Source organism: Streptomyces sp. NBC_01551, from assembly GCF_026339935.1.
Classification (GTDB): domain Bacteria; phylum Actinomycetota; class Actinomycetes; order Streptomycetales; family Streptomycetaceae; genus Streptomyces.
Map to the genome: position 1 here is coordinate 3,047,672 of NZ_JAPEPX010000001.1, position 55,780 is coordinate 3,103,451.

Consider the following 55,780-nt stretch of genomic DNA (forward strand, 5'->3'; position numbering starts at 1 on the left):
GTGCGTTCGAACGCGCCCGGATGCAGTCGTACGCGGGCATGCGCGCGGGCCCGGGCGCATGGTGTGCGCGCCGGGCCCGCGGGGTCCGTCGATCCGCAGTTCAGCGGCGGGTCAGCGGCCTTCGGCCGCCTTCGCGGCGATGTCCGTGCGGTGCTGCGAGCCGTCCAGCCGGATCCGGCCGACGGCCTTATACGCCCGCTCGCGGGCCTGCGCCAGATCGGCACCCGTCGCCGTCACCGACAGCACGCGGCCACCCGCGCTGACGACCGCGTCGCCCTCGTGGCGGGTGCCGGCGTGCAGGACGTACGCCTCGGGCGCGTCCTCGGCGGCCACCTCGGCCAGGCCCTCGATCGGGTCCCCGGTGCGCGGGGTGTCGGGGTAGTTGTGCGAGGCGATGACCACCGTGACGGCCGCGTCGTCGCGCCAGTTGAGCGGGGGCTCGGTGTCCAGGGTGCCGTTGGCGGCGTGCAGCAGCACCCGCGCGAGCGGGGTGCGCAGCCGGGCCAGGACGACCTGGGTCTCCGGGTCGCCGAAGCGGGCGTTGAACTCGATGACGCGGACGCCGCGCGAGGTGATCGCGAGACCGGCGTAGAGCAGGCCGGAGAACGGGGTGCCGCGGCGGCGGAGCTCGTCCACCGTCGGCTGCAGGACGCTCGCCATGACCTCGTCGACCAGCTTCGGGTCGGCCCAGGGCAGCGGGGAGTAGGCGCCCATTCCGCCCGTGTTGGGGCCCTCGTCGCCGTCGAGCGCGCGCTTGAAGTCCTGCGCGGGCTGGAGCGGCAGCACGGTGACGCCGTCGGTGATGGCGAAGAGGGAGACCTCGGGACCGTCGAGGAACTCCTCGATGACGACCCGGTCGCAGGCGAGCGCGTGCGCGCGGGCGGCGGCCAGGTCCTCGGTGACCACGACGCCCTTGCCGGCGGCGAGACCGTCGTCCTTGACGACGTACGGGGCGCCGAAGGCGTCGAGGGCCTCGTCCACCTCTTCCGGGGTGGTGCAGACGTAGCTGCGCGCGGTCGGGACCCCGGCCGCGGCCATCACGTCCTTGGCGAACGCCTTGGAGCCCTCCAATTGCGCCGCCTCGGCGGACGGGCCGAAGGCGGGGATGCCGGCCGCGCGGACGGCGTCGGCGACGCCCGCGACCAGCGGGGCCTCCGGGCCGACGACGACCAGGCCGACACCGAGTTCGGTGGCGAGACGGGCGACGGCGTCACCGTCGAGGGCGTCGACCGGGCGGAGCTCGGCCACCTCGGCGATGCCGGCGTTGCCGGGAGCGCAGTACAGCGCGGAGACGTCGGAGTCGAGGGACAGAGAGCGGCACAGGGCATGTTCGCGGGCGCCGCCGCCGATGACGAGGACCTTCACGGCATGAAGGGTAGCCCGCGCTGCGGATTCCCTTTCGTGCGGCCACCCAATGAGACGGCCCTACTCGTTCGTATATTCCTCTACAACCGTGGCCCCGAGCTCCCGCACGATGAGGTCGTGTCCGGTGAGCGCGCTCTCGACCAGATCCGGATCGTCCTCTTCCGGTACGTCGTCCTCGGGCGCGACCGGCGGCGGTGCCTGCTGTACGGGGGGCTGCTGCGCGGAAGCGGACTGCTGATGCTGCTGCGGCGGCTGGTACGAGGGCTGCTGCGGGGCGGGTGCCTGCCGGTCCGGGGCCGCGGGGGCCGACTGGGCCGTCGGCGGCGGGTTGTAGGCGGGCGCGGGCGGCGCCGCGTAGGAGCCCTGGGGCGCGGACTGGGCGCCGCCCCCGCCGCCTGCGCCGACCACGGCGTCGATCTTCCAGTTGACCTGGAACTGCTCCGCCAGGACCGCCTTGAGGACGTCCTCGCTGCCGCTGCTCGCGAAGTTGTCGCGGGCTCCGACGTTGGGGAAGCCGAGCTGGAGGGTCGTCCCGTCGAAGCCGGTGACCTGGGCGTTCTGGCTGAGCAGGATCCAGGTGAAGCGACGGCGGTTCTTGACGGCCTCCAGCACGCCGGGCCACATCGCCTGGACCTGGCCCGCGCCGGCGGCCATGCCGGGGGACGGCGCGGCGGGGGCAGGCGCCGCGGAGGCGGCGGCCGCCGCCGGCGCGGGAGCGGGGGCCGGGGCGGCGGGGGCACCGCTGCCGGGCGCGGTCGCGCTCGGCCAGGCACCGGCAGCGGGGCCGGCGGCGGGGCCGGCGGCGGCTGCCGCTCCCGGCCAGGCGCCGGGGGCGCCGGACCCGGGCTTCGCGGCGCCGGGCCAGGCGCCGGGGGCGGGCGCGGCGGGGGCGACCGGAGCGGGGGCCGAGGCTGCGGGGGCAGCGGCAGGGGCAGAGGCAGCGGCCGGGGCAGGCTGAGCGGGAGCGGGAGCGGGCACCGGCTCGGGCGCGGCCGGAGCCGACTCCTCCGGCCCCGGACCTCGTACGGCGGCCCGCGCCGCCGCGACACCGCCACCGGGACCGGCGGGCGCCATGCCGTGCGCCTCGGGCCCCGGCACGTACCCCATGGCGGGCGCGCCGGCGTGCGGCGCGGCCATCCCGGCGGCGGCCATGCCACCGCGCTCCAGGCGGTCGAGCCGCGCCTGGAAGGACCGCTCGTCGTCGAAGGCGGCGGGCAGCAGCACGCGGGCGCAGATCAGCTCCAGCTGCAGCCGGGGCGAGGTGGCGCCGCGCATCTCCGTAAGCCCCGTGTTGACCAGGTCGGCGGCGCGGCTCAGCTCGGCGGCCCCGAACACCGAGGCCTGGGCCTGCATCCGCTCCACGACATCGGCGGGGGCGTCGATCAGCCCCTTCTCCCCGGCGTCGGGCACGGCGGCCAGGATCACCAGGTCGCGCAGCCGCTCCAGCAGGTCGGCGACGAAGCGGCGGGGGTCGTTGCCGCCCTCGACGACGCGGTCGACGACCTCGAACGCGGCGGCCCCGTCCCCGGCGGCGAAGGCGTCGATCACCGAATCCAGCAACGACCCGTCGGTGTAGCCCAGCAGCGAGGTCGCCATGGCATACGTCACACCCTGGTCGGCGGCGCCGGCGAGCAGCTGGTCCATGACGGACATCGAGTCACGCACCGACCCGGCCCCGGCCCGTACGACGAGGGGCAGCACGCCGTCCTCGACGGTCGCCCCCTCGCGCCCGCAGACGTCGCCGAGGTACTCCCGCAGGGTGCCGGGCGGCACGAGCCGGAAGGGGTAGTGGTGGGTCCGGGACCGGATGGTCCCGATGACCTTCTCCGGCTCCGTCGTCGCGAAGATGAACTTGAGGTGTTCCGGCGGCTCCTCGACCACCTTCAGCAGGGCGTTGAAGCCCGCCGAGGTGACCATGTGCGCCTCGTCGATGATGTAGATCTTGTACCGGCTGGAGGCGGGCCCGAAGAAGGCCTTTTCCCGCAGGTCACGGGCATCGTCCACACCACCGTGCGAGGCGGCGTCGATCTCGATGACGTCGATCGATCCAGGGCCGTTGCGGGCCAGGTCACGGCAGGACTGGCACTCCCCGCAGGGCGTGGGCGTGGGACCTTGCTCACAGTTCAGGCAGCGCGCCAGGATGCGCGCGCTGGTGGTCTTGCCGCAGCCTCGCGGACCGCTGAACAGGTACGCGTGATTGACCCGGTTGTTCCGCAGGGCCTGCATCAGGGGGACAGTGACATGCTCCTGCCCGATGACCTCGGCGAACGACTCGGGGCGATAGCGGCGGTACAGCGCAAGGGACGACACGTCTACGAGGTTATCCGGGCCCACCGACAACAGCGGCCCGCCGACCCCGCGGGATCCCCTCGGGACCCACCTCGGACCGACCCGGGAACCGCCCCGGAACGCAAAGCGCCCCCCACGCACCCGCCAGAGCCCACTTACCCTTGCTGCCTTCCGGCCCTGGGGGAGTTGGGTGAGATAGCGCCACGTGAGGGGCTGGGCCCCACCCTAGCGGATGAAAGCCCCCGGAATCGAGCCGGGCCTCCCCGGGATCCCCCGCCGACGATCACGTTCGCGAGCACCCCTCAACGTCTTGTATTGTTTGCGGCGGAGGATTCGCCTAGTGGCCTAGGGCGCACGCTTGGAAAGCGTGTTGGGGGCAACCCCTCACGAGTTCGAATCTCGTATCCTCCGCCAGTGCCTCACCGGGCACGTTGTAGAAGGGCCCCGCTGCTTGCAGCGGGGCCCTTCTACGTTCTCCGGCCCGGGTCAAGGGGCCAGGCCCTGGAGCTTGTCCGGGTTGACCTGGATGCGGAGGTTGAGCATCCGGCCGTCTTCGAGGTCGAAGGTCACGGCGCCGACCGGTCGGCCCGCCAAGCGGTACACGAGGCCGAGTTCGCCGTTGATGACGGCCGGGGTGACGGTGGCGGTGGCCGCGTCGAACTTCGCCACGACGCCCAGCAGCCAGCGGGCCACGTTGTTCTGACCGTGGACGGGCTTGCGGGCGGCGCTGACCTTGCCGCCGCCGTCGGACCAGACGGTGACCTCGGGGGCGAGCAGTTCCATGACGGCGTTCAGGTCCCCGCCCGCGCAGGCGCTCATGAACCGGGCGGTGATCTCCTCGCGCCGTTCGCGGTCGGTGTCGAAGCGGGGGCGGCGGGCCTGGACGTGGTTGCGGGCGCGGTGGGCGATCTGCCGGACCGAGGCCTCGGAGCGGTCGAGGGCGTCGGCGATCTCGGCGTGGGAGTAGCCGAAGACCTCGCGCAGGACGAAGACGGCGCGTTCCAGGGGGGTCAGGGTTTCCAGGACGACCAGCATGGCGGTCGAGACGCTTTCTGCCAGTTCTCTTTCCTCCGCGATGTCGGGTGAGGTCAGCAGGGGCTCGGGCAGCCACGGACCGACGTACTCCTCGCGCGTGGCCCGGGCGGAGGTGAGGCGGTTCAGGGACAGGTTCGTCACGGTGCGCACGAGGTAGGCCCGGGGGTTGCGGACCTCGGAGCGGTCCGCCTTGTGCCAGGCCAGCCAGGCGTCCTGGACGATGTCCTCGGCGTCGGTGACCGTGCCCAGCATCCGGTAGGCGGTGGCGAACAGGAGCCGGCGGTGCTCCGTGAAGGGGTCGTCCTGCGCTGCGGACTCGCTCGTGATCATCGACGTATCGTCTCCAGGGGTTGAGGGGCGGGCAAGGCTCCCCCGCCACCACGGGCAGGGTGCGCGGCGCACGGCATGCCGGTATACGGCATGCCGGTGTACCCGGCTTCCGGGACTGCGGCGTGGTGCTCGCTCATGACTTCGCTCCCTTGACCGGCGACGACCGGCGACGACCGGCCGCCGGTGCGCGACACCGCCGGCTCGCGGTGTCGTCCACGGGACAATCGGGCAGCCCGGGACGTGACATCCCGGCCCGGTCGGACCCGATCCGACCCCTTGCCACGCGCCGCGCGGCTCCAGTTGAATGCCCCGACACCCGGGTGATCCGTACGTCTGAGGGGGAAACGACGATGTCCACGGGAGCCGGTTTACCGCCGATGCCGCCCCAGCCGCCGGCGGGCCCGCCGGCGGCGCCCGCGCCCCCGGCCAGGGGGCGCAGCGCGGAGACGGCGGCCCTCGTCACCGCCGCGACCGGCGTCGTCGGGCTGCTGCTCGGCTTCTTCGGGATCCCGTCGTTCGTCGCGCCTCCCACCGCGCCCAGCGCGACCAGGACGGTCACCGCGACGGCCACGGCCACGGCCACGGTCACCGCCACCGTGACCGCCGCCCCGGCGAGCGGCGGCGCCCCGAGCCCCGGCGCCGGCGCCAGTCCCGGGGCCGGCCCCGGCGCCGGCGCCACCGCCAATGAGGTGCCGCTCGGGGACCTCCGGCCCTACCTGGGCGCCATGGAGCCCGGTTCCGTCGTGATGGGCGGCAAGCGGTTCGACAACGCGCTGCACACGACCTGCCACGACGCCCAATACAGCATCAACGAGCGCTACAAGCGCCTCACGGTCACCGTCGGCCTGGACGACGACGCGGTGGCGCACAAGCCGTCCGTGGTCTTCACGGGCGACGGCAAGGGCCTCAAGACCGTGGCCGCCGAGATCAACCGGCCCCGGGAAGTGACGATCGACGTCACCGGGGTGGCGATCCTGCGGATCTCGATGGAGGGCGTCAACTGCCTCGACGGCCACGTCTCGCTCGGCGATCCCGTCCTGCACCGCGACTAGCGGCAACCGGCGCGGGGAGGTCCGCGGAAGGCGACCGCTAGGCTGCGCGCGTGCCCTCGTACTCGATCGGGCAGGCCGCGGGCCTGCTGGGCGTGAGCCCCGAAACCGTCCGCCGCTGGGCCGATGCCGGGCGGCTGCCCGCACGGCGCGTCGCCGACGGGGCCCGGGCCGTGGACGGCGTGGCCCTCGCCGCCTTCGCCAAGGAGCGCGCGGCGGGGCTGCACCCGGTCCCGGACACCGCCGCCGCCACCTCGGTACGCAACGCCTTCGCCGGGATCGTCACCTCGGTCCGGCTCGACGAGGTGGCCGCGCAGGTGGAGATCCAGTCGGGGCCGCACCGCGTGGTGTCGGTGGTGACGCGGGAGTCGGTGGAGGAACTCGGCATCGCGGTCGGCGTCAGCGTCACGGCCCGCGTGAAGTCCACGGAAGTCCACATCGACGTCCCGTGACCCCGGCTCCCGTTAGGTCCGCCTGCCAGGCGGCCGGCCGCCTGGCAGGGCCTAGAGGCAGCGCAGTGCCGCGTACAGGTCCAGCTTGTGTTCCAGGCGGGACAGGTCGCGGCCCGTGAGGGTCTCCACCCGCTCGATCCGGTAGTGCACGGTGTTCACGTGCAGGTGCAGCGCCTCCGCCGTGCGCGTCCACGAGCAGTTGTGGGCGAGGAAGACCTCAAGCGTCTCCCGCAGCATCCCGTCCCCGAGCGCGCCCAGCGTCCGCGTCCCGAAGACCGACCGGACCTCCGTCGGCACCCCCGCCAGCAGCTCCGCGAGGGTGTCCAGCTGCTCGACCCCGCGCACCGGAACCTCGGGGTCCGTCGCCGTCAGGGCGAACCTGGCCTGGGTGAGCGACGCGCGTAGCCCGTCGAGCCCGGACGCCGGCGAGCCCACGCCCAGCCGCGGTGCGGCGTCCGGGTCGCACGCCTGGAGCAGCGGCCACACCGCGCGCAGCCGGCCCGTCACGTCGCTCTGCGCGGCCGGGTCCTCGTACAGCAGGGCGGCCGCGTCCCCGACCGCGCACGGCACCTCTCCCAGGTGCCCCAGCGCCTCCGCCAGGGCGTCGCCCGAGGTGGCGACCAGCAGCCGGTACGGCCCGCCCGACGGCAGCCCGGCCGCGCCGAGGGCCTCCTCCAGCGCTCCCGGATCCGCCGGGCCCTCCCCCGACAGCATCCCGATCAGCTCCTGCCCCGCCGCCCGGGCGGCGGCCACCCGGCGCGCCTGCCCGTCGCGGTACTGGGCGAACACCTCGGCGATCTCGTGGAGCACCCGCGGCGGCGCCGCGTCCGCGTCCGGAACGTGCAGGTGCCAGGCGTCGTACGGCGAGCTCTCGGCCTCGATGCGCAGCGAGACCCCGCCCCGCACCGAGCCGGCCCGCTGCGCCGGGATGACCGGCGCGGAGGGCGTACGGGCCACCGTGCGGCCGCTCGCGGTGAGCAGGTAGCACGCCACCCGGCCCAGGTGCGCGCAGGCGCGGTCCAGCAGCTCGGCCGGGCCCGCCCCGCCCTCCAGGAGCCGGCTCAGCTCGCCGCGCACGTTCTCGGGGAGGGCGAACAGCCGGGTCGGGCGGCGGATCAGGTCGCCCCACTGGCGCAGGTACACCGCCTCGGTGACGGCGCGGAAGCTGGTCCGCGCGGGCACGGCCACCAGCGGCACCCGGTAGGCGCGGCAGGCCGCCACCAGCTCGTCGGGGACCTTGCCATGGGTCTCCTCGCCGGCCAGCAGCGCGGTGGCCCCGGCCTGGGCGAGCGCGGAGACGAAACGGTCCGCCTTCGCGCGGTCGCCGTCCGCCCACCACACCAGGCCGCTCAGGACGAGCTCCCCGGGGCCCAGGAACCGGCCCGGCTCCTCCAGGTCGGTGGCCGTGACGCCGTTGACCTCCTGGCCGAGAAGGTCCTCATCGCCCCAGAGCAGGGTGAGGCCGAGGTTGTCGGACTGGAGCAGGTCGAGGACATGCATGGCAGGGACTCCTTGCGGTGGGTGACAACCCACATTCGCCAGGTGAATACGAGAAGACCCATCGTAAATGCAAGGGCAAGGGCGGACATGGGGCCTTGGTCGATCGTCCAGGGAGGACCCTCCGGAAGCCGCTTCTTTCCGTGTCCGGCAACAGTCGTCCCGGCCCCGGCCCCGTTGCTTCACTGGTTGAAACGGTCGGCCCACAGGACGGGAAGGTGGCGTGAATTGGATCTCAACACGGTGCTCGACGTACGCGACGCGCGCCGCCGCGAACCCTGGCGTCCCGGCGACGCCTGGCTCGGCGGCGGCACGTACCTCTTCTCCGAGCCGCAGCCGCACATCCGCCGCCTGATCGACCTGTCCGGGATGGGCTGGCCGCCGCTGGCCTGGCAGCCCGACGGCTCCCTCGACATCGCCGCCACCTGCACCATCACCGAGCTGTCCCGGTTCGGCCGGAAGCTGCCCGCCACCGCGGCCCCGCTCATCGAGCAGTGCTGCCGGGCCTTCCTGGCCAGCTTCAAGATCTGGAACATGGCGACCGTCGGCGGCAACCTCTGCAACGGCCTCCCCGCCGGCCCGATGGTCTCCCTCACCGCCGCTCTGGACGGCACCTGCCTGCTCCAGGGCCAGGACGGCTCCACCCGCCGCCTGCCCGTCACCGACTTCGTCCTCGGCGCGGGCGTCAAGGACCTGCGCGAGGGCGACCTGCTGCGCTCCGTCCGCATCCCCGCCCGCGCCCTGGCCTGCCGTACGGCCTTCCGGCAGGCCTCGCTCTACGGACTCGGGCGCTCCGGCGCGCTGATCATCGGCGCCTGCGATCCCCAGGACGGCTCCTTCGCGCTGACCGTCTCCGCCGCCACGACCCGCCCCTTCCGCTTCTGGTTCGCCCTGCCGCCCACCGCCGCCGAGCTGCGCGCGGTGATCGACGACACCGTCCGGCCCGGCGAGTGGTACGACGACATCCACGGACTGCCCGCCTGGCGGCGCCACATGGCCCTGCTCCTGGCTGAGGAGATCCGCCGCGAACTCACGCTGGAGGAGGTTGCCCGATGAGCTACGAGATCGAGATCAACAAGGAGCGTTTCGACACCGAGCCCCGGGCCGGCCAGTGCCTGCGCACCTACCTGCGCGAGCGCGGCTGGTTCGGTGTGAAGAAGGGCTGCGACCAGGGCGACTGCGGGGCCTGCACCGTCCACGTCGACGGGCAGCCGGTGCACAGCTGCCTCTACCCCGCCGTCCGCGCCGAGGGCCGCTCCGTCACCACCGTCGAGGGCCTCGCCAAGGAGGGCGGCGAACTCCACCCCGCCCAGCAGCAGTTCCTCGACGCCCAGGGCTTCCAGTGCGGATTCTGCACGGCCGGGTTCCTGATGACCACCGCCGCGCTCCAGGCGGAGCGGGGCACCGCCCACGACGACGGCAAGCTCGACGACCTCCCGCGCGCCTTCAAGGGCAACATCTGCCGCTGTACGGGCTACCGCGCCATCGAGGACGCCGTCCGCGGGGTCAAGCACACCGAGCGCCCCGAGGCCGGCCAGGCCGTCGGCAAGTCGCTCGGCGCCCCCGCCGGGCCCCTCGTCGTCACCGGCACCGCCCGCTACACCTTCGACGTCGAGGTGCCCGGGCTCCTCCACATGAAGCTGCTTCGCTCCCCGCACCCGCACGCCCGCATCGTCGACATCGACACCAGGGACGCGCTCCAGGTCCCGGGCGTGCACGCCGTCCTCACCCACCACGACGCCCCCGACCGGCTGTACTCGTCCGCCCGCCACGAGCACCCCACCGAGGACCCGATGGACACCCGTGTCCTGGACGACGTGGTCCGCTTCGTCGGCCAGCGCGTGGCGGCCGTCGTCGCCGACAGCGAGCAGGCGGCCGAGGAGGGCTGCCGCCGCGTGGTGGTCACGTACGAGGAACTCCCGTACGTCATCGACCCGGAGGAGGCGATGCTGCCGGGCGCGCCCGTCCTCCACCCCAAGGGCCCCGAGTCGGGCATCTTCCGCGCCGAGAACAACGTGTGCGGCGAGGTGCACGGCACGATCGGCGACATGGAGCAGGGCTACGCGCAGGCGGACGTCGTCTACGAGGAGACCTTCCAGACCCAGCGCGTGCAGCACGCCAGCCTGGAGACCCACGGCAGCGTCGCGTACTTCGAACCCAAGGAGGAGGGCGAGGGCGAGCGCGTCACCGTCCGCTCCTCCACCCAGGCCCCGTTCCTGACCCGGCGGGCGCTGTGCGCGCTCTACGACCTGAACGAGGACGAGGTCCGCGTCGTCGCGGGCCGCGTGGGCGGCGGGTTCGGCGGCAAGCAGGAGATGCTGACCGAGGACATCGTGGTCCTCGCCGCCCTGAAGCTGCGGCGCCCGGTGAAACTCGAATTCACCCGGGCCGAGCAGTTCTACGGTGCCACCACCCGCCACCCGTTCAAGATCACGATCAAGGTCGGCGCCAAGGCCGACGGCACCCTCACCGCGCTGCGCATCCGCGTGCTCTCCAATACCGGCGCCTACGGCAACCACGGCCCGGCGGTCATGTTCCACAGCGTCGGCGAGTCCTTCGCCGTCTACAAAGCGCCGAACAAGGAGGTCGAGGCGTACTCGGTCTACACCAACGGCGTGCCGGCCGGCGCCTTCCGCGGCTACGGCCTCGGCCAGGTCCTCTTCGCCCTCGAATCGGTGATGGACGAGCTCGCCGTCAAGCTCGGCATGGACCCGCTCGTGCTGCGCGAGAAGAACGTCATCGGCGCTGGCGACCACATGGTGACCCCGATCGGCCACGAGGAGGACCTGTTCATCGCCTCGTACGGGATGAAGCAGTGCATGGACGTCGTCCGCAAGGCCATCGCAGAGGACCGCAGCCACGAGGACGTTCCCGAGGGCTGGCTCACCGGGACGGGATCGGCCGTCGCCATGATCGCGACCGGCCCGCCGGGCGGCCACTTCGCCGACGCCCGGGTCAGCCTGCTGCGCGACGGCACGTACGACATCGCGGTCGGCACGGCGGAGTTCGGCAACGGCACCACCACCGTCCACAAACAGATCACCGCAGGCGCGCTGAACACCACGGTCGACCGGATCGCGGTCCGCCAGTCGGACACCGACGTCGTCCGCCACGACACCGGCGCCTTCGGCTCCGCCGGCACGGTGGTGGCGGGCAAGGCGGTGCTGCTGGCGGCCAACTCGCTCGCCGAGCGCCTGCAGACCTTCGCCGCCCGGCACACGGGCGTCGCCCGGCACCTGTGCAAGCTGGAGGCCGAGTCCTTCGACTGCGCGGGCCGGATCGTCACCCTGAAGGAGCTGTACGAGGCCGCGTACGACAAGGGCAAGCCGGAGGAGCTGGCGGCGGACGGCCACTGGGGCGGTTCACCGCGCTCGGTCGCCTTCAACGCCCAGTGGTTCCGGCTGGCGGTCGACCCGGACACGGGCGAGATGAGGATCCTGCGCAGCGTGCACGCGGCTGACGCGGGCAAGGTCATGAACCCGATGCAGTGCCGGGGCCAGGTGGAGGGCGGCGTGGCCCAGGCGCTGGGCGCGACCCTGTTCGAGACGGTACGGGTGGACGAGCGCGGCGAAGTGACCACGGCGGCCTTCCGGCGCTACCGGCTGCCGCAGTACGCGGACGTCCCGCGTACGGAGGTCCACTTCATGGAGACCTCGGACGCGATCGGGCCGCTCGGCGCCAAGTCCATGAGCGAGAGCCCCTTCAATCCGGTGGCGCCGGCCTTCGCCAATGCCCTGCGGGACGCGACGGGGGTCCGGTTCACGCAGATGCCGGTGACACGCGACGTGGTGTGGCAGAAGATCTCGCAGAATCTGCCAGGCGCGAGCACCACTTAGAGACACAGTTGCGGCTCACATCAAGCCATCGACCTTGCAGATGAGGTTCCGGAATGCGCAGTCCCGGGCATGACTTCCCCATGGCCAAACTCATGCTGCACGGAGACCTGGACCACCCGGCGACCCTGAGCGTCGCGGATCTGCGGGAATGGGCACAGCACCGGGCCGAGGTCACGTTCGACTGCGCGACGAACGGCCCGCAGCACCACGTGTTCGAGGGCCCGTTGCTCCGCGACGTCGTCGCGCACGCGGGCCCGGCCTTCGACCCGCGGCGCCGCAAGGACCGCAGCCGGTTCCTGATCGCGGTCAGCGGCGGGGACGGGCACCACACGGTGATCTCCTGGGCCGAGCTGGACGCCGACTTCGGCGACAGCCCGGTGCTGCTGGCGACCCGCCTCGACGGGGAGGACCTCGACGAGGCGGGCAGCCAGCTGGTGGTCCCCTCGGACCGGTGCGGGGCGCGCTACGTCAGCGCGGTCACGCACGTGTGGTTCGGCGCGCTGTCCCCGCCGAGCCTGGGCCTGTAGCCGGGGCTGCCCTGTGCCGGGGCTGCCTTGTGGCCGGGGCTGGCCTGTGGCCGGGGCCCTCACACGGTCGCGAGCGACACCTCGGTCGACTTGATCAGCGCGACGACGGAGGAGCCGGCGGCCAGGCCGAGCGCCTCGACGGCGTCGTTGGTGATGGCGGCGGTCAGCCCGCCGCCGTTCACGTCGACCTTGACGGACGCCATGGCGCCGCCGGAGGCGATGTCGGCGACGGTGCCGGCGATCTGGTTGCGGATGCTGATCCCGTCGACGGCGGTGGTGGCGAGGGCCACCTCGGTGGCCTTGACCAGCGCCTTGACCGCAGTGCCCTCGGTGATGCCGAGGTCCTTGACGGCGTCGGTGGTGATGGCGGCGATGATGTCCTGGCCGCCCTCCAGCCGGACCTTGACCGTCGTCATCGCCTCACCGCTGGTGACGGCGGTGACGGTGCCGGCGATCTGGTTGCGGATGCTCAGGCTCATGAGTGGTTCGACCTCTTACCTAGGCGCGTGGTCCGGTCCGGAGGGACCGCACAAGATCGACCGCAAACACCCCCGCGCCGCCGCGCGTTCGCCCCCTCGCATCCGCCATCCGAATCCACCCGACCGGCTCGCCCCTGCGGTGGAACCGGGCCAACGCCCCGCTGCCGCGTACGCCACGAAGCCCGCCCGGGCCCGGGTCGTGCGTCAGGGGGTCCCGGCGAAGGGGGACCCCCTCGGGTTAGACCCTTCTTTTTGCTTCGCAGTACCGGGAGAAACAACCCGCCCTACCCCTCCAGCCTCCCCCGGCGGCGCGGCGAGGGGCTGGTCACTCACACGGGCAACTGCCCCAACTCGACTGGATTTCGGGATGGTTGCCGGGCATATGCTCGCCGCGACATCTCCAGAAACAGGACGGCCCCCGGCCGGGACAGCGAATCCCGATCGAGGGCCTGACCACGAGAAGGCAACAACTTCCCGATGGCTTCCCAGAACCCTAGCGCGCCCCCGCGCGCGGTGTACGGCGTTCAGCACGTCAACACCCGCCACACCCGCAACTTCACGGTGATCAGCAACGACCTGATCAGGCACCCGCACCTCTCGGCGAACGCCCGGATGCTCGGCGCGTACATCCAGTCGCTGCGCCCCGGCGCCCCGGTGGGCATCAAAGCCCTGGCCAAGCAGGTTCCGCTGGGGGAGAAGGCGATCAGCCGGGCCCTGCGGGACCTGGAGGCGCACGGCTACCTGAAGCGGGTGGTGGAGCAGCTCCCGAACGGACAGTTCGAATCAAGGGTCGGCCTCCGTTCCGGAGGCGGCCCGCGAGCCGGAGTCCGCGCCGGAGCCGGAGTTGGGGCCGCCGGCCTCCGAGCCCGGCCCGCATCCGGAATCCGGCCCCGGGACCTCTCCGTCACCCACAGCGGCAGCGGCGTCGGCATCGGTGCCGGTACCCCGCAACCGCGACAACCCCGCCCGCCGCGCGCTCGCCACCGAGATCCTCTCGGAACTCCGCCTCGCCGACCCCCGCCTCCTCCTCGGAGAACGGGACGTCCAACGCCTCGTCGGCGGCGTCGAGGCCTGGCTCGAACGCGGGGCCGCCCATCAGGCGGTGACCGGCGCGCTCTGCGGCAACCTCCCCGAGCCCCTGCGCAATCCGGCCGGTCTGCTCGCCCACCGCCTGTCGGCCCAGCTCCCGCCCGCCCTGGCGGCGCCGCACAGACGCCCGGCGTTCGTCCCGCCGGACCCGTTGCAGAACTGCCCGAAGTGCGACCGCGCCTTCCGCAGCCCCACCCCCGGCACCTGCACCGGCTGCACTACGCGACCCGGAGACGCCTCCGCTCGGCCGGCCGGTCCCCACCGTGGTCCGGGCACGTGACCACGAGATCGAGTGGTTACGCGCAGGGCCCCGGCGGGGCCACCGCAGGCGGCCGCACCGGGGCGCCCCCGGCTACGCGTCCTTCATCTGCGGCATCTCGCCCGATGTCGTCGACATGTCGATCACCGCGAACGCCGCGCCCTGCTGGTCCGTCAGCGCGGCGAACCGGCCGAAGGGGCTGTCCATCGGGCCGAAGTGGAGCTGGCCGCCCCGCTTCTGGGCCTTGGAGACCGCCTCGTCGCAGTCCGGGACGCCGAAGTAGACCTGGATGTACGGAGGGATCTCCGGCGGGAACTCCGGACCCATGTCCATCCGGCCCAGCACCGCGTTCTCCGGGCTCTTGCCGCCGAGGCTGAAGATCTTGAAGTCCATGTTGGCGCCCTCGGGGCTGTCGCCCATGTCCATCTGCTGCGCCTCGTACGGGAAGACCTTCGGAAGAAAGCCGTCCGCCTTCGCCACGTCCCGGGTGAAGAGCTCGGCCCACGCGAAGGCGCCCGGCTCGCCGACCTTCTCGAAGCCCTTGTGCTCGCCCGGCTGCCAGACGCCGAAGACCGCGCCGCTCGGCTCCTTCGCGATCACCATCGTGCCGAAGGTACCGACCTGCATCGGCTCCATCATCAGCTCGCCGCCCGCCGACTTGATCTTCTCGGCGGTGGCCGCCGCGTCGGGCGAGGCGAAGTACAGACACCACTGCGACGGGGCGTCGCCGCCCGGCATCGGCGGGACCACGGCCGCGACCGCCTTGCCGTCGGAGTAGGCCTGCGTGTAGTTGCCGTACTCGCTGGACGCCTCGCCGAAGGTCCAGCCCAGTACGTCCGCGTAGAAGCTCTTCGCGGCCTCCACATCGGCGAACATCGCGTCCGCCCAGCACGGGGCGCCTTCCGGGTACTCGGTCATGGTCGATCGACTCCTGTGTCGGGTCCGACGGCGTACCCGTCACACGCTAGGCGCGCGGTGCGCCGACCGCGCGCGGAACGCGCCCGCGCGAGAGGCTGGAGCCATGGACAAGGACATCACGATGCGGCTGGCGCAGCAGCCGGAGGCGGACGCGCTGCTGGCCCGCAGCCCGCTCGCGGCCCTCGTCGGCATGCTGCTCGACCAGCAGGTCCCGATGGAGTGGGCGTTCTCGGGGCCGTACACCATCGCCGAGCGGCTCGGGGCCGACGACCTCGACGCGCACGCGATCGCCGCCTACGACCCGGAGGCGTTCGCCGCGCTGCTCTCGCAGAAGCCGGCCGTGCACCGCTACCCCGGCTCGATGGCGAAGCGGATCCAGCAGCTGTGCGCGTACCTGGTGGAGCACTACGACGGCGACGCCGAGGCCGTCTGGAACGGCGTCGACACCGGCGCCGAACTGCTGCGGCGGCTCAAGGAGCTGCCCGGCTACGGGGAGCAGAAGGCGCAGATCTTCCTGGCCCTGCTCGGCAAGCGGTTCGGCGTCCGCCCCAAGGGCTGGCGGGAGGCCGCCGGGGGCTACGGCCCGGCCGACGTGTACCGCTCGGCAGCCGACATCACGGGGCCGGAATCCCTGGCCAAGGTGCGGGCGTACAAGCAGGAGCAGAAGGCCGCCGCAAAAGCGAAGACCACCTCCGGTTGAGCTGCGCCAAAGGCGAATTGACGGACCGTCGGACGCCATCGCCCATTGTCAGTGGGTGCGTCTAGGATCAAGATCATGAACGAGAACCTGGCTGGGAACCCCACCGAGAACCTCACCCGCGCGGCCACCGCCGAAGCCATCACCGACGGCCCGGGCAGCCTCATCACACTGCTCACCGACACCCCCGAACTCACCTGCAACACCGCGAGCTTCGAGATCGGCGCGGCGGGCGCCCCGGTGCACTTCCACACCAAGGCGACCGAGTTCTTCCACGTCACGGACGGGCAGCTCGACGTGCTCGTCGGGGACGAGATACACACCCTGTCCAAGGGCGACTTCATCACCGTCCCGCCGGGCGTCAAGCACGCCTTCGCGCCGGCGGCGGGCCACACCGCCGAGGTGTTCGTCGGGTTCACCCCGGGCATGGCCCGCTTCGACTACTACCGGCTCCTCGGCCGCGTCGCGGCGGGCGAGGGCACCGTCCAGGACATCATCGACAGCCAGCCCACCTACGACAACCACTACGCCGAGAGCGAGGCCTGGGCCGGGCGCCCGCGCAGCGCCGACGCGTAGCTCAGGTCCGCGTCCAGCCGCCGCAGCTCCTCAGCGAGCAGCTCGGCGGTGCTGCGGATCTTCAGCGCCACCGTACGGTCAGGGGCGCCCGGCAGGATCAGCGTGGCCAGGGCCCCGTCCGGGCGGTCCACCCGGATCTCCCCGGCCGTCGTGTCCAGCCGGACCCCGGTGATCACCGGGCCGTCGGTGGGCACCCGGTCGACCGGGACCGCGAGCCGGTCCTCCAGCCAGCGCGCCAGCAGCTCGGCGCTCGGGTTGCCGGCCTCGCTCTCCACACCGCCACCCGTCGGCGGGACGGGCTTCTGGTCCAGGGCGGCGGCCAGCAGCGCCCGCCACGGCGTCAGCCGGGTCCAGGCCAGGTCGGTGTCCCCGGGGGCGTAGGAGGCGGCCCGCTCGCCCAGCGCCGCGAGCGGGTCCACCGCGGCGTCGGCGTCCGTGATCCGGCGCTGCGCCAGCGCGCCCAGCGGGTCCCGCGCCGGGTCGGCGGGGGCGTCGGCCGGCCACCAGGCCACCACCGGGGCGTCCGGCACCAGCAGCGGGAGGACCACGGAACCGGCGTGCCCCGTGAGCTCCCCGTACAGGCGCAGCACCACGATCTCGCCGGAGCCGGCGTCGGAGCCGACGCGCAGCTCGGCGTCGAGCCGGTTGTGGCGGAGCTTGTGCGGGCCGCGCGAGCTGCGCTTGATCACCACGATGATCCGGCAGGGGTGCTCGCGGGAGGCCTCGGAGGCCGCGCGTACGGCGTCGTACGCGTTCTCCTCGTCGGTGGCGATGACCAGGGTCAGCACCAGCCCCATGGTGGGGCTGCCGACGGCCCGTCGGGCGGCGAGCAGCGCCCGGTCGATCTTGCTGGACGTGGTGTCGGTGAGTTCGGTCCGCATACCCCGAGTCTGTCAGCGTCTGCCCGGGAACGGGCACCCGGAGCGGAATACTCCGTCACACCCGGGCGGCCGCCCCGCCCCCGGCGTCACCGGCGCCGCTTCGCCGTCCCGAAGATCGAGCGCGAGATCTCCCGCCCCAGCTGCGTCCCGACGGACCTGGCCAGCGAGCGGAACAGCCCGCTGCCCACCACCTGCTGCGCCAGCGAGGGATCCGGCTTCGGGGCGCTCTTGGCGGCCTTCTCCGCCGCCTTGGCCTGCTTCTCGGCCTCCGCGGCGGCCGCCGCCGCCTCGGCCTGCGTCTCCGCGGCCGCCTGCTCGGCGCTGATCTTCTCGTACGCCGACTCCCGGTCGACCGGCTCGGCGTAACGCGAGTAGAGCAGCGAGGACTTCACGGCCTGCTCCAACGCCGTCGCCTCGATCGGCCCCATCAGCGACTGCGGGGCCCGCAGCCGGGTCGCCGCGACCGGGGTCGGGGCGCCGTTCTCGCTGAGTACGGTGATCACCGCCTCGCCCGTGCCCAGGCCGGTCAGCAGCTCCTCCAGGTCGTACGGGGAGTTCGGGAAGGTCTTCACCGTCGCCTTGAGCGCCTTCGCGTCGTCCGGGGTGAAGGCCCGCAGCGCGTGCTGCACCCGGTTGCCGAGCTGGGCCAGCACGTCCGCCGGTACGTCCTTCGGGACCTGGGTCACGAAGAAGATCCCCACCGCCTTGGAACGGATCAGCCGCACGATCTGCGTGATGGACTCCAGGAACGCCTTCGAGGCGCCGTTGAACAGCAGGTGCGCCTCGTCGAAGAAGAAGACCAGCTTCGGCCGCTCCACGTCGCCGACCTCAGGCAGGTCCGCGTACAGATCGGCCAGCAGCCACATCAGGAACGTGGAGAACAGCTGCGGCTTGTCCTGCACGGCCGGGAGTTCCAGTACGGAGACCAGCCCGCGCCCGTCCGCCGCCGTCCGCAGGAACTCGCTCGTGTCGAACTCGGGCTCCCCGAAGAACTCCCCGGCGCCCTGCTGTTCGAACGCCGTCAGCGCCCGCAGGATCACCCCGGCCGTCACCGTGGACAGCCCGCCGATGCCCCTGAGCTCGGCTTTGCCCTGGTCGGAGACGAGGAAGGCGACGACCGCCCGGAGGTCCTTGAGGTCGATGAGCTCCAGGCCCTTGGAATCGGCGTAGTGGAAGATCAGGCCCAGCGACTGCTCCTGCGTCTGGTTGAGCTGGAGCACCTTCGACATCAGCACCGGGCCGAAACTCGTCACGGTGGCCCGCACCGGGATTCCGGTGCCGATCCCGCCCAGTGCGTAGAACTCGCTGGGACAGCCGGTGGCTTCCCAGTCCTGGGCCACCTCCCCGGCCCGCTGGGTGACCTTCTCGTTCGCCACGCCCGGCGCGCAGATCCCGGAGACGTCGCCCTTGACGTCCGCGAGGAAGACGGGGACGCCGGCCGCCGACAGCTGCTCGGCGATGAGCTGGAGGGTCTTGGTCTTGCCGGTGCCGGTGGCGCCCGCGACGAGGCCGTGGCGGTTGAGCATCGACAGCGGGATCCGGATCTGCAGATCGGGCCGGCAGGCGCCGTCCCAGAGCAGAGCGCCCAAGTCGAGGGCCGGTCCTGTGAAGGCGTACCCGGCGGCGATCTGGCCGGCCGGAGACGCGGGGTCGGTGCTCTCGCTCATGATCACTCCCGAATTAGCACTCCTTGTCACTTTTGCACCACCGGTGCGAGGCTGCGCCCGCGGGCACCGGCCCGGTAGGCTTTCCGTGTGATCTTCAAGCGCATCGGAAGCGGGCGGCCGTACCCCGACCACGGCAGGGAAACCACCCGGCAGTGGGCGGACGTAGCCCCGCGCCCGGTCCGGCTCGACCAGCTCGTGACGACCAAGGGCCAGCTGGACCTGGAGACGCTCCTCGCCGAGGACTCGACCTTCTACGGCGACCTCTTCGCGCACGTCGTGAAGTGGCAGGGCGACCTCTACCTGGAGGACGGGCTGCACCGCGCCGTGCGCGCCGCGCTGCAACAGCGCCAGGTGCTGCACGCACGTGTCCTGGAGATGGACTACTGATTGCGCCTTTCGGGTCTGCCTTACCCGATCAACAGATCATTTAGTAGGCATCGTTCCGGTACGGCACTACGCTGCGCCCATGAGCATGCTCACTCCCCCCGGCATGGGCGGAAAGTACCGCGTAACGGGAGCCGCCTACCCCCGCATGAGCCGTCCGCGGCGTCGCCGCCGGATCGTGCTCGCCCTGCTCGGATCGGTCCTCGCGCTCGCCCTGCTCGGTTACGGGGCACTGCAGCTCATCGACGTGTTCCGCGGCGACACCGCCAAGCGGAACACGGCCGCGGGCACCAAGGACTGTCCGACCAAGGCCGCCACCCCCAAGGCCGGCGCGGCGGCCGCGGCGAACGCGGCGGCGTCCGCGTCCCCCAGACCCGCGGTGGCGCTTCCCCAGCCCGCCCAGATCACGGTCAACGTCTACAACGCCACCCCGCGCGCGGGCCTCGCCAAGGCCGTCGGCGACGAACTCCGCAAACGCGGCTTCACCGTCGGCAACGTCGGCAACGCCCCCGCCGACTTCGACAAGAAGGTCCCCGGCACCGGGATACTGCTGGGCTCCCCGAAGACCGACAAGGCCGCCTTCTCGGTCCTCGGCACGCAGCTCGCGGGCACCACGCAGCAGACCGACACGCGCGAGACCGAGGACATCGACCTGATCCTCGGCGACTCCTTCAAGGAGCTCACCGCCAAGGCGGAGGCGGACAAGGCGCTGGCCCTGCTGGCCAACCCCGCGCCCGCGGCCGTCAAGAAGTGCTGACCGGTCCGTGAAGTCCGCGGACGGGTACGCGCCCAAGACCGCGTACCCGTCCGCCGAACGTGCCCGGGAAGTGCCCGGGGAGGTACCCCGGGACGCGTCCTATTCGGCCGAGCCGTACATGCGGTCGCCCGCGTCGCCCAGGCCCGGCACGATGTAGCCGTGCTCGTTGAGCCGCTCGTCCACGGCTGCCGTCACCACCGTCACCGGGGTGCCCGCCAGCTCGCGCTCCATGACCTCGACGCCCTCGGGCGCGGCCAGCAGCACCACGGCCGTGACGTCGTCGGCGCCGCGCTTGATGAGCTCGCGGATCGCCGCGACCAGCGTGCCGCCGGTGGCGAGCATCGGGTCGACCACGTACACCTGACGCCCGGAGAGGTCCTCCGGCATGCGCGTCGCGTACGTGGAGGCCTCCAGGGTCTCCTCGTTGCGGACCATGCCCAGGAAGCCCACCTCGGCGGTCGGCAGCAGCCGCACCATGCCGTCCAGCATGCCGAGACCGGCGCGCAGGATCGGCACGACGAGCGGGCGCGGGTGCGACAGCTTCACGCCCGTGGTCGGGCCGACCGGCGTGTCGATGTCGGCCTGCTCGGTGCGCACGTCACGGGTGGCCTCGTAGGCGAGCAGGGTCACCAGCTCGTCGGCGAGCCGACGGAAGGTGGGGGAGTCGGTGCGCTTGTCGCGCAGGGTGGTCAGTTTGTGCGCCACCAACGGGTGATCGACGACCTGCAAACGCACAACATCCTCCAAGACTCAAAGCTTCGGGTTTTCCACCTGCGACCTGCGCAAACGGCCGCAACACGCGACCCACGCCCAAAAGGCTACGCGGTGGCCGGACCCAAAGCGTCCGCACGGGTGGACGCGCCGGTGGACGCGCCGGCCGCCGCGCCGGGCGACGCGCCGGGCGACGCGCCGGTGGGCATACCGCGGGACGCGCCCCGGGCCGCCTGGGATGCGACCCCGCCCGATGGCCAGCACGCTGGATGGGTGAGCAACGGACTGGTGATCGCCGCCGTCGACGGATCCGAGCACAGCCTCCGGGCCCTGGAATGGGCCCGGGCCGCCGCACTGCGGCACGGAACGGGCCTGATGGTCGCCCATGTGCTCTCCGACAGCTCCCAGTTGTACGCGGGCCGCCGCTCCTCCCTGCACGACCCCTCCGAACCGGACGAATTCGCCGATCCGGTGTCCGACCATCTGCGGGCCCTCCTCGCGCGGGCCCCCGAACTGCCCGCGGACGTGCGCTACGAGTCCCTGGAGGGCTCCGTCCCCGAGGCGCTCCGGGTCATCGGCACCGAGGCCCGGATGCTGGTGATGGGCTCGCGGGGGCGCGGCGGGTTCGCCACGCTGCTGCTGGGCTCGAACAGCCGGGCCGTGGCCACCAGCGCGCCGTGCCCGGTGGTGGTGGTCCCGCACGAGGCGCGCAGCGCGGGGGCGTCCGAGGAGGCTTCGGCCGGGCGGGTGGTGCTCGGGCTGCACGCGGCCGAGACGCCCGACGACGTGCCGGTCTTCGCCTTCGAGGAAGCCGCCGCGCGGGGGACCGCTGTCCAGGTGGTCTCGGCGTACGCGATCCCGCCCTCGCCGGTGGCGCTGATCGACTCGCCCTTCGCCGTGATCACCCCGGAGGGGCTGGCGGACGGCGGGGAGGGGGTACCGGCCGAGCGGGAGATGCTGCGGTCCCAGACGGAGCGGCTGGCGCCGCTTCGGGCCAGGTTCCCGGACGTGCCGGTCGAGCAGGTCGCCGTACCGGGGGACGCGGCCGGGCGGCTCGTGGACGCGTCGCGGTCGGCGGCGCTGGTCGTGGTGGGCCGCCACCATCCGCGGGTGCGGTCCCTGCTGATCGGGTCGGTGGCGAACGCGGTGCTCCAGCACGCGCACGGCCCGGTGGCGGTCGTACCGCCGCTGAGCGATGACGACTGACCCGGGCGACGGGTCTGACCTGCGACGGGGTGGCATCAATCGCCCCATCGGGGGGAAGGTGGGGTGAGGGGGGACTGCTTCGCGCCGGCGGAGGAGGACGACCGGACCAGCCCGGGGTGGTGGCCGATGCCCGACGTGCACCCGACCGACGACAGCGAGGAACACCAGGCGCCGGAGACCCCGGCGCAGCGCAGGGCGCGGCGCGCGCAGTTCCTGCGGGACCTGATGGAGGCGCGCGAGCTCCGCGACCGCGTCCAGCCCCGGCGCGCCCGCGCGGCCCGGATGCGCCAGCAGATGCGCATGCGCACCTTCCGCTGGTAGCGGGTGCAACCGCCGCGCACAGCCCGCCCGGGGCGGCGCCGCGCCCCGCCGGGTGACCCTCGTACCGCCACACGCAGCAACCGGCACGCCGGGCGCCGAACCGGGTCCCGAGGGGCCGCGTCGACGGCGCGGCGGGGGCGTCCCGGGCCCGGCGGAGCAGGCCCCGCACGACCCGCGGAGCACACGGCACGGAACGACGCAGCGCGGAAGACCTCTCGCAAAGCCGCTGTTTCTGCCACGATGCCGATTGGGCGGGGCATGAACGGTGAGCACGACGGCCGTTCCACCCCCAACCTCCGGCCGGGGGGACCTCCAACCGGCACGCCTATGACCAGTGGGAGAGTCACGGTGTATTTCGCCGCACTGCTCGCGCGCACCGAAGACGGGTGGGAAGCGAGCGACATGGAACTCGACGATGTCGAGTCTCTGAGTGATCTGATCGATCTCGCCCGGTCCGCCGCTGTCGACGACGACACGGTGGTCGCCCTCATCGAGCAGGAGGACGCCTGGTTCGGCGTCGTCCGCGTGGACGGCGAGGAGGACCCGCGGTACTTCGTTTCGAACGCCTCGGCGGCCTCCCGCAGCTCCTACGGCTCGATGCTGACCGACGAGCTGCTGGGCAGCGACGAGGAGGACGACGAACTCGACGAGCTGGACCTGGACGGCACCGAGGACGGCGAGGAAGACACCATCGCCGCGTTCACGGACGAGGACGACGATGCGGACGGGGAGGTGGGGACCGGCGCCGAGCCGGTGCCGGCCGGTCCGCTCGGCGATCCCCGGCTGCTGGACGACCTCGGGGTGAGCCACAAACAACTGATGACCCTCGACGGGGACGCCCTCTCGGAGATCGCCGACTCGCTCGGCGCCACCGAGGTGCTGGAGGCCGTCCGCTAGTGACCGACCCGTACGCCCCCTCTACGCACGACCCCGGTCCCGAACCCGGCCGGGATCCCGCACGCGACCCCGGTGGCGTCGGCGATCCCGTCCGGGACCCGTGGCGGTCCTCCATGCGCCTGGCGCTCCGGGAGGCCGCCCGGGCGGTACCGGCCGGCGACGTGCCGGTCGGCGCCGTCGTGCTCGGCCCGGACGGGGAGCTCCTCGCCACCGGGTACAACGAGCGGGAGGCCTCCGGCGATCCCACGGCGCACGCCGAGGTGCTGGCGCTGCGCCGGGCGGCCGCCAAGCTCGGGGAATGGCGGCTTCCGGGGTGCACCCTGGTGGTCACCCTGGAGCCGTGCGTGATGTGCGCGGGCGCGCTCGTGCAGTCGCGGGTGGCCCGTGTCGTCTACGGGGCGGGGGACGAGAAGGCGGGCGCGGCGGGGTCACTGTGGGACCTCGTACGGGACCGCAGGCTCAACCACCGGCCCGAGGTGATCCGCGGGGTGCTCGCCGAGGAGTGCGCGCGGCAGCTCACGGACTTCTTCCGCGACCTCTGACGCGGCTCGGGGACACCGATTTCATTTGATGCCGATCCTTAGGCTAGGATCCATCTCGGTAGTGTGTCCGAGCGGCCGAAGGAGCTCGCCTCGAAAGCGAGTATGGGGCAACCCATCGGGGGTTCAAATCCCTCCACTACCGCCCTGATCGAGAGCCCCGCCCCGCAAGGGTCGGGGCTCTCGGCGTTTGTCGGGACCCTCGGGGCCGTCGGCGTTCCCCGCCGCGCGCCGTCGGTGTTCCCCCGCCGCGTTCCCCCGCCGCGCGCCAACGGCGCCGGGGCGCGCCCGGCCTCCCTCAGGGGCATCCGGAGGACATCCGCGTGACCGGCCGCCCGCTCGGCCGTTGTCACGGCATGACCAAGACCCAGCGCATGCTCGCCGCCATCGCCCTCGCGGGGGCCGCCGCGGGCCTCGCCGCACCGGCCGCCTCCGCCGCCCCGATCGCCCCCCTCACCTTGCCGGACCTGCCGACGGCAGCGCCCGGCATGCCGAAGGGAGCGAGCCCGGGGTCGGTCCCGGAGATCGGCGCCAAGCTCAACGAGCTGAACCAGCTCAACCAGCTGATGGAGCTGCCGGACAAGCTGGAGCCCGTGATCGCCCCCGTCCAGCCGATCACGGACCTGGCCGGCGCCATCCAGTAGCGGCCGCCACCAGAGCGGCAGCCGCCCGCAGGACACGAAGAAGGCCCCGATCACGATCGGGGCCTTCGACGTACGGGACGGGGGAAGTGGCATCGGGGGGACAAGCCACTTCCCCCGACGAGGACGGACCTGCCGGCCAGGGCCGCAGTCAGGGGAAGCCGGCGACCCGGACCCCGCAGTGAGGCCCTTCCCTCACCCACCGGTTTCCTGCCAGAACCGGTGGGCTCGCCTCAATCCTGCGCTCCCCGCGCCTCCGGGCGGACCGGCAAAGGACCCGGACCGCCGGGCCCTTGGTCCTTAAAGACCTGGTGAGTGTCCAAACCCGACCGGTTAGACTCACCCGACTTCGCAGTACCGGTTGGGGAGGCCGTCACCGCTCATGGAGACCAAGAAGCTTGTCACGGGCGCGCTCGTCGTGTTCGTGCTCTTCGTGATCATCACGCAGCCGGTGAAGGCGGCCGACCTCGTCCTCATCGGCTTCCAGGGCATCTCGGACGCCGCCTCCGCGATCGGCGAGTTCATGACCGAACTGGTGCGCTGAACCCGTACGCTGAATCGGTTCTTCACGCCTGCCGGCCCCCCACTCCCGCGCGTGGGGGGCTTTTCGTGTTCCGGTGCGGTCCGGCGCCAGGTCCGGGGCCCTGCACGGCGATAGCCTGCATGCCCCAATATGCCCAACTTGCCCTCAACACGGCGATATACGGTGCTTGCACACTGTGCACATGTCTTGTGATGCTATGACCGCTTTTGACGGATAGTTGACTGAAGGGGTGGCGTGACCGTGCCGGCCAGTACAGCGCCTCAGGTGCCACCCCAGCAGGACCCCTCCCAGGACGACCCGCAGGGCCCGCGGCACGACGTCGCCGACCACGCCCGCACCGAGACCCGGCAGGACACCCGCGACGCCCCGCACGACTCCCAGGTCCCGACCCAGCACGACCCCCCCGAGGAGCCCCCGCCCGCCCCGAGACCGCAGAGCCGGGGCGCGGACACCCGGGCCCTCACCCAGGTCCTGTTCGGGCAGCTGAAGGGCCTCCAGCCGGGCACCAGCGAGCACAACCGGGTGCGCGGCGCCCTGATCGAGGCCAACCTCCCGCTCGTCCGGTACGCGGCCGCCCGCTTCCGCAGCCGCAACGAGCCCATGGAGGACGTGGTCCAGGTCGGCACCATCGGCCTGATCAACGCCATCGACCGGTTCGACCCGGACCGCGGGGTGCAGTTCCCGACCTTCGCGATGCCGACCGTCGTCGGCGAGATCAAGCGGTACTTCCGCGACAACGTCCGCACCGTCCACGTGCCGCGCCGGCTCCACGAGCTCTGGGTCCAGGTCAACGCGGCCACCGAGGACCTCACCACGCTCCACGGCCGCACCCCGACCACGCCCGAGATCGCCGAGCGGCTGCGGATCACCGAGGAGGAGGTGCTCTCCTGCATCGAGGCCGGGCGGAGCTACCACGCGACCTCGCTCGAAGCCGCCCAGGAGGGCGACGGGCTGCCCGGGCTGCTCGACCGGCTCGGCTACGAGGACCCGGAGCTGGCCGGAGTCGAGCACCGCGACCTCGTCCGCCACCTCCTCGTACAGCTGCCCGAGCGCGAACAGCGGATCCTGCTCCTGCGGTACTACAACAATCTGACGCAGTCGCAGATCAGTGCCGAGCTGGGCGTCTCCCAGATGCACGTCTCCCGGCTGCTCGCCCGGAGCTTCGCCCGACTGAGATCCGCAAACAGGATCGAGGCGTAACCGGTTCGAGTGTAGATCGCTCCGCGATTCCGGCAGAACGGGCTCATTCCGGTCTGTCGCTGGAACTACATGTCGACATGGCGCTACAGCGTGTTGCCGACATGTGACATTCTGCTTGAACCGCGTTTGCCGCAGCCCCGCCTCCGGTATTCAGGTGGAGGCTGCGTTCCTCCGACGGGCGCGCAGAGAACGCGACCGTCCGCGACCTCAAGGGGGTGGCATGTCCGTAGACCAGGGCAGCTCCAAGGTGCTCACGCTCGTCAAGCGTGAGCTGCCGGCAGTGTCCAACCGCTCGGAAGCCATCGACACCCGCACCCTCTCCCGCTCCCTCTTCCAGCGACTGGCCGCCCTGGACGCGGACAGCCCCGAACGGGCCTACGTACGCGACACCCTGATCGAGCTGAACCTGCCGCTGGTGCGGTACGCGGCCGCCAGGTTCCGCAGCCGCAACGAGCCGATGGAAGACATCGTCCAGGTCGGCACGATCGGCCTGATCAAGGCGATCGACCGGTTCGACTGCGAACGCGGCGTGGAGTTCCCGACGTTCGCGATGCCGACCGTCGTGGGCGAGATCAAACGATTCTTTAGGGACACCTCCTGGTCGGTGCGCGTCCCGCGCCGCCTCCAGGAGCTCCGCCTCGCCCTCACCAAGGCCAGTGACGAGCTCGCCCAGAAGCTCGACCGCTCCCCGACGGTGCCGGAACTCGCCGCCGTGCTCGGGGTCTCGGAGGAGGAGGTCGTCGACGGCCTCGCCGTCGGGAACGCGTACACGGCCTCCTCGCTCGACTCGCCCTCCCCCGAGGACGAGGGCGGCGAGGGCTCGCTCGCGGACCGCCTCGGATACGAGGACACCGCGCTCGAAGGCGTCGAGTACCGCGAGTCGCTGAAGCCGCTGCTGGCCAAACTCCCGCCCCGGGAACGGCAGATCATCATGCTGCGATTCTTCGCCAACATGACGCAGTCGCAGATCGGCGAGGAGGTCGGCATCTCCCAGATGCACGTCTCCCGGCTGCTCACCCGCACGCTCGCGCAGCTGCGCGTGGGCCTGATCGGCGAGTAACCCGGCCGCGCACCTGGCGCGAACCGACCGCGACCGACCGCGACCCCTCGCGCCCGGGTTCCCATTTGACGGTGCGTCAGTAAAACTGGCGCGATGCGAAAGGGATCCCGAGCACCACGAGGCACGTTCGCCTTGCTCGCCCTGTGCTGCACGGCCGCCGCCACCCTCACGGGCTGCGGCGGCCCGGCGCCGGACGGCTATGTGGCCGTGGGCGCGGCCGCCCCGGGCCCCGAACGCGGCGCGGGGGAGAACGTGGCACCCCGCGACGGGGTCGAGTTCCAGCCACTCTCCACGCCGGACGCGTCGGCCGGCTCGTCCGCCTCGTCGAGTACGTCGGCCGACGCGCCGGGGTCCGAGACCTCGGCGGGTTCCACCCCGGGCGGAGGCCCGCCCGCCGCGCCCGGCGACTTCGCGACGCCGCCCGGCACCTCACCCGCCCCGGGCCGCCCCACCACCCCGGGCGGCGCCCCGGCCACCCCCGGAGCCCCTTCCACGGGGCCCGGAGCGACGAAACCGGGAACACCGAAACCGGGAACGCCAGAACCGGGAACGCCGAAACCCGGAACCACCCCGCCCGGGACCACTCCCGGTCCGGCGACCCCGGCCAAGCTGACGCTGAGCCCGCCGGCCCGCGCGGCGGCGTCCGACCGGTGGTGCGAGCGGGTCACGGTCACGTTCACCAACACCGGCACGACGGCGGCCCGTTCGGGCACGGTCACGTTCGCGACGCACGTCATCGGGGCCCTGGGCATCGACTGGGCCACGATCGCCACGACCCAGCCCCTGCCGGCCCCGATCCCCGGCGGCGCGGCCAAGACCGGGACCTACACGGTCTGCCTGGAGGCCTGGCGCGTCCCGCTGGGCATGCACGTGGAGACCCGGAAGGTCACCGCCACCTGGAACTGAGCGGGCGCAGACGCCTCGCCGCGCCCCGGCCGGGCCCGACCTAGCTCAGCGCAAGCCAGGCGACCGCGCCGATCACGAGCAGCAGGGCGACCGCCAGCCCGAGCCGTACGGCCGTCGACGACCCGGAGCTCTGCCGGGCCGCGCGCTGCTGCATCCGCGACCCCGGCGTGGTGGGCGCGGTCGGCGCGGCCTCCTCGACGAACGCGCGGAACATCTGGGTGCTGCCCGCGGGGTCGTAGTTGCCCTCGGGGCCCTGTGAGTTGTGGTTGTCAGCCATGGAGCAGGACCCTAGCGGGTTTTCCGATTCCTTTACCGCCCCACCCCCGGGATTCATTTGCCTGTAGCAACCATCCGCTTCTATGGTTGCTCTAAGCAACGAGATGGGGGGGGCAGCCCGGTGACGATCCAGGCCGTACGGACGACGCGAGCCGCGTACGCGGAGCTGGCCCGCCAGCTCACCGGGATCGGCGCGGTCAGGCGCGACCTCGGGCGGCACCTCCCCCCGGACTGCCCGCCCGGCGCGGCCGCCGTCCTCACCGTGCTCGACCGGCACGGCGAGATGCGGCTCAGCCGGCTCGCCGAGCTGATGGCCGTCGACATCTCGGTGACCAGCCGCCACGTCACGTACGTCGCGGATCACGGCTGGATCGACCGCGAGACCGACCCGGGCGACGCCCGCTGCCGGATCCTGCGCCTCACCCCGGCCGGCCGGGCCCTGCTCGTCGAGCTGGGCGCCCGCTACACCGGCGCGCTCGAAAGAGCCCTGGCCGACTGGCCGGCCGAAGACATCGACGTACTGAACACCCTGCTGGCCCGACTCCGATCGAGCTTCTAGACCAAAGGAAACGCATGGCTACGACCACACCCAGCGGTGTGCGGGGAGGCGGCCGGTCGGAGACCACGTCCGACGGCGCGCCCATGACCCATCCGCAGATCATGAAGGCGCTGTCCGGGCTGATGCTCGGCATGTTCGTGGCGATCCTGTCCTCCACGATCGTCTCGAACGCACTGCCGCAGATCATCAGCGACCTCGGCGGCACCCAGTCCTCCTACACCTGGGTGGTCACGGCCGCCCTGCTGTCGATGACGGCCGCGACCCCGCTCTGGGGCAAGCTGTCCGACCTCTTCAGCAAGAAGCTGCTGGTCCAGATATCCCTGGTCATCTACGTGCTCGGCTCGGTCGTGGCCGGCATGTCCCAGAACACCGGCATGCTCATCGCCTGCCGCGTGGTCCAGGGCATCGGCGTCGGCGGCCTGTCCGCCCTCGCGCAGATCGTGATGGCGGCGATGATCTCCCCGCGCGAGCGCGGCCGGTACAGCGGCTACCTCGGCGCGGTCTTCGCCGTCGCCACCGTCGGCGGCCCGCTGCTCGGCGGTGTCATCACCGACACCTCGTGGCTCGGCTGGCGCTGGTGCTTCTACGTCGGTGTGCCCTTCGCGATCATCGCCCTGATCGTCCTCCAGCGGACCCTGCACCTCCCGGTCGTCCGCCGCGACGTCAAGGTCGACTGGCTCGGCGCCTTCCTGATCAGCGGGGCCGTGTCCCTGCTGCTGATCTGGGTCACCCAGGCCGGCGACTCCTACGAGTGGATCTCCTGGCAGACCTGGGCCATGACCGGCGGCGCGGTGGCGCTCGGCCTGCTGTTCGTCCTCGTCGAATCCCGGGCGAGCGACCCGATCATCCCGCTGCGGCTGTTCCGCAACAAGACGATCAGCCTGGCCTCGGCGGCTTCGCTGTTCGTGGGCATCGCGATGTTCTCGGGCACCGTGTTTTTCAGCCAGTTCTTCCAGCTGGCCCGCGACGAGTCCCCCACGATGTCCGGAATCCTCACGATTCCGATGATCGGCGGGCTCTTCGTCTCCTCCACCCTTTCCGGTCAGGTGATCACCAAGACCGGTAAGTGGAAGGCCTGGCTCGTCTCCGGCGGCGTCCTCCTGACGGCGGGCCTGGGCCTGCTGGGCACCCTGCGGTACGACACCCCGTACTGGCACATCGCGATCTACATGGCTCTGACCGGGCTCGGCCTCGGCATGATGATGCAGAACCTGGTGCTCGCCACGCAGAACCAGGTCGCCACCGAGGACCTCGGCGCGGCCAGCTCGGTCGTCACCTTCTTCCGCTCGCTCGGCGGCGCCGTGGGCGTCTCGGCGCTCGGCGCGGTCATGGCCAACCGGGTCACGCACTACGTCCAGGACGGCCTGACCGCACTCGGCCCGAAGGCCGCGGCCATGGGCCACGGCGGCACCGCCGGGGGCGGGATCCCCGACCTCGACAAGCTGCCCGCGCCGTTCCGCGAGGTCATCGAGTCCGCGTACGGGCACGGCGTCGGCGACGTGTTCCTCTACGCGGCCCCGTTCGCGCTGCTCTCGCTGGTGCTGGTGCTGTTCATCAAGGAGGTCGCCCTGAAGTCGAAGCCGGCGGCCCACGCCCCGGCCGCGGCCGGTTCCGCGCAGGCGGACGCGGCGGCCCCGGCTCCCGCGCAGGCACAGGCGCAGGCCTGACGGCCGGAGAGCCTGACGGCCTGACGGCCGGACAGCCGGCCCGACAAGAACCGCGGGGCCGGGGCCTGATGGCCCCGGCCCCGCGGCGTTCGCCCGGTCACGGCGCTAGGCGGTCTTGGCCTCGATCCCCGCGATCAGGACGTCGAGCGCGAGGCGGAAGTCCCCCTCGGGCGCCCGCCGCGCCGAACCCCCGCAGCCGTGCAGGAAGTGTGAGACGGCCAGGTGGGCGCCGGTCCGGCCGGCGTCCGCCAGACCCGTCGCGTCGAGCAGCCGCTGCAGTGCGGCGTCGAAGGCCCGGGCGTGCGGCCCGATGTTCGGGTACGCGGCGGTGAGCGGGGCCACCCACGGGTGGACCGCCAGCAGCTCCCGGTATCCGCAGGCCAGCGCCCGCAGCCGGGCGGGCCAGGCCGCCGCCCGCGACTCGCGTTCGGACTCCGGCCGGGACTCCGGATCGGGCTCCCGCTCCCGCTCCGGCTCCGGGTCGGGCTCCCGCTCCGGCTCCGGCGTGGCCGGCAGCGAAAGCTCCCCCAGCGCCCGGTCCAGGGCGAGTTCGAGCAGATCGTGCTTGGTGTCCACGTACCAGTACAGGGACATCGCGGTGACCCCCAGAGCGGCCGCCAGCCGCCGCATCGAGAACCGGCCCAGCCCCTCCGCGTCGAGCAGCCGGACCGTCGCCGCGGTGATCCGCTCCCGGTCGAGGCCGGACGGTGCCTCGCTGCGGCGTCTGGCCGGGGCCGCGGGCCTGGCGGTCAGCCAGACGCTGGTCCGGGTCTCCTCGGGATCGGCCGCGGTCACCACGGAGGCACCCTCCTCACGACAGGTGGATCAGCCCGGAATGCCCGGTCCGCCCTCTTGATGCTCCTCTCGATGCTAGGGGGTGCGTCTCGTATTCCGGTCGGATCAGGACGTGCCGGACGCCGGCGCCGTCTACGCCGTCTACGCCGTCGGTGCCGTGAGGTCGTAGAAGGTGGCCCCGCCGACCGTGGTGGCCTTGAAGTTGGCCCGCACCCACTCCGAGATGGCGCTGCTGGTGCCGCCGCCCGGGCCGCCGCCGGGGCCGCCGCGCATGCCCGGGCCGCCTTCTGCGCCGGAGGCACCGTCGTTCTGCCCTATGAAGTAGTGGATCTTCCCCTCCTTGACGTATTCCTGGAACTTCGCGAGCGTCGGCGAGGGGTCACTGCCGTTGAACCCGCCGATCGGCATCACCGGCTCGCCCGAGGCCAGTTGGTAGCTCGCCGCGTTCTGCGCGCCGATCGCGGCCGCCGCCCAGGTGTACGTGCCCGCGTCCGCGCGCAGCGCGGCCTTCGCCTCCTCGCTGGTCTTCGTACCGTTCAGGAGGCCGCCGGGACCGCCTTGGCCACCGCCCGTGCGGGGGCCGCGCCCCTGGCCGCCGCCGGCTCCGCCGGGGCCGCCCTGGCCGCCGGGCGCCATCCGGACCGTTCCGCCCTGGGGCGCGCCGCCCTGCGGCCCGCCCTGCTGGGTGCCTTGCGGGCCGCCCTGGGTTCCGGCCTGCGGGCCGCCCGGGAAGCCTCCGTCGCCCGCCCGGGAGAACCGCATGCCACCGGGTCCGCCGCCCGCCACCGCGGGCCCGGCCGTCACGATCGAGCCGCTGCGCGCCGAGTCCACCGTGGTCAGGCAGTACGCGAGCGGTCCGGCCAGGGCCGCGCCCACGCCCAGTGCCGCCGCGCCCAGCAGGAGCCGGCCGGCCGTCCGGGAGCCCGGACGCCACCGCGAGCCGAGGAGCAGTCCGGCGGCCGCGAGGAGCCCGGCGGCCAGCACGGTCCAGCGCAGCCACGGCAGGTAGCCGGAGGCGCGGCCGAGCAGGACGTACGACCAGGAGGCGGTCAGCGCGAGGGTTCCGGCGAGGGTGAGGGAGGCGGCCGGGCTGCCCCGCTCCTCCCACAGCACGGCGACGCCCATGCCGACCAGCGCGGCCACGAACGGCGCCAGCGCGACGGTGTAGTACTCGTGGAAGATGCCCTGCATGTAGCTGAAGATCAGTGCGGTGATCAGCAGGCATCCGCCCCAGGCCAGGAAGGCCGCCCGGGCCATGCTCTCCACGGAGTCGGTGGCCCGACGGGCACGCCAGGTGATCACCAGACCGGCCACGAGCATGACCAGGGCCGCCGGCAGCAGCCAGGAGATCTGACCGCCGATGTTGGCCGAGAAGAGCCGGTCGATCCCGGTCTCTCCCCAGCCTCCGCCACCGCCACCGCCACCGCCCTGACGGCCTCCGCCTCCGACGCTGCCGACCTCGTTGCCGTTGATCCGGCCGAGGCCGTTGTAGCCGAGGGTCAGTTCCAGGAAGGAGTTGTTCTGCGAGCCACCGATGTACGGGCGCGAGCCGGCCGGCCAGAGCTCGACGATCGCCACCCACCAGCCGCCGGCCACCACCATGGCGAGCCCGGCGAGCAGCAGCTGACCGAGCCTGCGGCGCAGCCGGGTCGGCGCGCAGACGGCGTAGAGGAGGGCGAGCGGCGGCAGGATGACGAACGCCTGGAGGGTCTTGGTCAGGAACGCGAAGCCGATCGCGACGCCCGCCCAGACGAGCCACTTGGTGTGCGCGCCGTCCAGGGCCCGCAGCACGCAGTACACGGTGACGGTGAGCAGCAGGGTCAGCAGCGCGTCGGGGTTGTTGAAGCGGAACATCAGCGCGGCGACGGGCGTCAGCGCGAAGGCCGCGCCGCTCAGCAGCGCGGCCACGGGGCCGAACTGGCGGCGTACGGCGGCGTGGAGGACGGCGGTCGTCCCGACGCCCATCAGCGCCTGCGGGACGAGGATCTGCCAGGAGCCGAGCCCGAACAGCCGGACCGACAGCGCCATCGGCCACAGGGCGGCCGGGGGCTTGTCGACGGTGATGGAGTTGCCGGCGTCGGAGGAGCCGAAGAAGAAGGCCTTCCAGCTCTCGCTGCCCGCCTGGACGGCGGCGGAGTAGAAGGAGTTGGCGTACCCGGAGGCGCTCAGGTTCCACAGCAGCAGCGCGGCGGTGCCGATCAGCAGCGCGAGGTACGCGGGGCGCTCCCAGCGGGGCCGCGCCGCGCGGGCCGTCGTGGCCGGGGGCACGGACGGCGTGGCCGGTGCCGGGGTCGGGCCCCGTTCCGGGAAGGGTGAGTCCAGGGGCGGTACGGCCGTGGTCATCGGTTGTCGTCCTTCGCGGGAGTGGCGCGCCGTTCGGGGAAGACCCAGGCGCGGAAGAGCAGGAAGCGCAGCACGGTGGCGGCGAGGTTGGCGGTGATCAGGACGGCCAGTTCGGTGCCGTGGGCGGCCCGCGCGGGTACGGCCGCGTCGAGGGCGGCCAGCGAGCCGCTGGTCAGCGCCAGTCCGATGCCGAACACCAGCAGGCCCTGGGCCTGGTGGCGTACGGCCCGGTCCCGGCCGCGGACGCCGAAGGTGAGCCGGCGGTTCGCGGCGGTGTTGGCGACGGCGGAGAGCAGCAGCGCGGCGGCGTTGGCGGCCTGCGGCCCGGTCCCGGACCGGAAGGCGGAGTACAGCAGCAGGTAGAGCAGGGTGCTCAGCAGTCCCACGGCGCAGAAGCCGAGCAGCTGGCGGGCCAGCCCGCGCGGGACGCCGGGCAGTGCGGTGCGGTCGCGCGGGTCGTCACCGAAGGGTCGGGCGAGCCGGTCGAGCGGGAGCGCGCCGACGGCCAGGGCCCGGCCCACCCGCCAGACGCCCTTGAGGTCCTCGGTGGCGGTGCGGACGATGTGGACGGTGGAGTCGGGGTCGTCCACCCAGTCGACCGGCACCTCGTGGATCCGCAGCCCGGCCCGCTCGGCGAGGACCAGCAGCTCGGTGTCGAAGAACCAGCCGGAGTCCTCGACCAGCGGCAGGAGCCGCTCGGCGACCTCCCGCCGGATGGCTTTGAACCCGCACTGGGCGTCGCTGAAGCGGGCGGCGAGGGAGGAGCGCAGCAGCAGGTTGTAGGCGCGGGACACGAACTCCCGCTTCGCGCCCCGCACCACGCGCGAGGAGCGGGCCAGGCGGGTGCCGATGGCGAGGTCGGAGTGGCCGGAGATGAGCGGGGCGACCAGCGGCAGCAGCGCGTTGAGGTCGGTGGAGAGGTCCACGTCCATGTACGCGAGGACGGGCGCCTCCGACCGGGACCAGACGGTGCGCAGGGCGCGGCCGCGGCCCTTCTCCTCCAGCCGGGTGCTGCGGACGCCTTCGACGTCGGCGGCGAGGGCGGCCGCGACCTCGGGGGTGCGGTCGGTGCTCGCGTTGTCGGCGATGGTGATGCGGAACGGGTACGGGAAGGTGCGGGTGAGGTGCTCGTGCAGCCGGCGCACACACGGCCCGAGGTCCTTTTCCTCGTTGAACACCGGGATCACCACGTCGAGTACGGGGATCCCCGGCACGGGCGCGAGCGGCGCCCGTGCCGGAAGGGCACCGGGTCGCGGAGAGGTGTCGGTTGGCATGTACCGACACTCGCCGGGCGGGCTGTCACCGCTGTGTGGTGAGCCTGTGGCCTGTCTGTGAGTTCGCCGCGACCGAGGCCGGATCGCGGTCGCGGTCGCGGTCGCCTTCGCGGTCGCGGTCATTGCGGTCGCCATCGCCATCGCCATCGCCATCGCCGCCGCCGTCACCGTCGCCGAGGGGGAGCAGGACCTCGAAGCGGGTGCGTCCCGGCTCGCTCGCCACGTCGACGCGCCCGCCGTGCGCCGAGACGACGGCCGCGACGATGGCGAGCCCGAGGCCCGTGGAGCCCGCGGCGCGGGACCGGGAGGCGTCGCCGCGGGCGAAGCGCTCGAAGACGTGGGGGAGCAGTGCGGGCGGGATGCCGGGCCCGTCGTCCTCGATCCGCAGCCGGACGGCGGATGTTTCACGTGAAACACGGGCGGTCACGGTGGTGCCGGGCGGGGTGTGGGTGCGGGCGTTGGCGAGGAGGTTCACCAGGACCTGCTGGATCCGGGCCGGGTCGGCGCGGATGGGCGCGGGCCCGTCGGGGAGTTCCAGACGCCAGTGGTGTGCGGGTCCGGCGGCGCGGGCGTCACTGACGGCGTCCACGACCAGCGGGGCGAGGTCGGTGTCGGTACGGGAGAGCGGGCGGCCCGCGTCGAGGCGGGCCAGCAGCAGCAGGTCCTCGACCAGGCCGGTCATCCGGGTGGCCTCGGACTCGATCCGGCCGAGGGCGTGCCGGGTGTCGGGCCCGGGCTCCTCGCGGCCCCGTCGGGTGAGTTCGGCGTAGCCGCGGATGGAGGCCAGCGGAGTGCGTAGCTCGTGGCTGGCGTCGGCGACGAACTGCCGGACCCGAGTCTCGCTCTGCTGGCGGGCGGTGAGGGCCGAGGAGACGTGGCCCAGCATCCGGTTGAGGGCGGCGCCGACTTGACCGACCTCGGTGCGCGGGTCGGCTTCGGCGTCGGGAACCCGCTCGTGCAGGGCGGGTTCGCCGCTGTGCAGGGGCAGTTCGGAGACCCGGGTCGCGGTGGCCGCGACGCGGCGCAGCGGGCGCAGGGCCACTCCGACGAGGGCTTGTCCGGCGAGGGAGGCGGCGATGAGTCCGGCCAGGGTGACGAAGACCTCGACCGCGACCAGGGTGTGCACGGTGGAGTCCACGTCACCGAGCGGGAAGCCGAGCACCAGGCTTCCGTCGGGTGCGGTCAGCACCCGGTAGCTGCCGAGGTCCGGGAGCTCCAGGTCGACGGGACCGGAGCGGCCCCGTGCCGCGGCCGTGCGGGCGGCCTGGGTGAGGGCTGCCGTCTGGGCGGCGGTGAGGGGCTGGCGGTGGTCCAGCGCGGGCCCGCCGACGGCGTCGCTGCGGGCGGTGCCGAGGACCTTGCCGTCGGAGTCGAGCCGGATCCCTGCCGTGCCCAGCGGGGTGCCGGGGGCCATGACGAAGCCGAGGCCGCTCTCGTGTTCCGGTTTGGCGCCCGGGCCGCGCGTGGCCATGCCCACGGAGGTGCGCAGCTGGTCGTCGAGCTTGTCGACGAGGTACGAGCGCAGGGAGAGGGTGGTGACGGCTCCGATGGCCGCTCCGACTACGGCGATCAGCGCGACGGCGGAGACGACCAGCCGGGTCCGCAGGGACCACGGCCGCCGTGGCCGCCGGGCCTTGGTCCGCGCGGCTCCGGCCCGTTCGGCTCCGGCCCGTTCGGCCCCGGCCCGTTCGGCCCCGGTCCGGCGCGGTTCCCGCCCGGGTCCGCGTGAGGATCCGAGCGCCACTACTCGGCCGGCTTGATCAGGTAGCCGGCGCCGCGCCGGGTGTGGATCATCGGCGGCCGCCCGGTACCCGTCTCCAGCTTCCGCCGCAGGTAGGAGATGTACAGCTCGACCACGTTGGCCTGGCCGCCGAAGTCGTACGACCAGACCCGGTCGAGGATCTGCGCCTTGCTCAGCACCCGCCGCGGGTTGCGCATCAGGTAGCGCAGCAGCTCGAACTCGGTCGCCGTCAGGTGGACCTCCTGGCCGCCCCGGGAAACCTCGTGGCTGTCCTCGTCCATCCGCAGGTCCCCGACGGCCAGGACGGACCCGCCGCGCGCCGCCTGGGCCGCGCCCGAACGGCGCACCAGTCCGCGCAGCCGGGCCACGACCTCCTCCAGGCTGAACGGCTTGGTGACGTAGTCGTCGCCGCCCGCCGTCAGGCCCGCGATGCGGTCCTCGACGGAGTCCTTGGCGGTCAGGAACAGCACCGGGACCTGCGGGATCTCCCGGCGCAGCCGTCCGAGGACGGCCAGCCCGTCCATGTCGGGGAGCATCACGTCGAGGACCACGACGTCCGGCCGGAACTCCCGGGCCGCCCGCACCGCACCCGCCCCGTCGCCCGCGCTGCGGACCTCGCAGCCCTCGTAGCGCAGGGCCATGGAGAGCAGTTCGGAGAGCGAGATCTCGTCGTCGACGACGAGCACCCGGCAGGGGCCGCCGTCTGGCCGGACGAGGGCCGTGGGATTGCCGGGGGACGTGGACGCGTGAGAAGTGGTCGTCGCTGTCATGGGGCCACGCTGACCGGCGGCTCTGAGAGCGTTCTTGGCCCTTCCTGTGAATTTCCTGAGAAACGGCGGCGGCCGCTCAGCCGAGCCCGAAGAGCCGGGCCCCGTTGTCGTGGCAGACGGCGCGCAGCCAGTGGTCGCCCAGCCCCAGGCGGTCGAGGGCGTCGAGCTGGTGCTCGTAGGGATAGGGGATGTTCGGGAAGTCGGTGCCGAGCAGGATCCGGTCCCCGAGGTCGGCGAGCCGGTCCCGCTCGCCCGGTGGGAAGCCGCAGAGCCGTTCGGAGAAGTCGGTGAAGGCCATGGTGGTGTCGAGCCGGACCTCGCCGTACCGGTCGGCCAGGTCGAGGAAGTCGGTGTACTCGGGCATGCCCATGTGCGCGATCACCAGGGGCAGCCTCGGGTGCCGGGACAGCAGCCGGGCGATCGGCTCGGGACCGGTGTGCTTGCCCGGGGCGGGCCCCGACCCGCAGTGGATCACGATGGGGACGCCGGCCTCGGCGAGCAGCCCCCAGACGGGGTCGAGGCGGTCGTCGTTCGGGTCGTAGCCGCCGACCTGGAGGTGCGCCTTGAAGATCCGGGCGCCCGCCTCCAGGGCCTGTCGTACGTACGCGCTCACGCCCTCCTCCGGGAAGAAGGTCGCGGTGTGCAGGCAGTCGGGGGTCCGCGCGGCGAAGTCGGCGGACCAGGAGTTGAGCCAGGCGGCCATCGCGGGCTTGTGCGGGTACAGCATCGCGGTGAAGGCCCGGACGCCGAACTCCCGCAGCAGCGCGACCCGCCGCTCCTCCTCGTGCCGGTAGGTGATGGGCCACGCGACGCCGGTCAGCGGGCCGACCGCGTCGAAGTAGTCCCAGACCTTCTCCAGGACCCGCTCGGGCATGAAGTGGGTGTGGACGTCCACCAGTCCGGGCAGTCCCAGCCGCTCCCGGAAGGCGCGGATCGCCTCAGCCGTCGTCGCGGACAAAGCCGTGGCTCCGCTCGACGGTCCCGACGTGCAGGGTGTAGCTCTCGTACCAGTGGGCGCGGCCCTGCTTCATGGCCGCCTGGTGCTCCAGGTCCTCGCGCCAGGCGGCCAGCGACGCGTGGTCGCGGAAGTAGGCGACGGTGATGCCGAGGCCGCCGGGGGTGCGCGCGAACTCGTAGCCGAGGAATCCCGGGTTGGCGCGGACGATCTCGTTCATCCGGGCGTTCGTCTCCGGGTAGCCGGTCTCGTCCGGGGTGCGCACATTGGTGAAGACGGCCATCAGGTAAGGCGGTTCGAATGCCTGTACGGGCTGGATGCTCATGCCCTCCACCCTCGGCGGCGGCCCCCGGCGTGTCCACCGGAAAGCGGCCCCCGGGGCCAAAGGGATCCAAGTTTTGACCTTGTGGCCCAGGTTCAGAACAACCCGTCCTGCTCGGCCGCCGGCCCGGCGACCGCGATCTCCGCCACGGGCACGTCGGTGCCGGGGCCCGCCTCCGCGCCGTCCGCCGCGGGAGCCACCAGCTCCCAGCCGGCCAGCAGCCGGGTGTCCACCACGAGCCCGTCCGCGAAGTGCAGGTCCGGCCCGGCCGCGCCCGCCAGCCGGCCCGCCACGGTCCCGCCCGGCACCAGCTCCGTGACCACCCGCGCCGCTCCCGGCAGCCCGGCCGTCCCGAACGCCTCGGCGTGGTCGACGACTTCGCAGCCCACCCGCTCCAGCGACTCCGGCCAGCCCGGCAGCGCCGCCGCCCGGGCGTACAGCTCGGCGACCTCCCCGGCCCGCTCGGCGGCCGGCGGCAAGTGGGCCCGTACGGCGCGCTTACGGGCGTACGCGATCCGGTCGGGCACGCCCAGCGCCGCCCGCAGCAGCTCCTCGGTCCGGCGGGTCGCCATCAACGGCCCCCGCCCCAGCCAGCTCCAGGTCACCGCGCCCTGCTCCAGCAGCCGGACCGCGCCCCGCTCCTCGGCGGTGATGCCGACCTTGACCATCCCGGGCCCGAACCACGCCAGGTACACCCGGTACGTGCGCGGATCGGCGGCGTTGGTGTCGGCGGCCACCGAGAACGAGCGGTCCAGCCGGGCGCACTCGGGGCACTGGGCGCTCCCGGACCGCCCCGGCACGACCCGGTCCGTCGGGCACGCGGTCCGCTTCCCCGCCCGCCACACGCCGAGGCAGTGCCGTTCGCCCCGCGCGGCGAACGCGAGGGGCTGTCCGTACGCGAGCGGGCTGCTCCGCTCGCCGCGCCCCTCCCCGTACCAGCCGATGGCCGGGCTCCCGCCGCTCCACCGGATGCCGGTGCACCGCCAGGTCACAGCGGGAGCGGGCGCTCGAAGAAGGTGTCCAGGACCACGGTCGCGTGCGTGCCGCTGACGCCGTCGATGGCGTAGAGGCGGCGCAGCACGTCCTGCAACTGCTCGGTCGACGCCGTGCGCACCTTCACCAGCACGGAGGCGCTGCCCGCGATGACGTGCGCCTCCTGGATCTCGGCGATCCCTTCGAACGCGGCTCCCGAGTCCCCCATCCAGGCGTTGGAGTCGACCATCACGTAGGCCAGCACCCCGCTCCCGACGGCGGCCGGGTCCACGTCGACGGTCGTCCGCCGAATCACCCCGCGCTCGCGCAGTTTGCGCACCCGTTCGTGGGTGGCCCCGGCCGACAGCCCGACGGCCGCGCCGAGCGCGGCGTAGGACTGGCCCGCGTCCTGCTGGAGGCTCTGGACGAGCGCCCGGTCGATGTCGTCCACGCGATCTTCCTCCCATTGGCCCGCCGACTCTTGCGAAGACGGTACCTGATCCTGCAATCACACCATCGCACCGAACAAAATTCGGAATCGTGATGACCGGGAGGAATCACGTCATCCACTGCCGACCCGGTGACCGACTGACGGGCCACCGGGGCTTCGCCGGGTCCCGCTTCGCGGCTGCTCACTCGTGATGTCGGTGACGGGCCTCCTGCGCGTTCTGTGACCCCAGCCCCTCACCGTCCCCGAGCCTGCGCCCGCCCCCTTCCACCTCCCCGCGCCAGGCTCGCCGAACCCGGCGCCACGAGGCGAACAGCTCGGGCAGCCGGTCCAGGATGTCCTTCAGCGCGAAGATCGCCATGGCCACGACGCCGGCGGCGCCCAGGATGGTGACGATGAGTGTGTCGCCCAACGCTTCGATCTCTCCGTGAGGGTGGTCGAAGCGCGGCCCTTCGGCGGGAAGCAGCTCGACCACGTTCGCAACATGGCCGAACCGACCTTCCGCCGGCACAGAAACTCAGTTCAGGGCACGAGGCCCTGTCGTACGGGTACAGCTGGGCACTGCACATGCGGTACGAAGCCCCGCACGGGGCGCCAACAGATCAAGCGGACGAGGATGCCGGTCCCCTGCCCGTCTGAAATCTGTCCTTCCTGGCACCCCAGCACGAAGCCGGGCCGCCCAGGGCGCGGACAGGCGCGTTAGCCTCGCGCCTGAGATTGGTCCCAACCCTAAGGCGAACGCCCGCCGCTCCAGGCCGCCCGACCGATGTTGACCACCCGGCGACCGGCCCCGACCGAAGCGGGCCGCTCATGGCCGGGGTCCGACTACCGCGCGACGAACTGCGTGAGGATCGCCTGCACCTCGTAGATGTTCACTCCCTTGGTGAACGTCTTCTCGATCGGCGCCGCCGTGCCCGAGATCCAGATCTTGAGCTCGGCGTCGAGGTCGAAGTGGCCGGCGGTCTCCACGGAGAAGTGCGTGATGCTCCGGTACGGGATGGAGTGGTACTCCACCTTCTTCCCGGTGAGCCCCTGCTTGTCGACGAGCACCAGCCGCCGGTCGGTGAACAGGATCGTGTCGCGGATCAGCACGTACGCGGCGTGTACCTGCTCCCCCTGGCCGAGCAGCCGCGCGTAGTCGCGCTGCGCCGTCGTCGGATCGGTGGAGTGCGCGTTCCCGAACAAGCCCATGAGGGTCCCCCCTTTTACCGGTGCCGGAACCGGCTTCGGAACCCGTTCCGGACGTTCTGCCCGAAACCGTATCCAGGGCCCCCACGCTCCGGCGTCCCCCGCCGGACCGACCCCGACCCGGAGGCTCCCCCGAGTCCGCCCTCCCCACAGGGGAGGAGACGGACGGCGGACAACGCAAGAGGCCCCCCGGCGAACCGGGGGGCCTCTTCGGCTGTGCACTCGGCAGGATTCGAACCTGCAACCTTCTGATCCGTAGTCAGATGCTCTATCCGTTAAGCTACGAGTGCTTGGGCTTCCCGGGGTTTTGCGCCCCGTTGGCCTTGCGAGAACAACAATACATGGACCTCGGCGGGACGCGAAATCCATTAGGCGAACCGCACCTGACCTGCGGAAACACGCGGATTGAAGATCATCCGCAGCGCGGCTGGGGCGGGGGGCGGACCGTCGAGTTCCGGGCAGCGGGGGCGGCGGGGCCGCACTCGCGCGGGGTAGAGCCGGAACGCACGGGAGCCCCGGTCCATGAGGACCGGGGCTCCGTAAGGTGCGGAGGCGGAGGGATTTGAACCCTCGATGGGGGGTAAGCCCCAAACCGCATTAGCAGTGCGGCGCCATAGACCGGACTAGGCGACGCCTCCAGCACACCCCCGCATACGAGGGTGCGTGCAGATGATGACACAGGCCAGGGGCCGGTCACCAATCCGCTCCCACGGTACAAGGAGCGGAGGCCACAGGGCAAAGCCTTTCGACGGGCGGCGGGGAAGGTCGGGGCGACCGGGTTCGCAACGTCGGGGCGCGCACGTCGTTGGTCAGGCGTACGACGTACGGACGACCTGGAGTGCCTCATGCTGCGTCTCGCCGCCTTCGCCGTCACCTCGGCCCTGGCCACCACGGCCCTCGGCCCACTGCCACCGCTGCCGACGCTGCCCGTGGGCCGGCTGCTGGGCGCCGGGCCCGACCGGCTCACCATCACCGTCTCCGGCACCGGCAACCGCCGGGCCGACGGCGAGTACCGGCTGGAGTGCAACCCGGTCGGCGGAAACCACCCCGAGGCCCAGCAGGCCTGCGCCCGCCTCGACGAGTTCGCGAAAGCGGGCAAAGACCCCTTCGTGCCCGACCCGAAGCGGCAGCTGTGCACGATGCAGGACGGCGGACCGGCCACCGCCCGCGTCACCGGAACCTGGCAGGGGCACAAAGTGGACACCACGTTCCGGCGGAAGAACGGTTGTGAGATCAGCCGTTGGAAGGATTTGGAACCCGTGCTTCCGCCCGCGCGTGGCTGACCAGCGAGGATGCCGGGATCCGCGCGATCCACCCCGCATCCGCCACCCCGCCGCGGGGCTGTGCCCTTAGACTCCTCCCGTGACATGCCGGTAGTTGTGGTCAGGGAGGAAGCTCGTCGTGAGCAGCAGGCCATCCCGAGGCGCTGCTCGCCTCGCAGCAATACTCGACGCTCTTCCGGACGCGCTTTTGCTCGTCAACGCCAACGGCACGGTCGTCAACGCGAATTCGATCGCCCTTGAGGTCATGGAGAGCCCCGGCACCGGGCTCGTCGGCCGCGGTGTGCTCGACCTCCTGCCCGAGTTCGACTCCAAGCTGATCCCCGGCTCCATGCGCCGGCCCGGCGAGGACGAGGGCGGCCGCGCCAGGCCGAAGCGCATGATCGCGCGCCGCACCGACGGCTCCGAGTTCCCCGTAGAGGTCACCAGCGCCCATCTCGACGGCCGCGACGCCTACCGCGAGCCCCAGCCCTCGTACACCGGCGACGAGCTGCTGATGCTCGTCGTACGGGACCTCTCCGAAACCGTGGACACCGAGGCCGAGCTGGCCCGCTCGCAGCGGCAGACCGAGATGATCCTGCGGGCCGCCGCCGAGGGCGTCGTGGGCACCGACACGGACGGCCGGGTCGTCCTGGTCAATCCGGCCGCCGCGCAGATCCTCGGCTACCGCGCCACCGATCTCGGCAACCGCGAGCTGCACGGGCTGATCCAGCACTCGCGCGCCGACGGCTCGCCGTTCCCCTTCGAGGAATCCCCGCTCGCCGACACCCTGCGCAGCGGCCGCAAGCACCGGGTCCGCGGCCAGGTGCTGTGGAACAAGTCCGGACAGCCGGTCGCCGTGGACCTGACGACCTCGCCCGTACGGGACGGGGAACTGCTCGTCGGCGCCGTGATGACCTTCACCGACCGGCGCCGCTACGACGCGCTCGCGGCGCGCCACGCCCAGCTGCTGGCCGTCCTCGGGGACTCCCTGCGCGGTCCGCTGGACGAACTGCGCGGCGAACTGGCGACGCTGGCCGCCGATGACGCGGGCCAGCTGTGGCCGGAGGCCAACCAGCTGCTGCACCACCTGGCCGCCGGGTACTCCCGGATGACCACGCTGGTGGACAACGTGCTCGGCTTCCAGCGCCTGGACGCCGGCACCGACAAGCTCGCCAAGAAGAAGGTCCTGATCAACACGGTCGTCGCGGCCGGTGTCGACGGGGCCGTCGAGCTGATCGGCCCCGGGCGGGCGCAGTTCGCGATCCACGCGCCGACCATCGAGGCCGAGGTGGACGCGGAGCGGATCTCGACCGCGCTCGCGCACCTGGTCGCGGACGTCGCCGGGGTCGACGCCACCGGCAAGACGCCCCAGGGCAGCGGGTACATGGACTCCACGATCGTGGTGGCCGCCGCGCAGCGGGGTGATGTCGTACGGATCGAGGTGCGCGGGCCGTACGAGGGCGGCAACCCGGTGCACGAGCCGATCGTGCGGGGCATCGTGGCCGCGCACGACGGGGTGCTCCAGACCGTCGAGGTCCCGGGCGCTCCGGGCGGCGCCTACGTGCTGGAGCTGCCGCTGGGTGCGGGAGCCGGGACGGTGACGCTGCCCGAGCCGGCGCAGGAGCCGGAGAGCGGCAAGGGCGCCGAGGACGGCTCGGACGACCGGGACGGGGCCAAGGCGGGCGCCGCCGCCGCTCCCGGCGGGCGGCGTGCCCGGCGCGGTGTGGACGCCTTCCTGGAGGACGAGGCGGCCGAGGCCGCCGGAGCGGCCTCCGCCAAGGCCGCCAAGGCCGTCGAGGGCCGCGAGGGTCGCGAGGGCGGGGGCGCGCTGGCGCTGCCGTCCGGGCGGCGGCGCGGCGGCGAGGACGGCGCCCCCGACGCGGGGCCCGAGCTCGCGCAGTCCCCGGTGAATCCGGCGGGCCTGGGCACCGGGCGCCGTCGCGGCCGGGACGGCGACGGCAGCGGTGACGGCGGCCAGGGCGGCCCCGGGCGGCCCGTGCCCCCGCAGGGCACCGCCATGCCCGCGCTGCCGCCGGTGCCGGTGCCCCCGATCCCGGTGACCGAGCATCCGGCGGGGCGCCGCCGGGCGCTGGGTCCGGCCGGTCCCGCGGCCCGGCCCGGCGGTCCGGTGCCGGCGACGGGGCTCGCCTCTCCTGCTGCCGCTCCGGCCCCGGCCTCGGCCCGGCCGATCGCTCCCGAGGGCGGTTTCGCGCTGCCCGCCGGGCCGACCCCGGCCGCCGCGCCGGTTCCGGATGCCGCGCCGGTTCCGGATGCCGCGCCGGTTCCGGATGCCGCGCCGGTGGCTCCGGTGCCTCCGGCTCCGGCCGCGCCTTCCGTACCGCAGGCCCACGCCATGGCCGGTGCCGTGCCCGCTCCCGCCGGGGCCGACGCCGACGGTGAGACCCCGGGCGGACGGCGGGCCCGCCGGACGCTGAGCGCCCCCGCCGCGCAGCCCGAGACCCCCGACACGCAGGCCGCCGAGGCCGCGCCGGACTCCGGGGGACCGGTGCCCCCGACCGGGCGGCGCCGCGCGCTGCCCGCGACCCCCGCGTGGCCCGTACCGGCCGCTCGGACCCCCGATGACGACGAGGCCGCCGCCGGGCCGGTGTCCGTACCCGGTGCCCGTCGGCCGCAGGAGGCCCCGGCGGAGTCCGGGCAGCCCATCAGCGTCCGCGCGCTCGGCACCCTGGGCCAGGGCATCTCGGTCGACGCCTCCGGCTCCGGCCGCCGTCGCCGGCTCGCCGAGCCCGCGCCCCAGGGACGGGCGTTCGCCATAGGAGCCCCCGAGGCGGGCTCCGCCGAGGGTCCCGAGCCGCTGGACGGCCCGGGGGGCGCCGTCGAGGTGGTCAACCGGCCCGTACCGCTGCCCGTGGACGACGAGCTGCCGCCGGAGCCGCTGGACAACCCGCGCCGGCTGCTGGTGTGGCCCGCGCCCGACGCGCAGACCCAGCAGGCGCTCAGCGACCGCGGCTACCGCCCGGTGATCGTGCACTCCCGTGAGGAGGTGGACGCGCAGATCGCCGCGTTCCCCGCCGCGCTGTTCGTGGACCCGCTCACAGGGCCCATCACCCGGACCGCTCTGCAGTCCCTGCGCCAGGCCGCGGTGGCCGCCGAGGTTCCCGTGCTGGTAACGGCCGGGCTGGGGCACGCCACCCGCGAGGCGGCGTACGGCGCGGATCCCGCCGTTCTCCTCAAGGCGCTCGCGCCCCGGGACAGCGAACAGCACCCCTCCCGCGTGCTGCTGATCGAGGAGCACGACGAGATCGCGACCGCGCTGACGGCCGCGCTGGAGCGGCGCGGCCTCCAAGTCGCCCGGGCCGGAGCCGACACCGACGCGGTGGAGCCGGCGACCCGGATGCGGCCCAACCTGGTGGTCATGGACCTGATGCAGGTCCGTCGGCGGCGAGCCGGGATCGTGGACTGGCTGCGCGCCAACGGGCAGTTGAACCGGACGCCGCTGGTCGTCTACACGACGGACGGGATCGATCCCGCCGAACTGCCGCGGCTGGCCTCCGGCGAGAGCGTGCTCTTCCTCGCCGAGCGGGCCACCACGGCGGACGTACAGGGCCGAATCGTGGACCTGCTGGCCAAGATCGGAACCAACTAGTCATCCTGGCCGCATGGCCATCATCGACGCGTCCGAACACACCGTCCCCGCCGACAACGGGGAGGTCAACCTGCTCATCGCCCGCCAGGTGGAGCCGGGCCACGAGGAGACGTTCGAGGCCTGGGCCCACGGGATCCTGGAGACCGCGGCGACCTTCCCGGACCACCTCGGGTACGGGCTGTTCCGCCCGGCGACGCAGGGAGGCCCCTGGTTCCTGGTGCACCGCTTCCGCAACGAGGCCGCGTTCCAGCGGTGGCAGGACTCCGCCGAGCGCGCCCAGTGGTTCTCGAACTGCCTCGGGCACCACCACACCGAGATAGCCCGGCGGGAACTGCACGGCATGGAGACCTGGTTCGCCAAGCCGGGTACGACCCGGCCCGCGCCGCCGCGCTGGAAGATGGCGGTCAGCTCGGGGCTGGCCATCTTCCCGATCTCGCTCGCGGGCAACGCGGTGCTCGGGCCGTACCTGGTGGACCTGCACTTCGTACTGCGGACGGCCGCCTTCGCGGTCGTCTTCAGCACCCTGATGACCTATCTGGCGATGCCGGCCGTCAGCAGGCTGCTGCGTCCCTGGCTGACGAAGTGAGCCAGGGACGGTAGACCCCGGCCGGGCTAGTCCAGCCTGGTGACGTCCAGCTCGCCGTCCGCGTACTGCCTGCGGATCACCTTCTTGTCGAACTTGCCGACGCTGGTCTTCGGGACGGCCTCGATGAGCGTCCAACGCTCGGGCAGCTGCCACTTGGCGATCGACTGGCCGAGGAACGCGCGCAGCCCGGTGTAGTCGACGGTCGCGCCCTCCTTGAGGACGACGGTGGCCAGCGGGCGCTCGCCCCACTTCTCGTCGGGGACGGCGACGACCGCCGCCTCGGCGACCTCGGGGTGGGCCATCAGGGCGTTCTCCAGCTCCTGGCTGGAGATCCACTCACCGCCGGACTTGATGACGTCCTTGGCCCGGTCGGTCAGGGTGAGGAACCCGTCCGGGCTGATCACGCCGACGTCGCCGGTCTTGAGCCAGCCGTCCGCGCTGAACTTGTCCTCGGGGCGGAAGGGCTCGCCGGCCGCGCCGCCGTAGTAGGCGCCCGCGATCCAGGCTCCGCGTACCTCCAGCTCGCCCGCCGACTCGCCGTCCCAGGGCAGGAAGTCGCCGCCGGGGCCGACCAGGCGCGCCTCGACGCCCGCCGGGAAGCGGCCCTGGGTGATCCGGTACGGCCACTCCTCCTCGGCGCTCAGGCCGCCCGGCGGGTGCGCCATGGTGCCCAGCGGGGAGGTCTCCGTCATGCCCCAGGCGTGGCAGAGCCGGACACCCAGCTTGTCGTAGGCCTCCATCAGCGAGGGCGGGCAGGCCGCGCCGCCGATGGTGACCTGCTTCATCGAGGTCAGGTCGCGGGGGTTGGCGGTGACCTCCGCCAGCAGCCCCTGCCAGATGGTGGGGACGGCCGCGGCGTGGGAGGGCTTCTCCCGCTCGATCATCTCGGCGAGCGGGGCCGGCTGCAGGAACCGGTCCGGCATCAGCAGGTTGATGCCGGTCATGAACGTCGCGTGCGGCAGGCCCCAGGCATTGACGTGGAACTGCGGGACGACGACAAGGGAGGTGTCCTTGTCGGTCAGCCCCATCGACTGGGCCATGTTGACCTGCATGGAGTGCAGGTAGATCGAGCGGTGCGAGTAGACGACGCCCTTGGGGTCCCCGGTGGTGCCGGAGGTGTAGCACATGGCGGCGGCCTGGCGCTCGTCCAGTTCGGGCCAGGGGTAGGTGTCGGGGCGGCCCTCGATGAGCTCCTCGTACTCGTGCACGCGCACGTCGAGGCCTTCGAGCACGGAGCGGTCGCCGACGCCCGCGACCACGACGTGGTCGACGGTGGGCAGGTGTGGCAGCAGCGGCGCGAGCAGCGGCAGCAGGGTGCCGTTGACCAGCACGACGCGGTCCACGGCGTGATTGACGATGAAGATCAACTGCTCAGGAGGCAGCCGGAGGTTGAGCGTGTGCAGCACCGCCCCCATGGAGGGGATCGCGAAGTACGCCTCGACGTGCTCGGCGTTGTTCCACATCAAGGTGGCGACGCGGTCGTCCTGCTGGACACCGAGCTCATCGCGCAACGCGTTGGCCAGGCGGGTGGCTCGGGCACCGATCTCGGCGAAGCTGCGGCGATGCGGCTCTGCCTCCCCGGTCCAGGTCGTGACCTGGGATTTACCGTGGATCGTCATCCCGTGTTGGAGTATGCGGGTGACGAGGAGCGGTACGTCCTGCATGGTGCTCAGCAAAGCGTCCTCCCGGTGGGCGCTGCGGCGCTGCGGCGGCTACGGATGCTGCCGATTCTGCGCACGTACCGGTCGGCATGTCACTACCCGAGGGTACAAACGCGTCGGGTAATCGCTGTGTGAGGACGCCGGAGCGATGTTTCACGTGAAACACGGGCGTGCGTGTTTCACGTGAAACATCGCCCGATCAGCGGACCGGGGTGAGTTCCGGGTCCTCACGGAGCTTGACCAGGGCGCGGGAGACGGCGCTCTTGACGGTGCCGACCGAGACCCCGAGCAACTCGGCGGTCTGCACCTCGGTCATGTCCTCGTAGTAGCGCAGGACGACCATGGCCCGCTGCCGGTCGGGCAGCCGGGTGACCGCGCGCCACATGGCGTCGCGCAGCGCCTGGGCCTCGGCGGGGTCGGCGGCCGGGGCCTCTTCGATCTCGGGGAGCTCGTCGCAGGCGAACTCGTCCACCTTGCGCTTGCGCCACTGGGAGGTGCGGGTGTTGACCAGGGCCCGCCGGACGTAGCCGTCCAGGGCGCGATGGTCCTCGATCCTGTCCCAGGCGACGTACGTCTTCGTGAGGGCCGTCTGGAGCAGGTCCTCGGCGTCGCACGGGTTGGCGGTGAGCGAGCGGGCGGTGCGCATGAGGACGGTGCCGCGGGTCCTTACGTACGCCGAGAACGACGGGTACGGCGTCGGATTCGAGGCGAGCGTGCACACAGGCGTGGTCATGCCTCCACGCTATGAGCGCGCTCCTCTTCTGGGATCGGCCGCAGGTGCCGAAGCGGGATCCGTCTCAGGTTGTAGGGGCGGGGCCCGCCCCACCTCCTGAAGGTGGAGGGAACGGGGTCCCCCGGTACCGGTTCGCGGCCGGGCGTCCCGGCCGGGATTCAGCCGTCCGCGCCGAGGATCAGGCCGGAGGTCGGCACCCCGGTGCCGGCCGTGACCAGGGCGTGCGCCGCGCCCGCGACCTGGTTGACGGAGCTGCCGCGCAACTGGCGCACGGCCTCGGCGATGCCGTTCATGCCGTGCAGGTACGCCTCTCCGAGCTGGCCGCCGTGGGTGTTGACCGGGAGCGCGTCGGCGGCCATGAAAGCGGCCGCCTCCCCGGGCGCGCAGAAGCCGAACTCCTCCAGCTGCATCAGCACGAACGGCGTGAAGTGGTCGTAGAGGATGCCGACGTCGATGTCCGACGGGCGCAGGCCGCTGGTCCGCCACAGCTGGCGGGCCACGACGTCCATCTCCGGCAGCCCGGTCAGGTCGTCGCGGTAGAAGGAGGTCATGGCCTCCTGACGGCGACCGGCGCCCTGCGCGGCCGCGGTGATCACAGCGGGGGCGCGGCGCAGGTCCCTGGCCCGTTCGGTGCTGGTGACGACGAGCGCCTGACCGCCGTCCGTCTCCTGGCAGCAGTCGAGGAGCCGCAGCGGCTCGACGATCCACCGGGATGCGGCGTGGTCGGCCAGGGTGATCGGTTTGCCGTGGAAGTACGCGGCGGGGTTGTTGGCGGCGTGCCTGCGGTCGGTGACCGCGACATGGCCGAAGGCCTCGGGCGTCAGGTTGTACGTGTGCAGGTAGCGCTGGGCGGTCATCGCCACCCAGGAGGCCGGGGTGAGCAGCCCCCAGGGCAGCGACCAGCCGAGGGAGGCGCCTTCCGCCGACGGCTCGCGCTGCTGCACGCCGGAGCCGAAGCGGCGGCCGGACCGCTCGTTGAAGGCGCGGTAGCAGACCACGACCTCCGCGACCCCGGTCGCGACGGCGAGGGCGGCCTGCTGGACGGTGGCGCAGGCGGCGCCGCCGCCGTAGTGGATGCGGGAGAAGAAGGAGAGGTCACCGATGCCGGCCGCCTGGGCCACGGTGATCTCGGGACTGGTGTCCATCGTGAAGGTGACCATGCCGTCGACGTCGGCGGGGGTGAGCCCGGCGTCGTCGAGCGCGGCGTGAACGGCCTCGACGGCCAGTTTGAGCTCGCTGCGTCCGGAGTCCTTGGAGAACTCGGTCGCTCCGATGCCGGCGATGGCGGCGCGGCCGCCGAGCCCGTCGCGGTTGCGGACGCTCATGCCGGGCCCTCCTCGGCGCGGGGGGTGCCGAGGGTGGCCAGGGCGCCGAGGGTGACGGTGACGGTTCCGGTGACGTGGTGGCCGATCCTGTTGGCGCCGGTCACGCGGATCTCGGCGGTGTCCCCGTCCCGGGCGGTGACGGTTCCGGTCAGGGTCATCGTGTCGCCGGGGTAGTTGGGGGCGCCGAGCCGGATGGCCACCTTGCGCAGGACGGCGGACGGCCCGAGGCGGTCGGTGATGTACCGGCCGACCAGCCCGTTGGTGGTCAGGATGTTCATGAAGATGTCCGGGGAGCCCTTCGCCCGTGCGAGCTCGGCGTCGTGGTGCACGTCCTGGTAGTCGCGCGAGGCGATCGCGCCCGCGACGATCAGCGTGCGGGTCACCGGGATCTCCAGCGGCGGCAGTGCGTCGCCGACGTTCATGCGTCGTCCCCCTCGGGTGCTTCGGAGTCTTCGGCGCAGATGAGCGCGCCCAGCTCGGCCAGCAGCTCGCTGCCGCAGCCCAGGTACGCGTCCAGCTGGCGCCCCCACAGGAAGTGGCGGTGGACGGGGTGGTCGAGGTCGGCTCCCATCCCGCCGTGCAGGTGCTGGCCCGTGTGCACGACCCGCTTGCCCGCCTCGGAGGCCCACCAGGCCGCCGTCAGCGCGTGCTCGCGCGCCGGGAGACCCTCGTCGATGCGCCAGGCCGCCTCGTAGGCGGTGACCCGGATCGCCTCGGTGTCCATGTAGGCGTCGGCCGCGCGCAGCATGACCCCCTGGTTCGTGGACAGCGGCCTGCCGAACTGCTCACGGGTGGAGGTGTACTCGACGGCGCGGGCCAGCGAGCCCGCGCAGACCCCCGCCTGGAGCCCGGCGAACGCGGTCCGGGCGGCGGCCAGGACCTGCTCGTAGGCGTCGTCGGCGCCGAGCCGCTCCGCCCGCGCCCCGGTCAGGGTCAGTCGGCCCGCCGACCACGGGGCCGTGGTCTGCACCAGCTCCGTTCCGACACCGGGCGCGTCCGTCCGTACGAGCCACAGGGCCCGGTCCGCGTCCGGGACCAGGACGTGCGTGGCCTCGCGCAGCCACGGCACGACGGGTGCGGTGCCGGTGAGCCGTCCGTCCGGCGCGGCGGCGATCGTGCCGCGGGCCGGGAAGGCGCCGGTGGCGACCGCCTCGCCCGTCCCGAGGGCGGGCAGCAGCCGGGCACGCTGCTCGGGGCTGCCGTGTCCGGCGACGGGCAGGATCCCGTAGGCGCAGGTGGCGGCGTACGGGACCTGCGCGGTGGTGCGGCCCTGCTCCTCCAGCAGCAGGACCAGGCCGAGCAGTCCGACGTCCTCGACGGCGGCGGTCAGACCGGCGGCGGTGAGCGCCTTCCACAGTTCGGCGTCGCTGCCGGTGCCTGCGTCGGCGAGGCGATCGTGGGTGGCGAGGTCGCCGAAGATCCGGGCGGCGAGGCCGGCCGCGGCGGCCTGTTCCTCGGTGGGGTGGAAGTCCATCAGGCCTCGCTCCCCCGGAAGACGGGCAGTTCCAGCTCTTCGTCCACGCGCAGGAACTCCAGGTGGACGGGCATGCCGATGCGGACCTTGTCGTACGGGACGCCGGTGATGTTGCTGACCATGCGGACGCCCTCGGCGAGTTCGACGAGCGCGACCGCGTACGGCGGGTCGAAGGCCGGGAACGGCGGGTGGTGCATGACGACGTAAGAGAAGACCGTGCCGGCTCCGGACGCCTCGACGGTGTCCCAGTCCGGGCTCGCGCAGGCGTTGCAGCCGGGGAGCCAAGGGAAGCGGAGCGTCGCGCAGGTGGTGCAGCGCTGGATCAGCAGCCGGTGCGCGCGGACGCCGTCCCAGAACCCCTGGTTGTCGCGGTTGATCACGGGGCGGGGGCGCTGGGCGGCCTTCTCCGCGGCCTTCTCCGCAGCCTTCTTCACGGGCTGCGGCTCTGCGGGCCGCAGCTTCGCGGGCCGCGCGTTCGTGGCCGCCGGCAGGTACTTGAGGATCCGGAAGCGGTGTGTGCCGGCGAGTTCGCCGTTCGCGTGGACGTCCATGCGGGTGGTCACGAAGTGGCCGGTGCCCAGCTTGGTCGTCTTGCGCGGCGACACCGACTCGATGACGGCGTCGAAGGTGATCGCGTCGCCGGGGCGCAGCGGCCGCAGGTACTCCTGCTCGCAGTCGGTGGCGACCACGGAGGTACAGCCCGCGCCGTCGAGGAGCGCGAGGAGTTCGTCGTAGGCGCCGGAGCGGTCGCTGTGGCCGGAGAGGCCGCCCATCGTCCAGGCCTGGAGCATGGTGGGCGGTGCGATGGCCTCCGGACCGGTGTAGGCGGGGTTGGTGTCGCCCATAGCCTCGCACCAGTGGCGGATCATCGGCTCGTTGACCGCGTCCTTGGCCCGTCCGGCGGTGGCGGCGGGCAGCCCCTCGAAGGCCTTGAGCAGCTCGTGGAACCGGGCCGCTTCTTCGTCGGCCGTGGCCGTCATCTCTTCCTCCCCTTCATGCCGAGCCGCATCATGGCGACGATCTCCCGTTGGACCTCGCTGACCCCGCCACCGAAGGTGTTGATCTGGGCGGCCCGGTTCATGCGCTCCAGCTCGCCGCCCGCGAAGGCGGCGGGGCCCCTCACGAGGGCTTCCTCGCCCACCACCTCCTGGCACATCCGGTACACCTCGACGGTGGATTCGGTGCCGAGGAACTTCACGCCGCTGGCGTCGCCGGGGGCGAGGCTGCCGCCGCCCACGTCCTGGACGAGGCGCCAGTTGAGCAGGCGTAAGGCCGCCAGCCGCGCGTGCGCCTCGGCGAGCCGGGAGCGCACCCATGGCTGGTCGGCCGGGCGCTCGCCGGTCACCGGGTCGGGGGTGCGGGCATGGCGCAGCGCGCCGTCGTAGAAGTCCTCGGCCTGCATGCCGATGGCGGCGAGGGCGACGCGCTCGTGGTTGAGCTGGTTGGTGATCAGCCCCCAGCCGCCGTGTTCGGGGCCGACGAGGTTGCCGGCCGGCACGCGGACGCAGTCGTAGTACGTCGCCGTGGTGGTGAGGCCGCCGACCGTCTCGATGGGGGTCCAGGCGAACCCGGGGGCGTCGGTGGGCACCAAGATGATCGAGATGCCCTTGTGTTTGGGGGCCTGCGGATCGGTGCGGCAGGCGAGCCAGATCCAGTCGGCGTTCTGGGCGTTGGAGGTGAAGATCTTCTGCCCGTCGACGACCCAGTCGCCGTCGCCGATCCCGTTCCCGTCGTCGGCGTCGGCGTCGGCGTCGCGGACGGCCCGGGTGCGCAGCGAGGCGAGGTCGGTGCCGGCCTCGGGCTCGGAGTAGCCGATCGCGAAGACGATCTCCCCCGCCAGGATCCGGGGCAGGAAGTAGTCCTTCTGCTCCGGCGTCCCGTACTTCATCAGGGTCGGGCCGACGGTGTTGAGGGTGACCATGGAGACGGGCGCCCCGGCCCGGTAGGCCTCGTCGAAGAACACGAACTGCTCGTCGGGGCCGCGGCCTTGGCCTCCGTACTCGACGGGCCAGCCGAGGCCGAGCAGCCCGTCGGCACCGATGCGGCGCAGCAGCGCGCGCTGGGCGGCGGGGTCTTCTGGGACCCCGTCGGGCAGCAGGTCGCGGAAGTACGCCCGCAGTTCGGCGCGGAGCCTCAACTGGCCTTCGGTCGGGGCGAGGTGCACGGCGCGGGCCTCCCAATGACATCGGACGAGTGAACCTGACTGTCCGTCAGATTCCTGGTCGGTGTCAAGGTCGGGAACGCGCGAGGGCGCCTGCGCTACCGGACCCCAGCCGGTCCGGTCACACAGGCGCCCTCAGTGGTCAGAGCAGCTCAGGGAGCATCTACCACCACGGGTGGAAGTTCACCGCGATGTTCTGGTTCTCCTGGTTGATCGCCGTGAACGCCGAGCCGTTGACCTGCGCGGAGTTGCTCTGGTTGGACGCGCCGGAGCCCGTGGCGACCTGCTGCGAGGTGGAGGAGTTGCCGTGGTTGCTGCCACCGACGCCGCTGCCGACGATGCCGGCGACGCTCGCATTCGATCCGTCGTTCGCGAGGGCGCCGTTGTCGGCCGAGGCCACCCCGCCGAAGACCGCGAGGGCGAGGGGGAGCGAGGCGACAGCAGCGATGACGCGGGCGGTACGGATGCTTGCCATGTTCTTGTCCTCCAGAAAACCGAAGTTGGCTTCATTCCAAGGCAGTTGGCCGACTGCCCGGGTCGTTCTGTGCGGTGACGTCGTCGCGAGATCAGAATTGCCCACCGAATCCCCGGCGAACCACCCAAGAGACTCCGATTCCCCCTCAAGTATGAGCAACATCGGATAAACCTCATTCGCGCCCCCAACGCCCCAGGTCAGCGCCCTGGAACCCGCCGAAACCCGGCCCCTGCACGGGTTGAACGTTCCGGCAAAACACCGCACCCCGGGCATGCCGAAAAGGGCCGCTCCGTTCGGGAACCCCGCCGTTTCCCGAGCCTGCGGCCCTGCGATACCAAGCTGCGCGCCCCCTGCGCGCCCCCGGCGCCCCCCGGGGCGATCACGCGGTGCCCCACTCCGGGGCACGGCACGGCGCGACCCGCGGTCGTGACCGACCGGGCTCCAGCGCGTGCGTTCGCGTACGTCGTGCGTGAGCTGCGTGAACTACCTGAGCGACCTGGCTGAACCAGCCGAACTACGAGCACTACGAGAGCTACGAGGAAGTCGCGGACTACGAGGACTACGCGAGCACCAAACGCACTCGACCGCCTCGGTCATCGACCGGGCTACGCGGCGAGGGCCAGCCCCTCGCGGGCGGCTCCGGACGGCGCCGCGACCGGTGCTCCGACCCGCGCCCCGGCAGGAGTTCCGACAGGCGTCCCGACCGGCGCTTCGGCGGCGAGGGCGGCGGCGGTGGTCGAGCGGCGGACGGACGGGGTCTTGCCGTGCGCCTCGGCGCGGATGCGCTGCTTGATGGTCGGCGGGAGCGAACCGCCCCGCATCATCGCCCGCCAGGTCCGCCGGGCCATCATCACCGGCCGGCGCACGGCGGCGGTCGCGGGAGCGGCCGAGCCGGTGACATCGGCGGCGGCGGCCGGGGCCGCCTTCGCGGTGAGCCCGAGGACGGCGAGGAGCGCCACCAGCGCGGCGAGGACGGTGGTCCAGATCGACGTGATGCTGCGGTGAGCCATGGCGGGGTGCCTCACTTCTCAATAGTCCGACGGACGATGTTCCGACGGGCGGATCTGCATACAT

Annotated in this window: 54 protein-coding genes, 4 tRNA genes and 1 other RNA gene; 26 read left to right on the forward strand and 33 right to left on the reverse strand. The window is 72.6% G+C overall.

The genetic code is table 11. From position 1 onward, the window contains the following. Nucleotides 1–111: 111 nt before the first annotated feature. The 3 genes from purD to ffs all read right to left on the reverse strand — a co-directional run bounded on the left by purD (nt 112) and on the right by ffs (nt 3,872). The gene (gene purD, locus OG982_RS13545) at nt 112–1,365 is read right to left on the reverse strand and encodes a phosphoribosylamine--glycine ligase (RefSeq protein ID WP_266787038.1); all 1,254 of its coding nucleotides are present in this window, start codon (nt 1,363–1,365) and stop codon (nt 112–114) included. A 60-nt stretch (nt 1,366–1,425) separates the two neighbouring features. After that, nucleotides 1,426–3,675, reverse strand: coding sequence for a DNA polymerase III subunit gamma and tau (locus OG982_RS13550; RefSeq protein ID WP_266948590.1), 2,250 nt, complete (start codon nt 3,673–3,675; stop codon nt 1,426–1,428). 98 nt (nt 3,676–3,773) lie between these two features. Then, nucleotides 3,774–3,872: signal recognition particle sRNA small type (ffs, locus tag OG982_RS13555), an RNA gene on the reverse strand. Between the two features lie 108 nt (nt 3,873–3,980). Here ffs and OG982_RS13560 point away from each other — a divergent pair. Then, nucleotides 3,981–4,068, forward strand: a tRNA-Ser gene (locus OG982_RS13560). Nucleotides 4,069–4,140: 72 nt separating this feature from the next. Here OG982_RS13560 and OG982_RS13565 read toward each other — a convergent pair. Next, a complete protein-coding gene (locus OG982_RS13565) occupies nt 4,141–5,019 on the reverse strand; it encodes an RNA polymerase sigma-70 factor (protein WP_266787034.1) in 879 nt (292 codons plus the stop codon). Between the two features lie 377 nt (nt 5,020–5,396). On the opposite strand from OG982_RS13565, the gene OG982_RS13570 reads away from it, so the two are divergent. Both OG982_RS13570 and OG982_RS13575 read left to right on the forward strand, forming a co-directional pair. Next, on the forward strand, nt 5,397–6,071 hold the full coding sequence (locus OG982_RS13570) for an NPCBM/NEW2 domain-containing protein (protein WP_266948591.1): 675 nt from the start codon (nt 5,397–5,399) through the stop codon (nt 6,069–6,071). Between the two features lie 50 nt (nt 6,072–6,121). Continuing rightward, nucleotides 6,122–6,520, forward strand: a complete 399-nt coding sequence (locus OG982_RS13575; RefSeq protein WP_266787030.1) for a molybdopterin-binding protein — start codon at nt 6,122–6,124, stop codon at nt 6,518–6,520. Nucleotides 6,521–6,571: 51 nt separating this feature from the next. On the opposite strand, the gene OG982_RS13580 is transcribed toward OG982_RS13575, so the two are convergent. Further along, complete coding sequence (locus OG982_RS13580; protein ID WP_266948593.1) at nt 6,572–8,020, reverse strand: PucR family transcriptional regulator; 1,449 nt, start codon at nt 8,018–8,020, stop codon at nt 6,572–6,574. Between the two features lie 225 nt (nt 8,021–8,245). Between OG982_RS13580 and OG982_RS13585 the strand changes: the two genes are divergently transcribed. The 3 genes from OG982_RS13585 to OG982_RS13595 all read left to right on the forward strand — a co-directional run bounded on the left by OG982_RS13585 (nt 8,246) and on the right by OG982_RS13595 (nt 12,380). Then, nucleotides 8,246–9,073, forward strand: coding sequence for a xanthine dehydrogenase family protein subunit M (locus OG982_RS13585; protein ID WP_266948594.1), 828 nt, complete (start codon nt 8,246–8,248; stop codon nt 9,071–9,073). Then, nucleotides 9,070–11,853 carry a molybdopterin-dependent oxidoreductase gene (locus OG982_RS13590; protein WP_266948595.1) on the forward strand — a complete coding sequence of 928 codons (2,784 nt, stop codon included), beginning with the start codon at nt 9,070–9,072 and terminating at the stop codon, nt 11,851–11,853. The genes OG982_RS13585 and OG982_RS13590 overlap by 4 nt, the downstream gene beginning before the upstream one ends. Before the next feature lie 80 nt (nt 11,854–11,933). After that, nucleotides 11,934–12,380, forward strand: a complete 447-nt coding sequence (locus tag OG982_RS13595; protein WP_266787023.1) for a molybdopterin-dependent oxidoreductase — start codon at nt 11,934–11,936, stop codon at nt 12,378–12,380. Between the two features lie 59 nt (nt 12,381–12,439). On the opposite strand, the gene OG982_RS13600 is transcribed toward OG982_RS13595, so the two are convergent. Then, the gene (locus OG982_RS13600) at nt 12,440–12,859 is read right to left on the reverse strand and encodes a molybdopterin-binding protein (protein ID WP_266787021.1); all 420 of its coding nucleotides are present in this window, start codon (nt 12,857–12,859) and stop codon (nt 12,440–12,442) included. 934 nt (nt 12,860–13,793) lie between these two features. Between OG982_RS13600 and OG982_RS13605 the strand changes: the two genes are divergently transcribed. Beyond that, entirely contained in the window at nt 13,794–14,228 is a 435-nt protein-coding gene (locus OG982_RS13605; RefSeq protein WP_266948596.1) for a hypothetical protein, read from the forward strand. A 72-nt stretch (nt 14,229–14,300) separates the two neighbouring features. On the opposite strand, the gene OG982_RS13610 is transcribed toward OG982_RS13605, so the two are convergent. Then, complete coding sequence (locus OG982_RS13610; protein ID WP_266948597.1) at nt 14,301–15,125, reverse strand: VOC family protein; 825 nt, start codon at nt 15,123–15,125, stop codon at nt 14,301–14,303. Between the two features lie 103 nt (nt 15,126–15,228). Here OG982_RS13610 and OG982_RS13615 point away from each other — a divergent pair, with 103 nt between their 5' ends. Next, nucleotides 15,229–15,825: an HhH-GPD-type base excision DNA repair protein gene (locus tag OG982_RS13615; protein ID WP_266787015.1), complete on the forward strand. Its 597-nt coding sequence runs from the start codon at nt 15,229–15,231 to the stop codon at nt 15,823–15,825. A 75-nt stretch (nt 15,826–15,900) separates the two neighbouring features. Further along, nucleotides 15,901–16,398: a cupin domain-containing protein gene (locus OG982_RS13620; RefSeq protein WP_266948599.1), complete on the forward strand. Its 498-nt coding sequence runs from the start codon at nt 15,901–15,903 to the stop codon at nt 16,396–16,398. On the opposite strand, the gene opcA is transcribed toward OG982_RS13620, so the two are convergent. Continuing rightward, entirely contained in the window at nt 16,347–17,279 is a 933-nt protein-coding gene (gene opcA / locus OG982_RS13625; RefSeq protein ID WP_266787011.1) for a glucose-6-phosphate dehydrogenase assembly protein OpcA, read from the reverse strand. The two genes, OG982_RS13620 and opcA, sit on opposite strands and share 52 nt — an antisense overlap. Nucleotides 17,280–17,365: 86 nt before the next feature. Next, nucleotides 17,366–18,946 (reverse strand): helicase HerA-like domain-containing protein, encoded by a 1,581-nt coding sequence (locus OG982_RS13630; RefSeq protein ID WP_266948600.1) that lies wholly within the window; start codon nt 18,944–18,946, stop codon nt 17,366–17,368. 87 nt (nt 18,947–19,033) lie between these two features. Between OG982_RS13630 and OG982_RS13635 the strand changes: the two genes are divergently transcribed. Further along, nucleotides 19,034–19,333: a type II toxin-antitoxin system VapB family antitoxin gene (locus OG982_RS13635; RefSeq protein ID WP_266787007.1), complete on the forward strand. Its 300-nt coding sequence runs from the start codon at nt 19,034–19,036 to the stop codon at nt 19,331–19,333. A 79-nt stretch (nt 19,334–19,412) separates the two neighbouring features. After that, a complete protein-coding gene (locus tag OG982_RS13640) occupies nt 19,413–20,087 on the forward strand; it encodes a LytR C-terminal domain-containing protein (protein ID WP_266787005.1) in 675 nt (224 codons plus the stop codon). A 99-nt stretch (nt 20,088–20,186) separates the two neighbouring features. Here OG982_RS13640 and upp read toward each other — a convergent pair whose 3' ends face one another. Then, the gene (gene upp / locus OG982_RS13645; protein WP_266787003.1) at nt 20,187–20,822 is read right to left on the reverse strand and encodes a uracil phosphoribosyltransferase; all 636 of its coding nucleotides are present in this window, start codon (nt 20,820–20,822) and stop codon (nt 20,187–20,189) included. A 249-nt stretch (nt 20,823–21,071) separates the two neighbouring features. On the opposite strand from upp, the gene OG982_RS13650 reads away from it, so the two are divergent. The 10 genes from OG982_RS13650 (at nt 21,072) to OG982_RS13695 (ending at nt 28,112) form a co-directional block, all read left to right on the forward strand. Then, complete coding sequence (locus OG982_RS13650; protein WP_266948602.1) at nt 21,072–22,004, forward strand: universal stress protein; 933 nt, start codon at nt 21,072–21,074, stop codon at nt 22,002–22,004. 126 nt (nt 22,005–22,130) lie between these two features. Further along, nucleotides 22,131–22,325, forward strand: coding sequence for a hypothetical protein (locus OG982_RS13655; RefSeq protein ID WP_266787001.1), 195 nt, complete (start codon nt 22,131–22,133; stop codon nt 22,323–22,325). Between the two features lie 348 nt (nt 22,326–22,673). After that, on the forward strand, nt 22,674–23,222 hold the full coding sequence (locus OG982_RS13660) for a hypothetical protein (protein ID WP_266786999.1): 549 nt from the start codon (nt 22,674–22,676) through the stop codon (nt 23,220–23,222). Continuing rightward, nucleotides 23,222–23,764 (forward strand): tRNA adenosine(34) deaminase TadA, encoded by a 543-nt coding sequence (tadA, locus tag OG982_RS13665; protein WP_266786997.1) that lies wholly within the window; start codon nt 23,222–23,224, stop codon nt 23,762–23,764. Before OG982_RS13660 ends, tadA begins: the two co-directional genes overlap by 1 nt. A gap of 57 nt (nt 23,765–23,821) precedes the next feature. Beyond that, nucleotides 23,822–23,906 (forward strand) — tRNA-Ser (locus tag OG982_RS13670). A 178-nt stretch (nt 23,907–24,084) separates the two neighbouring features. Then, entirely contained in the window at nt 24,085–24,405 is a 321-nt protein-coding gene (locus tag OG982_RS13675; RefSeq protein WP_266948603.1) for a hypothetical protein, read from the forward strand. A 379-nt stretch (nt 24,406–24,784) separates the two neighbouring features. Beyond that, complete coding sequence (locus OG982_RS13680) at nt 24,785–24,946, forward strand: hypothetical protein (protein WP_266786993.1); 162 nt, start codon at nt 24,785–24,787, stop codon at nt 24,944–24,946. A gap of 264 nt (nt 24,947–25,210) precedes the next feature. Continuing rightward, nucleotides 25,211–26,146, forward strand: coding sequence for an RNA polymerase sigma factor SigF (locus tag OG982_RS13685; protein WP_266786991.1), 936 nt, complete (start codon nt 25,211–25,213; stop codon nt 26,144–26,146). 220 nt (nt 26,147–26,366) lie between these two features. Then, nucleotides 26,367–27,206 carry an RNA polymerase sigma factor SigF gene (locus OG982_RS13690; RefSeq protein WP_214930632.1) on the forward strand — a complete coding sequence of 280 codons (840 nt, stop codon included), beginning with the start codon at nt 26,367–26,369 and terminating at the stop codon, nt 27,204–27,206. A gap of 93 nt (nt 27,207–27,299) precedes the next feature. After that, nucleotides 27,300–28,112, forward strand: coding sequence for a hypothetical protein (locus OG982_RS13695; RefSeq protein ID WP_266948605.1), 813 nt, complete (start codon nt 27,300–27,302; stop codon nt 28,110–28,112). A 40-nt stretch (nt 28,113–28,152) separates the two neighbouring features. Here the strand turns inward: OG982_RS13695 and OG982_RS13700 are convergent, their stop codons facing one another. After that, a complete protein-coding gene (locus tag OG982_RS13700) occupies nt 28,153–28,389 on the reverse strand; it encodes a hypothetical protein (RefSeq protein ID WP_266786985.1) in 237 nt (78 codons plus the stop codon). A 120-nt stretch (nt 28,390–28,509) separates the two neighbouring features. On the opposite strand from OG982_RS13700, the gene OG982_RS13705 reads away from it, so the two are divergent. After that, nucleotides 28,510–28,947, forward strand: coding sequence for a MarR family winged helix-turn-helix transcriptional regulator (locus OG982_RS13705; RefSeq protein WP_266786983.1), 438 nt, complete (start codon nt 28,510–28,512; stop codon nt 28,945–28,947). A 14-nt stretch (nt 28,948–28,961) separates the two neighbouring features. Next, nucleotides 28,962–30,614, forward strand: coding sequence for an MDR family MFS transporter (locus tag OG982_RS13710; RefSeq protein WP_266786981.1), 1,653 nt, complete (start codon nt 28,962–28,964; stop codon nt 30,612–30,614). A 105-nt stretch (nt 30,615–30,719) separates the two neighbouring features. Here the strand turns inward: OG982_RS13710 and OG982_RS13715 are convergent, their stop codons facing one another. The 13 genes from OG982_RS13715 to OG982_RS13775 form a co-directional block, all read right to left on the reverse strand. Beyond that, the gene (locus OG982_RS13715) at nt 30,720–31,412 is read right to left on the reverse strand and encodes a TetR/AcrR family transcriptional regulator (RefSeq protein WP_266786979.1); all 693 of its coding nucleotides are present in this window, start codon (nt 31,410–31,412) and stop codon (nt 30,720–30,722) included. A 138-nt stretch (nt 31,413–31,550) separates the two neighbouring features. Then, nucleotides 31,551–33,752: a glycosyltransferase family 39 protein gene (locus OG982_RS13720; protein ID WP_266948607.1), complete on the reverse strand. Its 2,202-nt coding sequence runs from the start codon at nt 33,750–33,752 to the stop codon at nt 31,551–31,553. After that, nucleotides 33,749–35,026 (reverse strand): glycosyltransferase, encoded by a 1,278-nt coding sequence (locus tag OG982_RS13725; protein WP_266786976.1) that lies wholly within the window; start codon nt 35,024–35,026, stop codon nt 33,749–33,751. The genes OG982_RS13720 and OG982_RS13725 overlap by 4 nt, the downstream gene beginning before the upstream one ends. 25 nt (nt 35,027–35,051) lie before the next feature. Then, the gene (locus OG982_RS13730; RefSeq protein WP_266949911.1) at nt 35,052–36,632 is read right to left on the reverse strand and encodes a cell wall metabolism sensor histidine kinase WalK; all 1,581 of its coding nucleotides are present in this window, start codon (nt 36,630–36,632) and stop codon (nt 35,052–35,054) included. Nucleotides 36,633–36,769: 137 nt separating this feature from the next. Continuing rightward, the gene (locus tag OG982_RS13735; protein ID WP_266786974.1) at nt 36,770–37,537 is read right to left on the reverse strand and encodes a response regulator transcription factor; all 768 of its coding nucleotides are present in this window, start codon (nt 37,535–37,537) and stop codon (nt 36,770–36,772) included. Between the two features lie 76 nt (nt 37,538–37,613). Next, nucleotides 37,614–38,495, reverse strand: a complete 882-nt coding sequence (locus OG982_RS13740) for an amidohydrolase family protein (protein WP_266948608.1) — start codon at nt 38,493–38,495, stop codon at nt 37,614–37,616. Beyond that, nucleotides 38,476–38,817, reverse strand: a complete 342-nt coding sequence (locus OG982_RS13745) for an antibiotic biosynthesis monooxygenase (protein ID WP_266786970.1) — start codon at nt 38,815–38,817, stop codon at nt 38,476–38,478. Before OG982_RS13745 ends, OG982_RS13740 begins: the two co-directional genes overlap by 20 nt. A 92-nt stretch (nt 38,818–38,909) precedes the next feature. Further along, a complete protein-coding gene (locus OG982_RS13750; protein WP_266786968.1) occupies nt 38,910–39,806 on the reverse strand; it encodes a DUF2797 domain-containing protein in 897 nt (298 codons plus the stop codon). Further along, nucleotides 39,803–40,237, reverse strand: coding sequence for an Lrp/AsnC family transcriptional regulator (locus OG982_RS13755; RefSeq protein WP_266786966.1), 435 nt, complete (start codon nt 40,235–40,237; stop codon nt 39,803–39,805). Before OG982_RS13755 ends, OG982_RS13750 begins: the two co-directional genes overlap by 4 nt. Nucleotides 40,238–40,418: 181 nt before the next feature. Further along, nucleotides 40,419–40,709, reverse strand: a complete 291-nt coding sequence (locus tag OG982_RS13760) for a hypothetical protein (protein WP_266786964.1) — start codon at nt 40,707–40,709, stop codon at nt 40,419–40,421. A 350-nt stretch (nt 40,710–41,059) separates the two neighbouring features. Next, the gene (locus OG982_RS13765) at nt 41,060–41,425 is read right to left on the reverse strand and encodes a PH domain-containing protein (protein ID WP_266786962.1); all 366 of its coding nucleotides are present in this window, start codon (nt 41,423–41,425) and stop codon (nt 41,060–41,062) included. 214 nt (nt 41,426–41,639) lie between these two features. Further along, nucleotides 41,640–41,712 (reverse strand) — tRNA-Arg (locus tag OG982_RS13770). Between the two features lie 257 nt (nt 41,713–41,969). Beyond that, nucleotides 41,970–42,060, reverse strand: a tRNA-Ser gene (locus OG982_RS13775). Nucleotides 42,061–42,267: 207 nt separating this feature from the next. Between OG982_RS13775 and OG982_RS13780 the strand changes: the two genes are divergently transcribed. The 3 genes from OG982_RS13780 to OG982_RS13790 all read left to right on the forward strand — a co-directional run bounded on the left by OG982_RS13780 (nt 42,268) and on the right by OG982_RS13790 (nt 46,877). Next, entirely contained in the window at nt 42,268–42,705 is a 438-nt protein-coding gene (locus OG982_RS13780) for an SSI family serine proteinase inhibitor (RefSeq protein WP_266786960.1), read from the forward strand. 118 nt (nt 42,706–42,823) lie between these two features. After that, a complete protein-coding gene (locus OG982_RS13785) occupies nt 42,824–46,291 on the forward strand; it encodes a PAS domain-containing protein (RefSeq protein WP_266948610.1) in 3,468 nt (1,155 codons plus the stop codon). 13 nt (nt 46,292–46,304) lie between these two features. Beyond that, the gene (locus OG982_RS13790; protein ID WP_266786956.1) at nt 46,305–46,877 is read left to right on the forward strand and encodes an antibiotic biosynthesis monooxygenase; all 573 of its coding nucleotides are present in this window, start codon (nt 46,305–46,307) and stop codon (nt 46,875–46,877) included. Between the two features lie 26 nt (nt 46,878–46,903). Here the strand turns inward: OG982_RS13790 and OG982_RS13795 are convergent, their stop codons facing one another. The 9 genes from OG982_RS13795 to OG982_RS13835 all read right to left on the reverse strand — a co-directional run bounded on the left by OG982_RS13795 (nt 46,904) and on the right by OG982_RS13835 (nt 55,716). Then, the gene (locus OG982_RS13795; protein ID WP_266786954.1) at nt 46,904–48,553 is read right to left on the reverse strand and encodes a long-chain fatty acid--CoA ligase; all 1,650 of its coding nucleotides are present in this window, start codon (nt 48,551–48,553) and stop codon (nt 46,904–46,906) included. A gap of 184 nt (nt 48,554–48,737) precedes the next feature. Beyond that, nucleotides 48,738–49,271: a SigE family RNA polymerase sigma factor gene (locus tag OG982_RS13800; RefSeq protein ID WP_266786952.1), complete on the reverse strand. Its 534-nt coding sequence runs from the start codon at nt 49,269–49,271 to the stop codon at nt 48,738–48,740. Nucleotides 49,272–49,429: 158 nt separating this feature from the next. Beyond that, a complete protein-coding gene (locus tag OG982_RS13805; RefSeq protein WP_266786950.1) occupies nt 49,430–50,596 on the reverse strand; it encodes a lipid-transfer protein in 1,167 nt (388 codons plus the stop codon). Next, a complete protein-coding gene (locus OG982_RS13810; RefSeq protein ID WP_266786948.1) occupies nt 50,593–51,018 on the reverse strand; it encodes a MaoC family dehydratase in 426 nt (141 codons plus the stop codon). Before OG982_RS13810 ends, OG982_RS13805 begins: the two co-directional genes overlap by 4 nt. After that, the gene (locus OG982_RS13815) at nt 51,015–52,070 is read right to left on the reverse strand and encodes an acyl-CoA dehydrogenase family protein (protein WP_266786946.1); all 1,056 of its coding nucleotides are present in this window, start codon (nt 52,068–52,070) and stop codon (nt 51,015–51,017) included. The genes OG982_RS13810 and OG982_RS13815 overlap by 4 nt, the downstream gene beginning before the upstream one ends. Then, complete coding sequence (locus tag OG982_RS13820; RefSeq protein ID WP_266786944.1) at nt 52,070–53,050, reverse strand: bifunctional MaoC family dehydratase N-terminal/OB-fold nucleic acid binding domain-containing protein; 981 nt, start codon at nt 53,048–53,050, stop codon at nt 52,070–52,072. The genes OG982_RS13815 and OG982_RS13820 overlap by 1 nt, the downstream gene beginning before the upstream one ends. Continuing rightward, entirely contained in the window at nt 53,047–54,234 is a 1,188-nt protein-coding gene (locus tag OG982_RS13825) for an acyl-CoA dehydrogenase family protein (protein WP_266948611.1), read from the reverse strand. The genes OG982_RS13820 and OG982_RS13825 overlap by 4 nt, the downstream gene beginning before the upstream one ends. Before the next feature lie 160 nt (nt 54,235–54,394). Continuing rightward, nucleotides 54,395–54,706, reverse strand: a complete 312-nt coding sequence (locus OG982_RS13830) for a hypothetical protein (protein ID WP_266786940.1) — start codon at nt 54,704–54,706, stop codon at nt 54,395–54,397. Between the two features lie 605 nt (nt 54,707–55,311). After that, nucleotides 55,312–55,716: a DUF6344 domain-containing protein gene (locus OG982_RS13835; protein ID WP_266786938.1), complete on the reverse strand. Its 405-nt coding sequence runs from the start codon at nt 55,714–55,716 to the stop codon at nt 55,312–55,314. Nucleotides 55,717–55,780 lie beyond the last annotated feature (64 nt).

Bases quoted from the DNA above. Each gene is read 5' to 3' on its own strand.
- OG982_RS13565 (WP_266787034.1), bottom strand. From the start codon at position 5,019: ATGATCACGAGCGAGTCCGCAGCGCAGGACGACCCCTTCACGGAGCAC.
- OG982_RS13570 (WP_266948591.1), top strand. From the start codon at position 5,397: ATGCCGCCCCAGCCGCCGGCGGGCCCGCCGGCGGCGCCCGCGCCCCCG.
- OG982_RS13580 (WP_266948593.1), bottom strand. From the start codon at position 8,020: ATGCATGTCCTCGACCTGCTCCAGTCCGACAACCTCGGCCTCACCCTG.
- OG982_RS13590 (WP_266948595.1), top strand. From the start codon at position 9,070: ATGAGCTACGAGATCGAGATCAACAAGGAGCGTTTCGACACCGAGCCC.
- OG982_RS13595 (WP_266787023.1), top strand. From the start codon at position 11,934: ATGGCCAAACTCATGCTGCACGGAGACCTGGACCACCCGGCGACCCTG.
- OG982_RS13600 (WP_266787021.1), bottom strand. From the start codon at position 12,859: ATGAGCCTGAGCATCCGCAACCAGATCGCCGGCACCGTCACCGCCGTC.
- OG982_RS13610 (WP_266948597.1), bottom strand. From the start codon at position 15,125: ATGACCGAGTACCCGGAAGGCGCCCCGTGCTGGGCGGACGCGATGTTC.
- OG982_RS13615 (WP_266787015.1), top strand. From the start codon at position 15,229: ATGGACAAGGACATCACGATGCGGCTGGCGCAGCAGCCGGAGGCGGAC.
- OG982_RS13620 (WP_266948599.1), top strand. From the start codon at position 15,901: ATGAACGAGAACCTGGCTGGGAACCCCACCGAGAACCTCACCCGCGCG.
- opcA (WP_266787011.1), bottom strand. From the start codon at position 17,279: ATGCGGACCGAACTCACCGACACCACGTCCAGCAAGATCGACCGGGCG.
- OG982_RS13630 (WP_266948600.1), bottom strand. From the start codon at position 18,946: ATGAGCGAGAGCACCGACCCCGCGTCTCCGGCCGGCCAGATCGCCGCC.
- OG982_RS13640 (WP_266787005.1), top strand. From the start codon at position 19,413: ATGAGCATGCTCACTCCCCCCGGCATGGGCGGAAAGTACCGCGTAACG.
- OG982_RS13655 (WP_266787001.1), top strand. From the start codon at position 22,131: ATGCCCGACGTGCACCCGACCGACGACAGCGAGGAACACCAGGCGCCG.
- OG982_RS13680 (WP_266786993.1), top strand. From the start codon at position 24,785: ATGGAGACCAAGAAGCTTGTCACGGGCGCGCTCGTCGTGTTCGTGCTC.
- OG982_RS13690 (WP_214930632.1), top strand. From the start codon at position 26,367: ATGTCCGTAGACCAGGGCAGCTCCAAGGTGCTCACGCTCGTCAAGCGT.
- OG982_RS13695 (WP_266948605.1), top strand. From the start codon at position 27,300: ATGCGAAAGGGATCCCGAGCACCACGAGGCACGTTCGCCTTGCTCGCC.
- OG982_RS13700 (WP_266786985.1), bottom strand. From the start codon at position 28,389: ATGGCTGACAACCACAACTCACAGGGCCCCGAGGGCAACTACGACCCC.
- OG982_RS13710 (WP_266786981.1), top strand. From the start codon at position 28,962: ATGGCTACGACCACACCCAGCGGTGTGCGGGGAGGCGGCCGGTCGGAG.
- OG982_RS13720 (WP_266948607.1), bottom strand. From the start codon at position 33,752: ATGACCACGGCCGTACCGCCCCTGGACTCACCCTTCCCGGAACGGGGC.
- OG982_RS13725 (WP_266786976.1), bottom strand. From the start codon at position 35,026: ATGCCAACCGACACCTCTCCGCGACCCGGTGCCCTTCCGGCACGGGCG.
- OG982_RS13735 (WP_266786974.1), bottom strand. From the start codon at position 37,537: ATGACAGCGACGACCACTTCTCACGCGTCCACGTCCCCCGGCAATCCC.
- OG982_RS13745 (WP_266786970.1), bottom strand. From the start codon at position 38,817: ATGAGCATCCAGCCCGTACAGGCATTCGAACCGCCTTACCTGATGGCC.
- OG982_RS13765 (WP_266786962.1), bottom strand. From the start codon at position 41,425: ATGGGCTTGTTCGGGAACGCGCACTCCACCGATCCGACGACGGCGCAG.
- OG982_RS13780 (WP_266786960.1), top strand. From the start codon at position 42,268: ATGCTGCGTCTCGCCGCCTTCGCCGTCACCTCGGCCCTGGCCACCACG.
- OG982_RS13790 (WP_266786956.1), top strand. From the start codon at position 46,305: ATGGCCATCATCGACGCGTCCGAACACACCGTCCCCGCCGACAACGGG.
- OG982_RS13800 (WP_266786952.1), bottom strand. From the start codon at position 49,271: ATGACCACGCCTGTGTGCACGCTCGCCTCGAATCCGACGCCGTACCCG.
- OG982_RS13805 (WP_266786950.1), bottom strand. From the start codon at position 50,596: ATGAGCGTCCGCAACCGCGACGGGCTCGGCGGCCGCGCCGCCATCGCC.
- OG982_RS13810 (WP_266786948.1), bottom strand. From the start codon at position 51,018: ATGAACGTCGGCGACGCACTGCCGCCGCTGGAGATCCCGGTGACCCGC.
- OG982_RS13815 (WP_266786946.1), bottom strand. From the start codon at position 52,070: ATGGACTTCCACCCCACCGAGGAACAGGCCGCCGCGGCCGGCCTCGCC.
- OG982_RS13820 (WP_266786944.1), bottom strand. From the start codon at position 53,050: ATGACGGCCACGGCCGACGAAGAAGCGGCCCGGTTCCACGAGCTGCTC.
- OG982_RS13830 (WP_266786940.1), bottom strand. From the start codon at position 54,706: ATGGCAAGCATCCGTACCGCCCGCGTCATCGCTGCTGTCGCCTCGCTC.
- OG982_RS13835 (WP_266786938.1), bottom strand. From the start codon at position 55,716: ATGGCTCACCGCAGCATCACGTCGATCTGGACCACCGTCCTCGCCGCG.